Origin of the sequence: Ruegeria sp. SCP11, from assembly GCF_040329455.1 — a bacterium.
Lineage (GTDB): Bacteria > Pseudomonadota > Alphaproteobacteria > Rhodobacterales > Rhodobacteraceae > Ruegeria > Ruegeria atlantica_E.
In genome coordinates this window covers 1-49908 of record NZ_JBDZYG010000024.1, presented here as the reverse complement: position 1 = coordinate 49908, position 49908 = coordinate 1, and the positions used below count along the sequence as shown (strand labels likewise).

47 protein-coding genes and 1 pseudogene are annotated in these 49908 nt (G+C 59.7%); 23 read left to right on the top strand and 25 right to left on the bottom strand.

The features are described 5' to 3' along the window. Positions 1-162 (bottom strand): annotated as a pseudogene (locus ABLN94_RS23590) (spermidine/putrescine ABC transporter substrate-binding protein PotF); the annotation flags it as partial. Between the two features lie 140 nt (positions 163-302). Between ABLN94_RS23590 and ABLN94_RS23585 the strand changes: the two are divergent. The 3 genes from ABLN94_RS23585 (at position 303) to ABLN94_RS23575 (ending at position 3025) form a co-directional block, all read left to right on the top strand. Further along, positions 303-986: a GntR family transcriptional regulator gene (locus ABLN94_RS23585; RefSeq protein WP_352997017.1), complete on the top strand. Its 684-nt coding sequence runs from the start codon at positions 303-305 to the stop codon at positions 984-986. 75 nt (positions 987-1061) lie between these two features. Continuing rightward, positions 1062-2459 (top strand): aspartate aminotransferase family protein, encoded by a 1398-nt coding sequence (locus ABLN94_RS23580; RefSeq protein WP_352997015.1) that lies wholly within the window; start codon positions 1062-1064, stop codon positions 2457-2459. Between the two features lie 119 nt (positions 2460-2578). Beyond that, positions 2579-3025: a DUF1622 domain-containing protein gene (locus ABLN94_RS23575; RefSeq protein ID WP_352997014.1), complete on the top strand. Its 447-nt coding sequence runs from the start codon at positions 2579-2581 to the stop codon at positions 3023-3025. An 86-nt stretch (positions 3026-3111) separates the two neighbouring features. On the opposite strand, the gene ABLN94_RS23570 is transcribed toward ABLN94_RS23575, so the two are convergent. Then, positions 3112-4410 (bottom strand): lytic murein transglycosylase, encoded by a 1299-nt coding sequence (locus tag ABLN94_RS23570; RefSeq protein ID WP_352997012.1) that lies wholly within the window; start codon positions 4408-4410, stop codon positions 3112-3114. 111 nt (positions 4411-4521) lie between these two features. Here ABLN94_RS23570 and ABLN94_RS23565 point away from each other — a divergent pair, with 111 nt between their 5' ends. Beyond that, positions 4522-4908 (top strand): DUF1801 domain-containing protein, encoded by a 387-nt coding sequence (locus ABLN94_RS23565; RefSeq protein WP_352997010.1) that lies wholly within the window; start codon positions 4522-4524, stop codon positions 4906-4908. On the opposite strand, the gene rnr is transcribed toward ABLN94_RS23565, so the two are convergent. Genes rnr through dapE form a run of 3 tightly spaced genes read right to left on the bottom strand, consistent with a single transcriptional unit; the run spans position 4899 to position 8923 of the window. Then, positions 4899-7157, bottom strand: a complete 2259-nt coding sequence (gene rnr / locus ABLN94_RS23560; RefSeq protein WP_352997008.1) for a ribonuclease R — start codon at positions 7155-7157, stop codon at positions 4899-4901. The genes ABLN94_RS23565 and rnr overlap by 10 nt on opposite strands. Before the next feature lie 47 nt (positions 7158-7204). Continuing rightward, complete coding sequence (locus tag ABLN94_RS23555; RefSeq protein ID WP_352997006.1) at positions 7205-7780, bottom strand: TIGR04282 family arsenosugar biosynthesis glycosyltransferase; 576 nt, start codon at positions 7778-7780, stop codon at positions 7205-7207. A 3-nt stretch (positions 7781-7783) separates the two neighbouring features. Then, positions 7784-8923 carry a succinyl-diaminopimelate desuccinylase gene (gene dapE / locus ABLN94_RS23550; protein WP_352997004.1) on the bottom strand — a complete coding sequence of 380 codons (1140 nt, stop codon included), beginning with the start codon at positions 8921-8923 and terminating at the stop codon, positions 7784-7786. A gap of 208 nt (positions 8924-9131) precedes the next feature. Here dapE and ABLN94_RS23545 point away from each other — a divergent pair, with 208 nt between their 5' ends. Further along, the gene (locus ABLN94_RS23545; protein ID WP_352997002.1) at positions 9132-10190 is read left to right on the top strand and encodes a transporter substrate-binding domain-containing protein; all 1059 of its coding nucleotides are present in this window, start codon (positions 9132-9134) and stop codon (positions 10188-10190) included. Here ABLN94_RS23545 and ABLN94_RS23540 read toward each other — a convergent pair. After that, on the bottom strand, positions 10187-10531 hold the full coding sequence (locus tag ABLN94_RS23540; protein WP_058272663.1) for a hypothetical protein: 345 nt from the start codon (positions 10529-10531) through the stop codon (positions 10187-10189). The genes ABLN94_RS23545 and ABLN94_RS23540 overlap by 4 nt on opposite strands. A 106-nt stretch (positions 10532-10637) precedes the next feature. Between ABLN94_RS23540 and ABLN94_RS23535 the strand changes: the two genes are divergently transcribed. After that, entirely contained in the window at positions 10638-10973 is a 336-nt protein-coding gene (locus tag ABLN94_RS23535; RefSeq protein ID WP_352997000.1) for a cupin domain-containing protein, read from the top strand. 59 nt (positions 10974-11032) lie between these two features. On the opposite strand, the gene dapD is transcribed toward ABLN94_RS23535, so the two are convergent. Together dapD and ABLN94_RS23525 are read right to left on the bottom strand one after the other, a co-directional pair. After that, positions 11033-11860, bottom strand: a complete 828-nt coding sequence (gene dapD / locus ABLN94_RS23530; protein WP_352996998.1) for a 2,3,4,5-tetrahydropyridine-2,6-dicarboxylate N-succinyltransferase — start codon at positions 11858-11860, stop codon at positions 11033-11035. Positions 11861-11967: 107 nt separating this feature from the next. Further along, positions 11968-12885, bottom strand: coding sequence for a threonine/serine dehydratase (locus ABLN94_RS23525; RefSeq protein ID WP_352996996.1), 918 nt, complete (start codon positions 12883-12885; stop codon positions 11968-11970). Between the two features lie 79 nt (positions 12886-12964). Between ABLN94_RS23525 and ABLN94_RS23520 the strand changes: the two genes are divergently transcribed. Further along, positions 12965-13807: a TIGR00730 family Rossman fold protein gene (locus tag ABLN94_RS23520; RefSeq protein ID WP_352996994.1), complete on the top strand. Its 843-nt coding sequence runs from the start codon at positions 12965-12967 to the stop codon at positions 13805-13807. A gap of 3 nt (positions 13808-13810) precedes the next feature. Continuing rightward, complete coding sequence (locus ABLN94_RS23515) at positions 13811-14908, top strand: cystathionine gamma-lyase (RefSeq protein ID WP_352996992.1); 1098 nt, start codon at positions 13811-13813, stop codon at positions 14906-14908. On the opposite strand, the gene ABLN94_RS23510 is transcribed toward ABLN94_RS23515, so the two are convergent. After that, complete coding sequence (locus tag ABLN94_RS23510; RefSeq protein WP_352996990.1) at positions 14909-15292, bottom strand: hypothetical protein; 384 nt, start codon at positions 15290-15292, stop codon at positions 14909-14911. Between the two features lie 148 nt (positions 15293-15440). On the opposite strand from ABLN94_RS23510, the gene ABLN94_RS23505 reads away from it, so the two are divergent. From ABLN94_RS23505 to ABLN94_RS23495, 3 genes are all read left to right on the top strand, one after another. Beyond that, complete coding sequence (locus tag ABLN94_RS23505) at positions 15441-16358, top strand: J domain-containing protein (protein WP_352996988.1); 918 nt, start codon at positions 15441-15443, stop codon at positions 16356-16358. Continuing rightward, positions 16355-16693 (top strand): hypothetical protein, encoded by a 339-nt coding sequence (locus tag ABLN94_RS23500; RefSeq protein ID WP_352996986.1) that lies wholly within the window; start codon positions 16355-16357, stop codon positions 16691-16693. Before ABLN94_RS23505 ends, ABLN94_RS23500 begins: the two co-directional genes overlap by 4 nt. 63 nt (positions 16694-16756) lie before the next feature. Beyond that, positions 16757-18415 (top strand): U32 family peptidase, encoded by a 1659-nt coding sequence (locus tag ABLN94_RS23495; protein WP_352996984.1) that lies wholly within the window; start codon positions 16757-16759, stop codon positions 18413-18415. 6 nt (positions 18416-18421) lie between these two features. Here ABLN94_RS23495 and ABLN94_RS23490 read toward each other — a convergent pair whose 3' ends face one another. From ABLN94_RS23490 to ABLN94_RS23470, 5 genes are all read right to left on the bottom strand, one after another. After that, complete coding sequence (locus ABLN94_RS23490; RefSeq protein ID WP_352996982.1) at positions 18422-19048, bottom strand: cytochrome P460 family protein; 627 nt, start codon at positions 19046-19048, stop codon at positions 18422-18424. 231 nt (positions 19049-19279) lie between these two features. Then, positions 19280-20467, bottom strand: coding sequence for a 23S rRNA (adenine(2503)-C(2))-methyltransferase RlmN (gene rlmN, locus ABLN94_RS23485; protein WP_352996980.1), 1188 nt, complete (start codon positions 20465-20467; stop codon positions 19280-19282). Between the two features lie 79 nt (positions 20468-20546). Next, positions 20547-20924: a lysozyme inhibitor LprI family protein gene (locus ABLN94_RS23480; RefSeq protein WP_352996979.1), complete on the bottom strand. Its 378-nt coding sequence runs from the start codon at positions 20922-20924 to the stop codon at positions 20547-20549. Positions 20925-21048: 124 nt separating this feature from the next. Further along, on the bottom strand, positions 21049-21216 hold the full coding sequence (locus tag ABLN94_RS23475) for a hypothetical protein (RefSeq protein WP_170495814.1): 168 nt from the start codon (positions 21214-21216) through the stop codon (positions 21049-21051). Between the two features lie 165 nt (positions 21217-21381). Beyond that, positions 21382-21915, bottom strand: coding sequence for an invasion associated locus B family protein (locus ABLN94_RS23470; RefSeq protein WP_170495812.1), 534 nt, complete (start codon positions 21913-21915; stop codon positions 21382-21384). Positions 21916-22093: 178 nt separating this feature from the next. On the opposite strand from ABLN94_RS23470, the gene ABLN94_RS23465 reads away from it, so the two are divergent. Further along, on the top strand, positions 22094-23092 hold the full coding sequence (locus ABLN94_RS23465) for an asparaginase (protein WP_352996977.1): 999 nt from the start codon (positions 22094-22096) through the stop codon (positions 23090-23092). Between the two features lie 5 nt (positions 23093-23097). Here ABLN94_RS23465 and ABLN94_RS23460 read toward each other — a convergent pair whose 3' ends face one another. The 8 genes from ABLN94_RS23460 to hutI form a co-directional block, all read right to left on the bottom strand. Then, positions 23098-23418 carry a hypothetical protein gene (locus tag ABLN94_RS23460; protein WP_352996975.1) on the bottom strand — a complete coding sequence of 107 codons (321 nt, stop codon included), beginning with the start codon at positions 23416-23418 and terminating at the stop codon, positions 23098-23100. 24 nt (positions 23419-23442) lie between these two features. Further along, positions 23443-23868, bottom strand: a complete 426-nt coding sequence (locus ABLN94_RS23455; RefSeq protein ID WP_352996973.1) for an SRPBCC family protein — start codon at positions 23866-23868, stop codon at positions 23443-23445. Beyond that, positions 23856-24185, bottom strand: coding sequence for an ArsR/SmtB family transcription factor (locus tag ABLN94_RS23450; RefSeq protein ID WP_352996971.1), 330 nt, complete (start codon positions 24183-24185; stop codon positions 23856-23858). The genes ABLN94_RS23455 and ABLN94_RS23450 overlap by 13 nt, the downstream gene beginning before the upstream one ends. Positions 24186-24231: 46 nt before the next feature. Continuing rightward, complete coding sequence (serB, locus tag ABLN94_RS23445) at positions 24232-25110, bottom strand: phosphoserine phosphatase SerB (RefSeq protein WP_352996969.1); 879 nt, start codon at positions 25108-25110, stop codon at positions 24232-24234. A 67-nt stretch (positions 25111-25177) separates the two neighbouring features. Continuing rightward, the gene (hutU, locus tag ABLN94_RS23440; RefSeq protein ID WP_352996967.1) at positions 25178-26860 is read right to left on the bottom strand and encodes a urocanate hydratase; all 1683 of its coding nucleotides are present in this window, start codon (positions 26858-26860) and stop codon (positions 25178-25180) included. Then, positions 26857-27654: an N-formylglutamate deformylase gene (hutG, locus tag ABLN94_RS23435; protein ID WP_352996965.1), complete on the bottom strand. Its 798-nt coding sequence runs from the start codon at positions 27652-27654 to the stop codon at positions 26857-26859. Before hutG ends, hutU begins: the two co-directional genes overlap by 4 nt. Then, positions 27654-29183 carry a histidine ammonia-lyase gene (hutH, locus tag ABLN94_RS23430; RefSeq protein ID WP_352996963.1) on the bottom strand — a complete coding sequence of 510 codons (1530 nt, stop codon included), beginning with the start codon at positions 29181-29183 and terminating at the stop codon, positions 27654-27656. The genes hutG and hutH overlap by 1 nt, the downstream gene beginning before the upstream one ends. After that, positions 29180-30388, bottom strand: a complete 1209-nt coding sequence (gene hutI / locus ABLN94_RS23425) for an imidazolonepropionase (RefSeq protein ID WP_352996962.1) — start codon at positions 30386-30388, stop codon at positions 29180-29182. The genes hutH and hutI overlap by 4 nt, the downstream gene beginning before the upstream one ends. Before the next feature lie 81 nt (positions 30389-30469). On the opposite strand from hutI, the gene ABLN94_RS23420 reads away from it, so the two are divergent. From ABLN94_RS23420 to ABLN94_RS23410, 3 genes are all read left to right on the top strand, one after another. Beyond that, the gene (locus tag ABLN94_RS23420; RefSeq protein ID WP_352996960.1) at positions 30470-31825 is read left to right on the top strand and encodes a formimidoylglutamate deiminase; all 1356 of its coding nucleotides are present in this window, start codon (positions 30470-30472) and stop codon (positions 31823-31825) included. Positions 31826-31838: 13 nt separating this feature from the next. Beyond that, positions 31839-32543 (top strand): GntR family transcriptional regulator, encoded by a 705-nt coding sequence (locus tag ABLN94_RS23415; RefSeq protein WP_352996958.1) that lies wholly within the window; start codon positions 31839-31841, stop codon positions 32541-32543. Between the two features lie 82 nt (positions 32544-32625). Then, positions 32626-34143 (top strand): malonate--CoA ligase, encoded by a 1518-nt coding sequence (locus ABLN94_RS23410; RefSeq protein WP_352996956.1) that lies wholly within the window; start codon positions 32626-32628, stop codon positions 34141-34143. Here the strand turns inward: ABLN94_RS23410 and ABLN94_RS23405 are convergent. From ABLN94_RS23405 to ABLN94_RS23395, 3 genes are all read right to left on the bottom strand, one after another. Continuing rightward, complete coding sequence (locus ABLN94_RS23405) at positions 34130-34867, bottom strand: metallophosphoesterase family protein (protein WP_352996954.1); 738 nt, start codon at positions 34865-34867, stop codon at positions 34130-34132. The genes ABLN94_RS23410 and ABLN94_RS23405 overlap by 14 nt on opposite strands. Before the next feature lie 120 nt (positions 34868-34987). Beyond that, positions 34988-36583, bottom strand: coding sequence for a phosphoglycerate dehydrogenase (serA, locus tag ABLN94_RS23400; protein ID WP_352996952.1), 1596 nt, complete (start codon positions 36581-36583; stop codon positions 34988-34990). Positions 36584-36648: 65 nt separating this feature from the next. Beyond that, positions 36649-37803, bottom strand: a complete 1155-nt coding sequence (locus ABLN94_RS23395) for a phosphoserine transaminase (protein ID WP_352996951.1) — start codon at positions 37801-37803, stop codon at positions 36649-36651. A 285-nt stretch (positions 37804-38088) separates the two neighbouring features. Here ABLN94_RS23395 and ABLN94_RS23390 point away from each other — a divergent pair, with 285 nt between their 5' ends. The 8 genes from ABLN94_RS23390 (at position 38089) to ABLN94_RS23355 (ending at position 49744) form a co-directional block, all read left to right on the top strand. Beyond that, positions 38089-38673 (top strand): ANTAR domain-containing response regulator, encoded by a 585-nt coding sequence (locus tag ABLN94_RS23390; protein ID WP_352996949.1) that lies wholly within the window; start codon positions 38089-38091, stop codon positions 38671-38673. Then, positions 38670-39842 carry an ABC transporter substrate-binding protein gene (locus ABLN94_RS23385; protein WP_352996948.1) on the top strand — a complete coding sequence of 391 codons (1173 nt, stop codon included), beginning with the start codon at positions 38670-38672 and terminating at the stop codon, positions 39840-39842. The genes ABLN94_RS23390 and ABLN94_RS23385 overlap by 4 nt, the downstream gene beginning before the upstream one ends. Before the next feature lie 273 nt (positions 39843-40115). Next, a complete protein-coding gene (locus ABLN94_RS23380; RefSeq protein ID WP_352996946.1) occupies positions 40116-41483 on the top strand; it encodes a CmpA/NrtA family ABC transporter substrate-binding protein in 1368 nt (455 codons plus the stop codon). A gap of 90 nt (positions 41484-41573) precedes the next feature. Next, entirely contained in the window at positions 41574-42659 is a 1086-nt protein-coding gene (locus ABLN94_RS23375; RefSeq protein ID WP_352996944.1) for an ABC transporter permease, read from the top strand. Between the two features lie 5 nt (positions 42660-42664). Beyond that, complete coding sequence (locus ABLN94_RS23370; RefSeq protein WP_352996942.1) at positions 42665-44350, top strand: ABC transporter ATP-binding protein; 1686 nt, start codon at positions 42665-42667, stop codon at positions 44348-44350. Between the two features lie 5 nt (positions 44351-44355). Beyond that, positions 44356-46788: a nitrite reductase large subunit NirB gene (gene nirB, locus ABLN94_RS23365; RefSeq protein ID WP_352996940.1), complete on the top strand. Its 2433-nt coding sequence runs from the start codon at positions 44356-44358 to the stop codon at positions 46786-46788. Further along, positions 46785-47117, top strand: coding sequence for a nitrite reductase small subunit NirD (gene nirD / locus ABLN94_RS23360; RefSeq protein ID WP_170328020.1), 333 nt, complete (start codon positions 46785-46787; stop codon positions 47115-47117). Before nirB ends, nirD begins: the two co-directional genes overlap by 4 nt. Next, on the top strand, positions 47114-49744 hold the full coding sequence (locus tag ABLN94_RS23355; protein WP_352996938.1) for a molybdopterin-dependent oxidoreductase: 2631 nt from the start codon (positions 47114-47116) through the stop codon (positions 49742-49744). The genes nirD and ABLN94_RS23355 overlap by 4 nt, the downstream gene beginning before the upstream one ends. The last annotated feature ends 164 nt before the right edge of the window (positions 49745-49908 follow it).

The window sequence follows — 49908 nt, the reverse complement described above, 5'->3', positions numbered from 1 at the left end:
GAACACGTCGTAGATCAGCGTCAGACCGGTTTCTTCCTCGAATTTCTTCAACAGGCCTTCGTCAATATAGTCGGACCAGTTGTACACACGCACCTCTTCGGCAAAGGCGGCCGAAGTTCCCAGTGCAATGATCGCTGTCATGGTCAGCGTTTTGATTTTCATTTTCTTCTCCCTGTAAGTTCACGGGTATTTTCCCGTTTTTTTGGATTTGATCAAGTTTTGCGTTTTCCCTCGATCCCGCGTATGGTTTCATGAGGTCAGAAACCTGACAAGCCATCATCACTGGGAATAGGGCAAACCACTTGGATTTGATCAAAAATAAGGCATCCAGCACTACGGCAGAGGTCGAAAAACGGCCTGCGCATGAACAGGTGTACCAAACCCTAAAGGCGCAGATCATGTTCGGGGACTTGGTGCCCGGACAACCTGTTACGATCCAGGGTTTAACTGATTCGCTCGGAGTCGGAATGACCCCCGTACGCGAGGCGATCCGCCGCCTTATCTCGGACGGCGCGCTGGTGTTCCAGGGCAACCGCAGGGTCAGTGTCCCCGTCCTGTCCGCAGATGATGTTGAACAGATGATCTTCGCTAGGTTATCAATAGAATCAGAGCTTTCGAAACGTGCAACAGCCAAATTGAGCAGCTCTGATATTGACCATCTGGAACGTTTAGATCAACGGTTGGACCGCACCATCATAGATGGAGATGTCAGTGGTTATCTGCAGCTAAACCATACGTTTCACGAGACGCTGTATTCCTATGCAGACGCGCCGATTCTACGCGATCTGGCCGAACGACTCTGGCTCAGATTTGGGCCATCGCTTCGGGTCGTGTGTGGTCGATTCGGCACTCAAAGCTTACCTGACCGACACAAGGACATCATCGCCGCCCTGCGTGCAGGCGACGCCGACGCGGCGGCTAATGCAACCGCGCAGGACATCGAACAGGGCATGGAACTCATGGCGGATGCCTTGACCGACGCCTAGATTCGGTCGATTCGATTGACAGGAAAAAATTGATCATATTGTGAACGCCAAAACGCTCTTGCAGGAGAATTCCGGATGACAACCATCACCAACCACATGCCCACCGCCGAATTGCAGGCGCTGGATGCCGCCCACCATATACACCCGTTCTCGGCCAATGGTTCGCTTGGCAAAGAAGGCGCACGCGTCATCACCCGCGCCAAGGGTGTCTACCTGACAGACAGTGAGGGCGAAGAGATTCTGGACGCCATGGCCGGTCTGTGGTGCGTGAATATCGGCTATGGCCGCGAAGAGCTGGCCGATGTCGCCGCACGCCAGACGCGCGAGCTGCCCTATTATAACACCTTCTTCAAGACGACCCACGTCCCGGCCATTGCACTGGCTGCTAAAATCGCCGAACTGGCGCCGGGTGATCTGAACCATGTCTTTTTCGCCGCCGGCGGTTCCGAAGCCAATGACACCAATATCAGGCTGGTGCGCACCTACTGGGCCGAGAAGGGCCAGCCTGACAAGAACATCATTATCAGCCGTCACAACGCCTATCACGGCTCGTCTGTGGGATCCGCTTCTCTGGGCGGTATGGCGGGGATGCATGCGCAGGGCGGCATTCCAATCCCGAACATCCACCATATCAACCAACCGAACTGGTGGGCCGAGGGCGGTGATATGACACCCGAAGAGTTTGGCCTAGAGCGCGCGCGCGAGCTGGAGGAAGCCATTCTTGAACTGGGCGAAGACCGCGTCGCGGCCTTCATCGCCGAACCCGTGCAGGGTGCGGGCGGTGTGATCGTCGCACCGGACAGCTACTGGCCCGAGGTTCAACGCATCTGCGACAAATACGATATCCTGCTGATCGCGGATGAAGTGATCTGTGGTTTCGGTCGCACCGGGAACTGGTTCGGCTCTCAGACCGTCGGGATCAAGCCGCATATCATGACCATCGCCAAGGGCCTCAGTTCCGGCTATGCGCCTATCGGCGGGTCCATCGTCAATGACGAGATCGCCGAGGTCATCGGCGGCACCGAGTTTAACCACGGCTACACCTATTCCGGCCACCCGGTCGCCGCCGCCGTGGCGCTTGAAAACCTACGTATTCTCGAAGAGGAAAAGATTGTCGAGCATGTCCGCGACGTGGCCGCGCCTTATCTGAAAGAAAAATGGGAAGCGCTGGCCGATCATCCGCTAGTCGGTGAGGCCAAGATCGTCGGCATGATGGCCTCGATCGCGCTGACGCCAGACAAAGCCAGCCGGGCCAAGTTCGCCTCGGACCCCGGCACTGTGGGTTATATCTGCCGCGACCGCTGCTTTGCCAACAACCTGATCATGCGCCATGTGGGCGACCGGATGATCATCTCTCCGCCGCTGATCCTGACCCCGGCGGATATCGACGAGATGTTCGTGCGGATTTACAAGTCGCTGGACGAGGCACAGGCCGAGATCATCGCGCAGGGGCTGATGAAGGCCGCGTCCTAAGCGCGCCCATAAACCCGAGGGGCGGCGACCTAACGCCGCCCTTCGCGTCTTTGGCAATTGACCGACAGGCCCCGCCTGAGCCAGTATGCGCGCAAAACGAACTTCATCGTAAGAACCACATGTTAAGCCTGTTCGAACCCGACGACGGATCGGTACACGCCATTGCCCCCGGCCTTGACGCAATTCTGAAATGGATTGCCATTTCCATCGAATTGATGGCGATCTTTATTCTGGTGATCGGAACGATCCGCTTCTTCTCGGGATTTGTGCGCGCCGAGCTGAATGGTCAGCTTGATGTTCGCGGGGCTCATCTGGACACACGACGCGTTGAGTATGGCCGCTATATCCTGTCGGGGCTTGAGGTTTTCATTGTTGCCGACATCATCCATTCGGCCCTGAGCCTTGCGCTCAACGACCTGATCTTTCTTGCTATTCTTGTCGCCATCCGCATCGCGGTCAGTTATTTCACCCGGATAGAAGTCTGGCACGTACAGCAAACCAAAGACGATCTTGAAGATGATGGCAAAACCGTCAGGCGCTCGAACAAGAATATATCACCCACGTAACCGCTCACAGATATCAGGAACTGTGCCAGCAACATTACAATCTGTTTATCGCAAGCGAGACCAACGTAATTTTGCCATCCAGGCAATCACCGCAACCTCTGCAATAGTTTCAAACTTGCGTAACCATCCGGCAGTAACCCCTGCGCCAGCTGATACGCCCGCACTGCGTTCGTCGTGTTTGGCCCGGTGCGCCCATCGATGCCCTGCGTATCAAATCCCGCTTCAGTAAGACGAGTTTGCAGTTCCTTTTTCTCGGTGAAACTCAGAACCCGGTCACCGCGCGGCCAGTTGGCCTGAAACGGAGCACGTCCGGCCAAACGGTCGGACAGGTGACCGATGCCGATGACATAAGCATCAGCCCCGTTGTACTTCTCGATAACGCCGAAATTGTCGAAGATCATCAACGCGACACCCTGCCCTCCGGCGGGCAACAGGATGGCCGCTGGCCCGTGATCCGGGACCGGCTTACCGTCGCTGTCAACGACCCCGCGTGCGGCCCAGTCCGAAGGCAACAGCGTGTACTCCCGCTTGGCGGCGGAATAGTCGAACCCATCGGGCAGTCGCACTTCGACGCCCCAAGGTTGGCCCTTGGTCCAGCCGTGCCGCGCCAGATAGGAGGCGGCTGAGGCCAGCGCATCCGTTGGATCCTCGGACCAGATATCGCGCCGCCCGTCACCGTCAAAATCCACTGCATGATCCAGGTATGAGGTCGGCATGAACTGCGTATGCCCCATCGCCCCGGCCCAACTGCCGACCATATTGCGGGGACTGACATCTCCGGCCTGTATAATCTGCAGCGCCGCTATCAACTGGTCTTCAAAGAATTTTGCCCGTCGCGCATCAAAGGCCAGCGTCGCCAAAGAACGGATAGTGTGATCACTGCCCCGGAAAGACCCGAACGAGGTCTCAAGCCCCCAGATCGCGGTCACAACTTCTTTTTCCACGCCATATTGCGCCTCGATCCGGGTCAGGGTTGCGCGGTGACGTTCCAGCCCCGCACGGCCATTGGATATCCGTGTGTCCGAGACGGCAGAATCCAGATACTCCCAGATAGGTTTCGAGAACTCCGCCTGGTTGCGATCCCGTTCGATAACCTTCTTATTGTAGGTCAGGCCCGTGAGCGCCCGGTCCAGTGTTGCGTTGGAAATACCCTGTTGGATCGCACGTTCGCGGAAAGCCCCAAGCCATGCCTGAAACCGCGCGTTTCCTTCGGTCGACACCCGATACTCCTTGGCTGAAGGCCTCAAGACCGGTCGGAGGGACACCGCCATATCGGCCGAGGCCAGTTGAAAGGTCTGAGACCTGTCTGTTGTATTTAGGGATTCCGCCTGCACAATGGATGCCCATAATGCAGCGGCAATGACGCCACTTGTGCACTTACGCATTCCGAAATTCCTGATTACTGCTCGCACTCAAGATAACGCAAAATGCGAGGTTCACAAAGCGCTCAAATTTCCAGGCCTGACCTGCCCGGACAAACGGGATAAGCTGTTGAGATGACGCCCTTTGACAATCCCAAAGTCGCCGCCGCATATGACGCACTGCCAAACGATACCCGTTCTGGTGCGCTGGCCTTGCGTGATCTGATCTTTGAGACAGCCGCGTCCCTGCCCGGTGCGCAGCCCTTAGAAGAATCGCTGCGATGGGGACAACCAGCTTATCTGGCTCCCAAGGGGTCGACGATCCGACTGGGCACTCATAAGTCTGCTCGTTTTGCTCTGTTCGTGCATTGCCAAAGCCGGTTGATGGCTGATTTCACTTCAGCCTTTCCCGGTGAAGATCGGCTAGATGGCAACCGAGCCATACTATTCGACGACACCTCGCAAATCGACCCAGCGCGCCACGGTTGGCTTATAGCCCGAGCCCTGACCTATCACCTCTGACGGCGTTTGCGTTCGACCTTGCGCTTGATCTTGTCCTTCTTGCGCTTGGTGCTGACCGCCTTGCGTCGGGTCGACCGCTTCGCCGGTCCGCGCCCGCGTGGGAGGGCCTGATCGTCAATGGATAACAACTCCAGCTCCAGACCGCCGGTCACAGGAGTCGCCTCGGTCAAACGCACGGTGACGCGTTGGCCGATGGCGATGATCAGCCCGGTGTCTGATCCCATCAGCGTGCCGGCCTCTCGGTCGAAATGGAAGAACTCACGCCCTAAAGAACGCACAGGCACCAGACCATCCGCGCCAGTTTCGTCCATCTTCACGAAGGCCCCGAACCTTGCGATGCCGCTGATCCGACCGGAGAACTCATTGCCCACACGCTCGCTGAGATAGGCGGCCAGATATCGATCTGTCGTGTCGCGCTCCGCCATCATCGAGCGGCGCTCTGTGTCTGAGATATGGGTGGCGGTTTCGTCGAGCTTCGCGATTTCATCCTCGGTCAGACCGTCCTTGCCCCAGCCATGCGCCGAGATCAGCGCACGGTGCACGATCAAGTCGGCATAGCGGCGGATGGGCGAGGTGAAATGTGCGTAATTCCGCAGCGCCAGCCCGAAATGGCCGAAATTCTCGGGGTTATAATAGGCCTGCGCCATCGACCGTAGGGTCGTCAGGTTAATCAACTCCGCGTCCTCAGTTCCGGCGGCAGCATTCAACAGCGCGTTCAGGTGGCGGGTTTGCAGCACCTGCCCTTTGGCGAGGTTCAAGCCAGCGGCTTGCGCGGTTTCCCGCAAGCTTTCCAGTTTCTCGGGCGCGGGTTCTTCATGCACACGGAACAGCAGCGGGCGGCGTTTGGCGATCAGAGTCTCGGCGGCGGCCACGTTGGCGAGAATCATGAACTCCTCGATCAGCTTGTGCGCATCCAGACGTTCGCGGAAGGCCACGCTTTCGACCTCACCCTTTTCGCTTAGGACGATCTTGCGCTCGGGCAGGTCCAGCTCCAACGGCTGCCGCACCGCACGCGTCTTTTTCAGCGCAGCATAAGCGGCGTAAAGTGGTTTCAGCACCGGCTCCAGCAAAGGCCCCGTGCGGTCGTTGGGGGTGCCGTCGATGGCCTCTTGCACCTCGGCGTAATGCAGCGAGGCAGCAGAGCGCATCAGCCCACGCACAAAGCGATGGCCGATCTTGTTCCCGTCCCCGTCAATCTGCATCCGCACGGCGATACAGGCACGTGGGACGCCTTCGTGCAACGAACACAGGTCTCCCGAGAGGCGATCCGGCAACATCGGTACAACGCGGTCTGGGAAATAGCTGGAATTGCCTCGCTTGCGTGCTTCACGGTCCAGCGCGGTGCCGGGCTGCACATAGGCGGCAACGTCGGCAATGGCGACCCAGATCACATGGCCACCGGGATTTTTTGGGTCGTCATCAGCATGCGCATAACAGGCGTCGTCATGGTCGCGCGCATCCGATGGGTCTATGGTCAACAGCGGCATATCCCGCAGGTCTTCACGCCCTTTCAGGCCAGCGGGTTTAGCCTTGTCGGCCTCGGCAATCACATTGTCGGGGAAATCGTCCGGGATGCCGTGCTGATGGATTGCGATAAGAGATACAGCTTTTGGCGCGGATGGGTCGCCCAAGCGTTCCACAATCCGCGCACGGGGCAGACCCATGCGGTTCTTGGGCCCCGCCTGTTCGGCCTCGACCAATTCACCGTCTTTTGCACCCAACACCGCGCCATCGGCCACCAACCATTCGGTGGAACCGGTCTTGTCAATGGGCACGATCCGCCCGCCCTCAGCTCCTTTGCGGAAGATGCCAACGATCCTGCGCGGGTTGGTCCCGATGCGACGGATCAGGCGGGCCTCGTAATTGTGGTCTTCCTCATGCACCACGGTCAGGCGGGCCAGAATGCGGTCACCCTCGCCCAGCGCGGGATCACTTGCACGAGCGATGATCAGCACGATGGGCTCGACCCCTTCGCCATGCCATTCTAGGGGGCGCGCGAACAGGTCGCCATCCGCATTGGGCGCCTTCACCTGCAACACGCTCACCGGAGGCAGACGGTCGGGGTCGCGATAGCTGCGCTTGCGCTTTTCCAGATGGCCTTCAGCTTCAAGCTCTTTGAGGATGCGTTTCAGATCAATCCGGTCCGCGCCCTTGATGCCAAAGGCCTTGGCGATATCACGTTTCGAGGTCAGGGTGGGGTTCGCCGAGATCCAATCAAGGACCTCCTGCTTGGTGGGGATGCGAGTCATAATTCCGGCCTAGCACGGGGATGCGACCGCGTCATGACTAAAAAGGATCAGGGGTTCAGATCGGCCACCGTGTCGACATCGCGCAACTGGCCCAGCAATCCAACTCGAGTATCCGAAACCGAGGCCAGTGTATCCGCCAGCGCATGTTCGGTCGACCAGCGAACATCGCGGAACAAGCTCGGTGACAAGGCACCGAAGCGCTGAGCACCAACCAGCCAATATCCCCCATCCGGTGCGGGGCCGAAAACCATCTGCGCTGAACCCAGCGCCTTGAACGCCCGTGTGATATGTCCACGCGATATACCCGGTATATCCGCGCCGATCAGGCAGACGGGACCCTTCGGCATGCCTTTCAACATCCGCGCCATACGGTCGCCCAAATTTCCGCGCCCTTGCGCCGCGCGCGGCAGGTCGGCTGGCCAGATACTGCTGGTCAGCCCTTCCCGGTCCGGGGATACGGCCAACACAATCTGCCAGCGTGGATCACGCAGCCTCCGGATTAGCGACCGGGTCTGATGTCGAAACCACCACGCGGCGCCGACCATGCCGATATCCCGCCCCAGCCGTGTTTTCACCCGGCCCGGGCGGGGCTCTTTCACCATAATGACCAAAGTGCGCTGCATGGATCAGGCGAAATAATCCCGCAGTATTCGAGCATAAATCGCCTTGAGTTGGTCGATCTGCGCCACCTCAACACATTCATCCACCTGATGCATGGTGCGGCCGACCAGACCAAACTCCACCACCGGGCAATGGTTTTTGACAAACCGGGCATCCGATGTGCCGCCCGTTGTGGACATCTCGGGCTGGACACCGGTTACCGCCTCGACCGCATGCGCCACCAGATCGGACAGGGTGCCGGGCGGGGTCAGGAAACTTTCGCCCGAGATTTTGATCTTTACATCAACTTCGACGTCGTACGCCTCAGCCACTGATGCGGCCTCGGTTTGCAACCACTCGCTGAGACTTGCGCCGGAATGCAGATCGTTGAACCGGATATTCACCGCCCCGTTGCATTGCGCCGGGATCACGTTGGTCGCCGTATTGCCGGTGTCAATATTCACAACCGCCAGTGTCGAGGCGTCGAAATGGTCCGTGCCCTGATCCAACTCTTGACTGGCCAACTGATGCATCAGTCGCGCCATGGCGGGCAGCGGGTTCTTGGCCCGATGCGGATAGGCCGAGTGCCCCTGCACACCCGTCACCGTGAACCACGCGGTCATCGAGCCGCGCCGCCCAATCTTCATCATCTCACCCATTGTGTTGGGACAGGTCGGCTCGCCCACCAGACAGACCGACATCTTCTCATCCGCCTCGGCCATGTAGTCCAGAAGCGCGGTGGTGCCGTCCACGGCGTCGCCTTCTTCATCGCCTGTAATCGTCAGAATGACCGCCCCGTCCGGAGGAGTGTCGCGGACAAAATCCACAGCCGCCGCTGCAAAGGCTGCTACTCCGGATTTCATATCGGTTGTTCCACGCCCAAACATCACGCCGTCGCGGATTTCGGCGCCAAAGGGCGGCATGGTCCAGGCGGCCTCGTCCCCGACCGGCACTACGTCGGTGTGGCCGTTGAACCCAAAGCTGCGCGCGTGGCCTTTCCGGCCCCAACGCGCGAACAGGTTGCTGACACCGCCACGGTCGACACGCGTGCAGTCAAACCCCGCCCCCGACAGCAGTTTTTCCAGCAACACCAGCGCACCACCTTCCTCGGGTGTGACCGATGGGCAACGGATCAGGTCCGCCGTCAATTCTACCGGATCTGTCATGGCTGGGCCTCTCTGGTTCTTTTACTCGCTGGTTCGCGCACAGATTCAACGAATTGGGCCGATTGCCAACCCCTGCCACCCCGAATCTGCGGGCTTTTTTCCCATTGTATCGACCTGACATCCCAATAAATCACGGGTCTTTACCCCGCGACCACCTTGCCGTGCCGTTCAAATTTGCGTTAGAGCCGCGCGAAACAGGTAATTGACGATGATACGCGCGCTATTCGCATTGATCTGCCTGACGTTCACGGTTCTTGCACAGCAAAGCCAGGCGCAGACACTGACTGTCACCACGGTGACCCGCCCTCCGTTTTCCTATGTCGAAGACGGTGCACAAACCGGATTTTCCGTGGACCTGCTGTCAGCTCTGGCCCAATCGCTGAACTGGGACTACTCGGTCGACCGGGTCGAAGGGTTCAGCGATATGCTGGGCGCGGTGCAGGACGGATCCGCTGATCTTGCCATCGCCAATATCTCGATCACCGCCGCGCGTGAGACGCAAATGGATTTCAGCCAGCCGATCTTTGAGGCTGGATTGCAAATCATGGTCCCGTCCGAGGCCGCACGTCGACCTTCGCTGTTGCAGGCACTTTTGTCGCGCGAGCTGTTCATCGCAATTGGCTTGGCCTTTGCCATCCTGCTGGGCGGTGGCATGCTGATGTGGGGGTTCGAGCGCCGTTCACAGCCCTATTTCGACCGAAAGCTGAACGAGGCGTGGTTCCCATCCTTCTGGTGGGCGCTGAACCTGGTGGTGAATGGCGGGTTCGAGGAGCGCATGCCGCGCACCCCGTTTGGCCGCCTTCTAGGCGTGGTGCTGGTCGTGTCGTCCCTGTTCATCGTATCGGTGTTTACAGCCCGCATCACCTCGGTGATGACGGTGGACGCGATCAGCGGCAGTGTGAACTCGGTCAACGATTTGTACGGCAAGCAAGTGGGCACGATCTCAGATTCGACCGCCGCGAACTTCCTCAACCGGCGCGAGATTGAATATACCGGTTATTCCGGGCTGGATGAGATGCTGACCGCGTTCGAAGACAAGGATCTGGATGCCGTGGTCTTTGACGCGCCGATCCTGTCCTACTATGCCTCGCACGAAGGGCGCCGGATTGCCACAGTGACCGGGGGTATTTTCCTGCGCGAGAATTACGGCATAGCCTTCCCGACCGGGTCGCCGCTGGTCGAGGACGTCAATCAAGCGCTGCTGTCGCTGCGCGAAGACGGTACTTATGACGAGATTTACCGCAAGTGGTTCGGGATGCGGAACTAGGCCGGTTCCTCATCACCAAAAAACGGCGTCATCTGTGCGACGATAACCGCGTTTTCGTCCAATGCCCGCTGCATCAGCGCCCGCTCATCCGGGTCGATGTCATGGCCCTGAGCCTCGCGCTCGGCCAACGTGCCGTAACCAGTCACGTCCAAGGGTGCGGTATCGGCCTGCTTCAGAATGGCCACGGTTTCGCGCACGGCTTCGGCCTCGTCCACACCGCTGGCGAAACACATCAGCGCTGCCCCGGTCGCGCCCTCGGGCAACCCATCACCTTCCTTGCGGCCGATCTGCACAAGCAGGGTATAGACTTGCTGACGAGAAGGTTTCTTTTGCTTTTCCATGCAGGGGGCCATATCCGTGTGCCCGCCCCCGGTCAAGCGGTCGGGAATTGCAGGACGATGTCTTCGCCGCCATAGTGCTGGAACACAGACCACAAAGGACGTTTCCATGACCTATCCTGATTTCATCACCGATTTTCCAAGTCTCGACGTGCCGTTCCCCGAGGACGTGGTGCAAAGCGCGGTGATACGGTCGGATGCCGGTCTGGTCGCATTCTTTACCTTTCTCAAGGATTTCGAACTGCCCGCGCATTCGCACAAGGCGCAATGGGGCACCGTGATCGAAGGCGAAGTTGAATTGACCATCGGCGAAGAAACCAAAACCTACCGTCCTGGCGACAGTTATTCGATTCCGTCCGGCGTTGAACATGGCGGCACAATCAGGGCCGGTACGCGGGTCATTGATGTGTTCGAAGAACCCGACCGTTATCCGGTCAAAGGCTAGTCGGACAACAAAAAGGGCTGCAGCAGCGCTACAGCCCTATTTCAATTCTGTAGCCGGGATTAATCGCGCAGCAGTTCATTTATCCCTGTTTTCGAGCGAGTTTTTTCGTCAACCCGCTTCACGATGACGGCGCAATACAGGCTTACGTTGTTCTTCGACGGCATCGAACCGGCAACAACAACCGAATAGGGCGGCACTTCGCCATACATGACCTCACCGGTCTCGCGGTCGACGATCTTGGTCGACTTGCCGATGAACACCCCCATACCCAGAACCGAGCCTTCGCGGACGATGCAGCCTTCGACAACCTCGGAACGGGCGCCGATAAAGCAATTGTCTTCGATGATTGTCGGACCGGCCTGCATCGGCTCCAGCACGCCACCGATACCGACACCGCCCGACAGGTGGACGTTCTTGCCGATTTGCGCACAAGACCCAACAGTGGCCCAAGTGTCGACCATAGTGCCTTCGTCGACATATGCGCCCAGATTCACAAAAGACGGCATCAACACCACACCCGGCGCGATATAGGCCGATTTGCGGACCACACAGTTCGGCACGGCGCGAAAACCGGCAGACTGCCACTGGTTCTCACCCCAACCGGCGAACTTGCTGTCCACCTTGTCCCACCAGCCACCTTGCTGCGGGCCACCGGCCTGGATTTCCATGTCCTTGATGCGGAAGCCCAGCAGGACCGCTTTCTTGGCCCACTGGTTCACGTGCCAGTCGCCACTGTCCAGCTTTTCCGCAACACGCAGCGAGCCACTGTCCAGCGCGTTCAGCGTATCTTCGATTGCTTCACGCTGTTCGCCGGTGGTCGCGGGGGTGATGGTATCGCGCGCCTCCCAGGCGGCTTCGATGGCGGCTTCCAGTTGCGCGTTGGACATTTGCGGCTCCCTGCAGAATCTGTTCACGTTGGTGTTGCCTATACGCAAGCGAGGGACTGGCCGCAATGCGACGCTGAACGCGCACTTTGCGGCTGATTGCTGCGGTTTTAGCTGTTCAACGGATCGGGAGAGATGTTTCCGCCGCAGATCAGCACCGCCACGCGCTCTTTTGGTGCGGGTTGATAGGCTCCCGAAATCAGAGCGGCCAGAGCAGTCGCACCCGCCGGCTCCACCAGAATCCGATGCACCCGCCACAAAAGCTGCTGCGCTTCTGAAATGGCCTCATCGCTCACAAGCACCGAGGGCATCCCCTGCGCCATCCCGAAACAGATTGACCCGATCCGCCGCGCGCCCAGCGCGTTGGCCGCGATACCCGAGACGCTAACATCCACCGGCTCACCCGCTTGCAAGGCTGCATTCAGCGCGCAGGAGGTTTCGGGCTCGACCGCCACAACTTTGCGCGCGCCACCCAACCACGCCAACGCCCCTGCGATCAGCCCGCCGCCGCCCACGGCAACCAGAACCGTGTCTGCCTGAAGCCCCTGCGCCTCCCACTCAGCAAAGCAGGTCCCCTGTCCAGCCACGGTGGCGGGTGCGTCATAAGCATGGATCTGCATCGCGCCGGTCGCCTCTTCATGCGCCTGCGCGCCCGTCAACGCGTTGGCGTATTCGCCGGACACCACGCTCAGATCGGCCCCGGTCTGTTGGATCAGAGCGATCTTGGACGGCCCCGCAATTTCCGGCACGAAGATTTTCGCCGGATAGCCCAAGGACCGCGCCGCATAGGCCGCTGCCGCGCCATGATTGCCACCCGACGCAGCCACGACACCCGCCTTGGGAACATTGAGACTGAGCAGCGTGTTGAACGCCCCACGCGCCTTGAAACTACCGGTGTGCTGCAGATGCTCCAGCTTCATCTCGACCGGATAGCCCAGCCCCAAGGCGGTGCTCTCCATCACTGGCGTCACCTGCGCATACCCGGCAATCCGTTCTGCGGCTGCTGATATTTCATTCTTCCAATTCATTCTTATACTTCCGTGACTGGCGCTCTGCCCGCGAACCCTATAGCTGTTTTAAGGACACGCAAGCAGGGATAGATCACCCATGAGAGAAGACCGCCTCAGCCCTTTCCGCGACGCACAGACCGACCGCTCGACTGCAAGCGAGGTGCCGGACACACCGCAGACGCGCTCACCCGCATATCGCCTTGCCTTTGCCGATGACGATTTCCTGTGCCGGGATGAGCTGCGCCCGGTGCGCCTGCAGCTGGAACTGCTGAAGCCTGAGATGATCATGACCGAGCGAGAGATTACCTCGACCATTGTCATGTTCGGTGGCGCACGCATCCCGGAGCCCTCGCAGAAACACAACGCACGGACGGAAACCCTAGCTGGTCTATCAACGTTTTATGACGAAGCGCGGGAATTCGCCCGGCTGATGACCGAGAAATCCAACAAAACCGGCTGTCGTGAAAACGTGATCGTAACCGGTGGCGGTCCCGGCGTGATGGAAGCGGGAAACCGCGGCGCGCAGGATGCGGGCGGCTGCTCGATCGGGCTTAACATCGTGTTGCCGCATGAACAGGCACCGAATGAATTCGTAACACCGGAGCTCAGCTTCAACTTCCACTATTTCGCCATCCGCAAGATGCACTTCCTGATGCGCGCCCGCGCCATCACCATCTTCCCCGGTGGATTCGGCACGATGGACGAGCTGTTCGAATCCCTCACCCTGATCCAGACCGGCCGGATGGAACGCGTACCGTTCCTGCTGTTCGGGCGCGCTTTCTGGGAAAAGGTCATCAACTGGGAGGCTCTGGCCGACGCGGGCACCATCTCGGATGAGGATTTGGATCTGTTCCGGTTCGTCGACACAGCGCAAGAGGCGGTCGACATTATCGAGAACTGGGAACCCGCTCCGCCCCGCGACGAAATCCCGGGACGCTAAGCCATGGCGCCCAAGACCGGAGAGATGCTGCATTTGCGCGGCAATGCGCTGAACGCAGGTGAGCCGGTGGCCCTGCCGCTGACCCAGAGCAGCATGTACCACCTGCCCGGGGTGACGGAAGGTCTGGCAACCTATGGCCGGGTCGACAATCCGACATGGGTGCATCTGGAGCACGTCCTAGCTCATTTGGAAGACGCGCCCTGCCTGATATTTCCGTCGGGCATGGGAGCGATCTCAGCTGCGTTGTTAGCCACCCTGAAAGCCGGGTCGCGCCTGCTGATCCCGTCGGATGGGTACTACGTCACGCGCGTACTCGCTGACCAATTTCTGTCCGGTCTCGGTGTTTCGGTTACGGAACGCCCGACGACCACCTTCACCGAAGGTGGGTTTGACGGGTTCGATGTGGTCTTTGTTGAAAGCCCTTCGAACCCTGGGTTGGACATGATGGACCTACCTGCCATCGCTGCTTCCGTACGCGCGGCCGGAGGCATCACCATTGCCGACAACACGACCCTGACGCCTCTGGGCCAGCGCCCGCTGGAATTGGGCGTCGATGTTGTGGTGGCTTCGGATACCAAAGCCATGGGCGGCCATTCCGACCTGCTGATGGGTCACGTGGCCAGCCGCAACGCGCAGATTATGGAGCGGGTTGAGGAATGGCGGCGCGTATCGGGCGCGATTCCCGGCCCGCATGAGGCGTGGCTGCTGCATCGCGGCTTGGAAACCCTGGATGTGCGATTTGACCGTATGTGCACCTCGGCCCAGGTGCTGGCCGAGCGACTGGCGGATCATCCGGCGGTGAAACACATCCGCTATCCCGGCCTGCCCGGCGACCCGTCGCACACGCTGGCTAAAGCTCAAACCACACGGTTCGGGTTTCTGCTGTCGATCACGCTGGAGACCGAGGACAAGGCCGAAACCTTCATCAACTCCTGTCCAATGCTGCGCCCAGCAACATCTTTCGGCGGCGTCCACAGCTCTGCCGAACGCCGCGCGCGATGGGGCGACGATGTCGACCCCGCGTTCATCCGCCTGTCGGTGGGATGTGAACCGGTGGATGAGTTATGGCAAGCGATTGAGGCCAGCCTGAAAGCGCTGTGATTACTTCTTTGGCTCGCGCAGTTCAGTGAACACATAGATCGGCAGCACCACGCTGGCGATCAAAGTCCCCAGCCAGACCAACAGCGTTGCCGCCAGCAGGTTGGAAATACCTCCAACGGTCAGCCCGGCAGTGACTAGGTCGGTCACCAAAAGCCCTACAAAGGTCACGATCAATGCGATGCCGCCCTTGATTGCCGGCGCTTTTTTCTCGCCCAATTTCAGGATCAAAGGCTCAGCGACCCACTGAACCAGCGTGAAGACGATCACCACAACAATGAACGAGATCGGCCGGATCGCAAATTCCGGCAGCAATAGCGCCGCTAACAACAATCCGATGGCATTTCCGGCGAGCAGGGCCAGAATGGACTTCAATCTGCGTGTCATTGGGGTCTCCGTCCGCGATCACTTGAAAACATGCATAAGTTAACAGACTCGCGGGAATTTGCGAGCGGTTTCAAAAGCCTCTTCCTTTTGGCCCCTTGAAAACGCATGATAAAACCCATCCTGTTCAGCCCGACCTGCGAGAGGTGAGATGAGCGACGATCCCTATGCCGCCCTTGGTGTCGCCAAAGACGCCAGCGATGCCGAGATCAAAAAGGCCTATCGGCGCATCGCCAAGGAATGCCACCCCGACCTGAAACCCGGCGACGCCGAGGCCGAAGCCAAGTTCAAGGCCGCAGCCGCCGCGTATGACCTGCTGAAAGACCCCGAAAAGCGGGCGCAATATGACAGGGGTGAGATTGATGCCTCGGGTCAGGAACGCCCTCAGCAGCATTATTACCGCGAATACGCCGAGGCCGCAGGGAACCCCTATCGCGGACGGGCGGCGGACCCCGACGATATGTCGGACATCTTTGCCGAGTTCATGCGGGGTCGTGGCGGATATGGCCAGCGCACGCATGAATTCCACGCGCCGGGGCACAATCGCGCCTACAGCCTTCAGATCAGCTTTCTGGACGCGGTGTTCGGGGCCAACCAGAAGTTGACCCTGCCCGATGGCGACCGGATTGAGGTGAAAATCCCCGCTGGTATCACCGACGGCCAGACCATCCGCCTGCGCGGCAAGGGCGATCCGGGCTTTGGCGAAGGCCCTCCGGGCGATGCTCTAGTCACGGTCTCTGTAGCAAAACACCCAGTCTTTGACCGACAGGGCGACGACATTCACATCACCCTGCCGATCACGATTGATGAGGCTATTCTGGGCGGCAAGGTGCCCGCCCCCACCATCGACGGCGGCGTCAATGTCAGCGTTCCGGCGGGCACCAGCAGCGGCAAGACACTCCGCCTGCGAGGCAAGGGCGTCAAGAAACGCGGCTCAACCGAACGGGGGGACCAATTGATCGAGCTAACGGTCGCAATGCCAGATCAGATTGACGATGAACTGAAGCAATTCATGGAGACATGGCGAGAGAACCACCGCTATGATCCGCGCAAAGGAATGCCGTCATGAGCCTGACCGAAGAGCAACTGATCGCAACCGTCACCCGCCTGACTTCGGCCCGGCTGACCGAATATCTGGCAGCCGAAATCGTGATCCCCGAACAAACGGAAGAGGGTCTAGTCTATCACAGCCTCGACGTTGCCCGCCTGGAACTGGCCTGCGAGCTGCATGATCAGTACGAGATGGAGCCGGATGCCCTGTCGATGATGATCTCTCTTATCGACCAGATGCACGGCTTGCGCGCTGAGCTGCGAGAGGTTCTGAACGCAGTCGAGGCGCAGCCCGACCCCGTCCGCAAGCAACTGATCGAGGTCATCGGTACAGCGCGGTTCCGTCGCAGATAACGGGCTTTTGGACTCGGGACGTTTGCCGTAAAAGGCCCCCTTGATCCAAAACCCGGTATGTCCATGACCCAGTCCAGATCCGAATTGCTGATGCCTGCGGGCAATCTGCGTAAGTTGAAACTCGCAATCCTCTATGGGGCGGATGCGGTGTATCTGGGCACGCCTGATATGTCGTTGCGCACGAAATCCGAGTTCTCGCTGGAAGAAGTGATCGAAGGGGTCGAGTTCTGTCATCAACACGGTCGTCGCGCCTATCTGACGCTGAACCTGTTTTCGCACAACAAGGACATCCCGAAGCTGGATGAATACATCGACACCGTGCGCAAGGTGAAGCCCGACGGTCTGATCATCGCCGACCCCGGTGTGTTCCAATATGTGCGTAAGCGCGCGCCCGAACTGCCACTGCATATCTCGACACAGGCCAATATCTGTTCCTGGCTGTCGGTGAAGTTCTGGCAGGATCAGGGGGCCGGACTGGTCGTTCTGGCGCGCGAGGTCTCATACCCTGAACTGGTAGAAATCCGCGAGAAATGCCCTGACATCAAGCTTGAGGCGTTTGTGCACGGCGCCATGTGCATGACCTATTCGGGCCGCTGCCTGCTGTCGAATTTTATGGCCGAGCGTGGCGCGAACCAGGGCAACTGCGCCAATTCCTGCCGTTGGAACTATGGCCTGAAACTGCGCCTCAAGGACGGCACCCGCGAAGAACTGCGCATCACCGAGGAAAACGCCGACCTGTTCGAGTTCCTGCTGGAAGAAGGCTGCCGCCCCGGTGATCTGATGCCCATCGAAGAGGATGATCGCGGCTCGTATATCCTGAACTCGCGTGATCTGTGCATCATGCCGAAACTGGATGAGTACCTGAAGATCGGTGTCGACAGCCTCAAGGTCGAAGGGCGCGGCAAGTCGGAATACTATGCAGCCATCGTTGCCCGCGCCTATCGAATGGCCATCGACGACTATCACGCGGACCCTGAGAACTGGGACCCGAAACCCTATATGCGCGAGCTCGAAACGGTCGGGAACCGTGGCTATACACTGGCCTTCCACGAAGGGCGCCTGACCAACTATTCCCACGACTACGAGCACACGGCCTCGATCGCGCAATGGGAATATGCCGGGATCGTCACCGAAGTGACCGAAGACGCGTTTCTAGTCGAGGTGAAGAATAAACTTGAACCGGGCGACGTGTTGGATTTCGTCTCGCCCATCTCACGCGACACAGTTCTGCTGCGGGTCTATGATTTCGAGCGCGCCAAAGACGGCGCGCGGCTGGACGTGGTGCATGGCAGCACGAAAACCGTCATCCGCCTGCCCTTCACCCTATTCGACCACGAAGACATCGACGACCTGCGTGCCCGTTTCCCGGTCTATTCCGTGCTGCGCAAGGAACGCGCCCTGACCGACGAACACTGGAGCCGCATCCGCTTTGACAAGCTTGTGCAGGGGCTGGAAACCACAGGACGCAACAACCCCAATGCCTATGAGCGCCGCCGCGACGACTTGGTTGAGAAGATTGGCGAAGATGGCAACGAACGCCGGTTCAAGACCAACCGGATCGGCACCGAGGGTTGCTGCGGCAAAGGCTGCAACGGCTGCCTGATCTTCTGGCAGGACGACAAATACGCGCTGGCCCGCGAAGTGTTGTCCAAACGAAAGCAGGGCGAACAACTCAGCCGCCGCGAAGCCACGGCGCTGAAACTGCCCGACGAAGCCGTCTGACCGGGCTCAGTTCCCGACGATGTAATCTTCGGGCACGAAGAACGTATAATCCCGATCCGCGACCGCTTCGTGGCATTCGTGGCAATAGGCGACTGCCGACGCGCGGAATCCTGTTGTGTCGCCAAACAGCGACCCGTCCGGCAGTACCATGATATACCTCCAGTCGGCCGTGTCCGGGCTGGCGCCTTCGCGCAATTTCTCCATCACGAACATGGCTCCGGGATGGATGTTGCCCTCATCCGTAACGGTGACGCTGTCCTTGGCCAGGACTGAACCAACGGGTAGTTTCTCACCCTCTTGCAAGGTGCCATAGTTATGCGCCATGCGGTTGGCATAGCTGTTCACAAAGCGTTGGCCATGAGTGGCCGAGATATAGGGCGCATCATTGAACAACGGCCAACTCTGATAATTCATCAACAGATCCAGCTTCGCAGCATCGTAACCCCGCGCCATGCGGCGCTGCAGGGATTTATAGATACGCAACGCCTCTTCCTTGGACAGATCGGCGGGATTCTCTATGGCAATATGTGCGTTCTCGCCGGTGGATTGCGCCGCCGCATAAGGGGCGGGCAGGCCTGAATACACCAGTGCTGCCAGAGGGATAGAAAACAATCGTGCAAATCGTAATAACATTAGGATGGCCTACCTAAACTATAAGGTTCGCCTGTACGCCACGCATCATGCTTGAAAAATAGTGGCTGTGAACAAACGCGCCACAGCCAGACCACGGCTTTCACCGCTTTGTGCGCAAGAGTGAGGTGCGCCGATCCAGCCCCGACCCGGGAAACATACCAAATTTCGCATGCAAATAACAGCGAGGCGGTAATTTATTTATTGTCGACCACTTGGGGACAATTACTCGCCTCAGCTTCGCATCCCGGCTTCAGCCTCAATCTGTTTGCGTGACTTACGGGCACGTTCGGTCGCCGACTTTAGCTGACCACAGGCCGCCATGATATCCTCACCCCGCGTCTTGCGGATCGGTGACGCATAGCCCGCCTGATAGATGATATTTGCAAACGCCCGAATACGGTTGTTCGAGCTGCGCTTATAAGGCGCGCCCGGCCATTCGTTGAACGGGATCAGGTTAATCTTGGCCGGGATGTTGTGGCGCTTGATATGGTCGATCAGACGATGCGCGTCTTCGTCGCTGTCATTGACGCCATCCAGCATCACATACTCGAAAGTAATACGTTCCGAATTCGACGCATTAGGATAGCTGGCCAGTGCCTGCAGCAGTTCTTCGATGTTCCACCGTTTGTTGATCGGGACCAGAACGTCGCGGGTTTCGTCAGTTGTCGCGTGGAAAGAGATCGCCAGCAGGCAGCCGATTTCCTCGGCGGTCCGTGCAATCTCAGGCACCACGCCCGAGGTCGACAGCGTGATCCGACGGCGCGACAGGGAAATCCCCTCGGGGTCCATGGCGATCTTCATCGCATCGCGGACATTGTCGAAATTGTACAGCGGCTCTCCCATGCCCATCAGAACGATGTTCGACAGCAAGCGCGTTTCGTCCTTGGGCGCGCCGGGCGTGGGCCATTCCTCAAGATCGTCGCGCGCCATCATCACCTGACCGACGATTTCCGCCGCCGTCAGGTTGCGCACCAGTTTCTGCGTGCCGGTATGGCAGAAGGAACAGGTCAACGTGCAGCCCACCTGGGACGAGATACACAACGTGCCCCGGTCTTCTTCGGGGATATAGACCACCTCGACCTCATGCCCGCCAGCGATACGACACAGATATTTGCGGGTGCCATCCTCGGAGACCTGACGCGTCACCACCTCAGGAATTTCGATCACGAAACGCTCGGCCAATTGCGCACGATAGGCTTTGGCGAGATTTGTCATTTCGGCAAAGTCACGCACGCCCCACTGATAGATCCACTGCCAGATCTGCCCGGTGCGCATCTTGGCCTGCTTTTCCGGCGTGCCATTCTCGATCAACACCTCGCGCAACTGATCGCGAGTGAGGCCAACAAGGTTAATCTTCCCCTCGGGCAGTTTGCGGGGGATGGTCATGACGTCTTGAGTGATCGGCGCTTTGGGCGACATGTGGCTATCTCAACGGATTCTGGCTTGGGATGCGCCTCTATATAGGAACATGCGCAAAGATCAAAAGGAATCGTATCAATCAATTCGCAAAGCGCAGCAGTTCATCTACACGCGCGCGCCCCAAATCGACCCGGCACGCGGTGATTGCGATACCAGTTCCAGACCCTCCACCGTACGAGGCCTCTATGGCCTCGCACTGCGCATCCCGGTAACCAATCCAAGCATTTTGCGAGGCTTCCAACGCGGGTTGGGCAACAACGCGCTCCGTGACATCGTCCAACTCTTTGGCCGCCTGCATGGCAAAACCGTAGCTCGCCTCCAATGCCAGATTGACTCGTTCTTCCATTTCGCCAACGCAGGCCCCGATTTCCACCTGAGAACTTGCGTCTGCACATTCCAGCGTGGGGTCCGCCAATGCCGCGGATGAAAACAACAGTGTGATCAAAACGTACCGCATATCCGTTCCCGTCAGAGACGTCCTATCGGATGACAGTAGCACGCGTAGACTTAGACCCCAAATGCAGATCGGCCGCACCTCCAACGCAGATACGGCCGACATCAGCGTCTTTTAGTTAGCCTCGTCACACGCCCGCAGGCAGGATATTGCAGTCTGCGGCATCCAGGGTTTTTACCGGGTCTTCCGGACCGCACTGTTCACCGGACACAGGGTAAGTTTCGACGTCTTTTTCACAAGCGCTCAACAACAGGGCAGCCGTCATCATGAACGCGACAAAGGACTTATTCAGCATTCGCAAGCTCCTTCCATTCTACTGAACTAATTAGTTCAGAAATTTCAGCAACTCGCTTTGATGCCGATCAAATTTGCGGACAGACGTTGCGTAAACCCGGCGTTTTGGCACTTCCATAAAAAAACCCCGCCAAAGGGCGGGGTCTCATATGTCTGCTGATGAAGATCAGTTCGTACAGCGTTTCTCGGCGTCTTCGATCGCGGCTGTAAAGCCCAACAGCGAGAATGTGTCCTTGGTTTGCGTCCCCCGCTCGGACCGGGCGGTCAGCACAGCTTCGGTTCCGCGCTTCATCGCGGCAACCACCTTCAGGTCTTCGCCTTCGGTTGCGGGCCAGGCCCATTCGCCTTCGGTAATCAGTTCGAACTCGGTCCCGTCGATCTCAAGATTGACAGTCGATCCGGCTGCAAAAGGATAGCCGCCGGTAAAGGTCACCTGACCTTTGACCTCAGCGTTCGGGCGGTAGAACACGAACAACAGGATATCGCTGCGGCGTACCGAAACCACCCTGCCACCGCGGGTGTTCACGGTTTCCTTGGGGGCTGAAACGCTCCAGCATTCGGTGGGGTCGTCTTCGACGAAAACGCTCCAATCCGTCTTGGCTGCCACGCGATTGGTGCTGGTCGCCTGCTGGGCGGTTGCAGTTGTGGCCATCCCTGCCACGCACAGGCCCGCGATCACGCGGACGAGATTCGATCCCATCTGTCCAGCCTCCTAGCTCGACCTAATACCTCATACCCATCGGACATAGCTGCGAACTCTGCCGGTTCGTCTGTAAGTTGCGTATTCCGATGATTGTCGACATACACACACTAACGCAGGTTTCGCCACAGGCGAAAGGGCGATTGGCAGAATTTTGCGCATATAAAGGAGGGGCCAGATGACGCAGCCGGTACCAATGACAGAACTGTGGCGAGGACCCCTGTTGGAAAGCTTGCATCTGGGCCACGCGGTGATCTGCGACGACAGCGGCCAGATCGTGCAAAGCTGGGGTGATCCGAATGCGGTAATCTACCCCCGATCCTCGGCCAAGATGATCCAAGGCTTGCCGCTGGTCACGTCCGGAGCAGCGGCAAAATACGGTCTGAACAGCGAGCATCTGGCGCTGGCCTGCGCTTCGCATATCGGCGCTCATATCCATACGGATCGGGTAACGGCCTGGCTGGACCACCTCGGCCTGACCGAGCATGATTTGCGCTGCGGCCCGCAGGAGCCTCAGGACATGGCGGCGCGGGACGGACTTATTCTAGCCGATGACACGCCTTGCCAGATCCACAACAACTGTTCCGGAAAGCATTGCGGTTTTCTGACGGTAACGCAGCATATGGGGGCGGGGCCAGAATACCTGGAAATCGACCACCCCGTGCAGCAGGCCTGTTTGTCAGCATTGGAAGAAACAACCGGTGAGACCAGCCCGGCCTACGGCATCGACGGCTGTTCGGCTCCGAATTTCGCCACCACGCTGGTGGGGCTGGCGCGGTCGATGGCGTGGTTTGCTTCGGCCGCTGGCCGGTCGGACCGTGCCAGCGATGCGGCCGCTCAACTGACCGCCGCAATGATCAAGCATCCCGAACTGGTCGCCGGTGAAAGCAAAGCCTGCACCGAACTGATGCGCGCCATGAATGGCCGCGCCGCGATCAAAACCGGGGCCGAGGCCGTCTATGTCGCCATCCTTCCGGAAAAACGCATGGGAATCGCACTGAAGATCACCGACGGTACAACCCGCGCAAGCGAATGCGCCATTGCTGCCCTTCTGGTGCATTTGGGTGTGCTGGAGGCCGAACACCCGGCTACCCGCACCTTCATGAATGCTGTTCAATACAGCCGCCGTGGGTTGGAATGCGGTGTGATCAGACCTTCGCCGAGGTTCCCCGGCTGAGGTCATTACATCTCGATCGGATGCACCTCGGCCACCTCGACTGAGCCCGAGCCGTTGATGACCATGGGGCAGCCCTTGGCCATATCGGTCGCGGCGTCGATGCTGTCGGCCTTGATGACAGTAAAGCCCGAGGCCGGGTTCGCACCGCCATTGTCGACGACGCCGCTGTGACTCACCGTGTAGGATTGGCCAACGGGGTTGCCGGGGATATCCAGCGCGTCACCCATGTTTTGAAACCATGCGCCCCATGCGGCCATGGTTGCTTCGATTTCGGCGGGATCGGTCGGGGTATGACCGCCGTGATAGACAAACAAAAACTGAGGCATTTCTCTTCCTCCCTGATGAAATCCTTAAAACTGAGCTTCCAGCTTGCGCAGTGACGAGGTCCAGCCCTGGTTGTGGTTTGCCGCGGCCTCGGCATCGGCCAGTTCGCGATGATCCAGAATTAGCTTTGCGCCGGTTTCCGTTGCACTGACGGTCAGCGTCACATGGCTCTCTGCGCCACGCTGATCCTGATCGTCATGCCAGCCCCAAGTGAACCCCACCGAATTGGGTGGATCGACATGAGTAACCTGACCGGACACTTTGTAGCGTTGCCCCTCGGCGTTCTGCATGACTGAATACCACGGCCCAAGGCGTGAGAAATCCAGATCATGTTCGGGCACATGCATCCCTTCCGGTCCCCACCATTGCAACAGCTTTGCGCCATCGCTGATCCAGGCAAAAAGGTTTTCAGGCGAGGTGGGGAACTCACGTTCCAATTTCAGGTCGGCCATGAATTCTCCCTTTCAATCAAATCGCTCAAACGGTCGAGGCTGGTTTCCCAGAATTGCCGTTTCGAAATGGTCCATTCGGCAATCGCCCGCAGCCCCTCGGGCTGGATGGAATACATCCGCTGGCTACCCTGCACCCGTTGTTGCACCAGACCGGCCTCGCGCAACACCTTGAGGTGGCGCGAGATTGCGGCCCCGGACATGCCACGTCCTTCGATCAGGTCTCCGGCGGGCAGTTCACCGTCCTGCATCAACTGCTCGATGATCGAGAATCGGGTGGCGTCGGACAATGCCGAAAAAGCGGTCAGAAGTGTGTTCATGACCGCCGTTTAACATTTTTGTTAAATAAAAGGAAGACCCTTCCGATTAAACGTCAGCAAAGGCCGTGCGCGCATATCCTTGCAGATACAACAGTGCCGTCAAATCCCCAAAGTTGATTCGAATATCGCATTGCGCCGCGACCGACGGCTTGGCGTGCAGCGCGACACCGGTTCCGGCCCGGCCCAACATGCCTAGATCATTGGCGCCGTCGCCCACGGCAACCACATCCTGCTCGGATAAGCCCAACCGCTTGGTGATCTGCTCCAACGCGTCCACCTTGGCTTGCTTGCCCAAAATCGGTCGCTGCACATCGCCCGTCAGTTTGCCATTCTCAGCCAGCAGGGTATTGGCGCGGTTTTCGTCAAAACCCAGCTCATCCGCCACCTTGGCGGTAAATGCCGTGAAACCACCCGAGACCAGCGCAGCGTAACCACCGTTCATACGCATGGTCGCGACCAGCTCACGTCCGCCGGGCATCAATGTTATGCGCTCTTCTAGCACCTTGTCGATCACCGCCTCGGCCAAGTCTTTCAACAAGCCCACCCGTTCGATCAGCGCGCCTTCGAAGTCCAGCTCGCCATTCATCGCACGTGCAGTGATATCCTTGACGCGATCACCAACGCCGGCCTCATCCGCCAGTTCGTCAATGCACTCCTGCTGAATCATGGTGCTGTCCATATCGGCCAGCAGCATCTTTTTGCGACGCCCCTCGGCCTGCTGGACAATCAGATCCACGCCCATCTGCTGCAGGTCCGCCCAGACATCCCACTGGTTGCCCGGCATCTCGGTCAGGGAAAACTCTGCTGCCTCATCCGGGCTGAGCCAAACAATCTCACCCCCGCCCCATGCGTTCCGCAAGGACTCGACCAGCGACAGTTCCAGCGTCGGCGCGTCGGGATTGGTCAACAGGGTGGCAAAGTACATCTTCTATCTCCGGCAAGCTCACCTGCGCATATCGCAGGTGCAGCATTTTCGCCAGAGACAGTTTGACCTAACCCAGAATGCCCGGCAGCCGCAGCCCGTGGACGCGGGCACAGTCTTTGGCGATGTCATAGCCCGCATCTGCATGCCGCCACACGCCCGAGGCCGGGTCGTTCCACAGAACCCGCTCCAACCGCCGCGCGGCGTCCTCGGTGCCATCGGCACAGATCACGACGCCCGCATGCTGACTGAAGCCCATTCCGACACCGCCGCCATGATGCAATGACACCCACGTCGCGCCGCTTGCCGTATTGATCAGCGCGTTTAGCAATGGCCAGTCGGAAACCGCGTCCGAGCCGTCCAGCATCGCCTCGGTCTCGCGGTTGGGGCTTGCCACTGAACCCGAGTCCAAATGGTCGCGGCCGATCACAACCGGGGCTTTCAACTCGCCATTGGCCACCATTTCGTTGAAGGCCAGCCCAGCGCGGTGACGGTCCCCAAGCCCGATCCAGCAGATGCGCGCGGGCAGTCCCTGAAACGCGATCCGTTCCTGTGCCATGTCGAGCCAGCGGTGCAGGTGTTCGTTCTCGGGGAACAGCTCCTTCATTTTGGCGTCGGTTTTGTAGATGTCCTCCGGGTCGCCTGACAGGGCGCACCAGCGGAACGGGCCAATGCCTTTGCAGAATAGCGGGCGGATATAGGCAGGCACAAAACCGGGGAAGGCAAAGGCGTTCTCCAAGCCCTCGTCCTGCGCCACCTGCCGGATGTTGTTGCCATAATCCAGCGTCGGTATATCCGCGCTCCAGAAATCAACCATCGCGGCCACGTGCTGCTTCATCGAGGCACGCGCGGCCTTTTCCACTGCTTTAGGATCTGTTTCGCGCTTTTCGCGCCACTCTCCCATGGTCCAGCCCAGCGGCAGATAGCCGTTGATCGGATCATGCGCACTGGTTTGGTCGGTGACGATATCGGGACGCATGCCACCGTCAGCCATGCGACGGTAAATCTCGGGGAAAATCTCTGCCGCGTTGCCCAGCAAGCCGACCGACTTCGCCTCGCCCGCCTTGGTCCAGCGGTCGATCATCTCCAGCGCTTCGTCCAGCGTTTCGGCTTTTTCGTCGAGGTATTTGGTGCGCAAGCGAAAGTCGATGCTGTCTGGGTTGCATTCGACCGCCAGACAACAGGCCCCGGCAAAGACGGCTGCCAGCGGCTGCGCGCCACCCATGCCGCCCAAGCCCCCGGTCAGAATCCACTTGCCGGTCAGATCGCCGTCATAGTGCTGACGTCCGGCCTCAGCAAAGGTCTCATAGGTGCCCTGAACGATGCCTTGGGTGCCGATATAGATCCATGAGCCAGCCGTCATCTGGCCGTACATCATCAGGCCCTTCTTATCGAGCTCGTTGAAATGATCCCAGGTCGCCCAATGGGGCACGAGGTTCGAATTGGCGATCAAAACGCGCGGCGCATCTTTGTGCGTGCGGATGATGGCCACGGGTTTGCCGGACTGGACGATCAGAGTCTCATCCTCTTCAAGATCCTTCAAACCAGCAACAATAGTGTCGAAATCCTTCCATGTCCGGGCCGCGCGACCGATGCCGCCATAGACCACCAGTTCATGCGGGTTTTCGGCCACATCGGGGTGCAGGTTATTCATCAGCATCCGCAGCGGAGCCTCGGTCACCCAGCTTTTGGCGTTCAACTCCGGGCCGGTCGGTGGGTAGATATCACGGGTGTTCTTGCGAGGATCGGTCATGGCGTAAGCTCCAATGCAGTGTCTTGGATGGCATCCAGTATGTCGCGCAGCCAGCGGCGCAGACGGTCGGCTTTTGCGGGGTCATAGCTCCACGGGGCGGCTTCGGCGGTCAGATAGGTGGACTGCGCCAACTCCATCTGAATGGCGTGCACCCCGTCGGCTGGACGGCCGTAGTGGCGGGTGGTCCAACCGCCCCGAAAGCGACCGTTCAGAACGGTGTTATAAGGTGAGGAAGCGGAAAATTCATTCGTAATAGACTCTATTTCTGGCGCGCAAGTTACGCCGCCATCCGTCCCGATGTTCATATCGGGAAGAATCCCCTCGAACAGAAACGGAATTTGACTGCGGATTGAATGGCAATCGAACAGGACCGCCACTCCATGACGATCACGCACGCGCTGAACCTCCTCGGCAAGCGCGGCGTGGTAAGGCGCGTGGTAGGTCAGACGCCGATGCTCGATTTCGTCCGCGGACGGCGCTTGGCCGTCTGCCCATATCGCTTGCCCGTCAAAATCGGTCAGCGGCACCAGTGTCGTAGTGTTCTGACCCGGATAGAGCGAAACGCCTTCGGGATCGCGATTGGCGTCGATCACATAGCGGTGGATATGGGACTGAACCACCGTCGCATTGCCTAAAAGACCCTCATAGAGCCTATTTATGTGCCAATCCGTATCCGCCAACGCGCGACCGGCGTCATTGAGACGATCCACGATGTCATCCGGAACGAACGTTCCTCCGTGGGGCTGCCCCAACACGATAGGACCATCCCCACGATTTACGCTGACCACCTGCATCACGCCAGCTCCGGCAAAGGCATGCCCACGGCATGCAGGATCGTTGCGTCGGCCACCAGTTGTTTCGCGGTTTCCAGCTCTGGTGCCAGATAGCGATCTTCGGCCAGGGTTGGGACCTCGGCACGCAGCCGGCCAATGACTTGCTGCAAAGGGCCACTGGTTGCCAGTGGTGTACGGAACTCTACCCCTTGCGCCGCGCAGAGTAGTTCCACTCCCAAAATGTATGTCAGGTTCTCAACCATACGCGCCAAGCGTCGCGCGCCGTGCGCAGCCATCGAAACGTGATCCTCCTGATTGGCCGAAGTTGGCGTACTGTCGGTCACGCAAGGGTTGGCGAGGTGCTTATTCTCGCTCATCAGTGCGGCGGTGGTGACTTCGGCAATCATCAGGCCAGAGTTCAACCCCGGATCAGGGGTCAGGAACGGCGGAAGATCAAAGCTCAGTGCCGGGTCCACCATCAGAGCGATACGGCGTTGGGCGATCGCACCGATCTCAGATAGCGCCAGTGCGATCATGTCAGCAGCAAAACCCACCGGTTCGGCGTGGAAGTTCCCGCCCGAGACAATCCCGTCCTCCAGAACCAAGGGATTGTCGGTGGCCGCGTTGGCCTCGATTTCCAGCGTGGCGGCAGCCTGACGCATAACATCCATCGCGGCGCCGGTGACCTGCGGCTGACATCGAATGCAATACGGATCCTGCACGCGCGTGTCGCCCTCACGATGGCTTTCCCGGATTTCTGATCCAGCCAGCACCGCGCGCATGGCGCTGGCGGCTTCAGTCTGGCCGCGATGACCACGCAACGTATGTATTTCCGACCGCAATGGCGCGGTGGACCCCATGATCGCGTCGGTCGACAAGGCCGAGATCACCAACGCGCTTTGCGCCGCGCGCCAGGCTGCGAACAGACCGGCAAGCGCAAACGCGGTTGAAAACTGAGTTCCGTTGATAAAGGCCAGCCCTTCCTTTGGTCCCAGCTGAATAGGCTCTAATCCCACTGATTTCAGCGCTTGATCTCCGGGCAGGATGTCACCGTTCACCTCGGCCTCACCCGCACCAATGATTACGGCGGTCATATGAGCCAGCGGAGCAAGATCCCCCGACGCTCCGACGGACCCCTGCGCAGGGATTACCGGGGTGACACCGCGGGCCAACATCTGTTGCAGCAGTTCGATCAGCTCCCAACGAACACCCGAAGCGCCACGGCCAAAGGACAACAGCTTCAGCGTCATCATCAACCGGGTCAGACGCCGTGGAATGGCAGGCCCGACACCGCAACAATGACTGAGGATCAGATTGCGCTGCAGCGTCGAAGTGTCCTCGGGCGCAATCTTGTGGCTCGCCAGTTTGCCGAACCCGGTATTGACGCCATAGACGGGAGCAGCGCCCTGGGCCGCCGCGTGGATACGCTGCGCTGCCGCCTCGACCGCGGGCCGACAGCCAGGGTCCAGCGTGACCGCCGGTTGGTCCCAGTAAATCTCGGCCAGTTGCGACAGAGGAACCTGATCGGGTTTCAAAGACAGAGACGTCATTCGTCCCCTCCGAAAAGACGTTTGTGCAATGGGTTGAACCCGACGCGATAAGACAGCTCGGCAGGGTGCGAGACGTCCCAGATCGCCAGGTCGGCGCGTTGCCCCGGCGCGATGGTGCCCACATCGCTGATCCCCAAGGCCCGCGCTGCGTTGCAAGTGACCCCGGCCAGCGCCTCTTCGGGCGTCAGGCGAAACAAGGTGCACCCCATGTTCATCGTCAGCAACAACGATGACAGCGGCGAGGATCCGGGATTGCAATCTGTTGCCAGAACCATCGGCACTTGATGCTGGCGCAGCAGATCAACGGGCGGCACCTGCGTTTCCCGCAACGTATAGAAAGCGCCGGGCAGCAACACCGCGCTTGTGCCTGCCTTAGCCATGGACAAAACGCCTGCCGCATCCAGATACTCGATGTGATCAGCAGACATCGCTCCATAGTAGGCCGCCAGTTGCGCGCCGCCCAGATTGGACAATTGCTCGGCATGAAGCTTCATCGGCAAGCCCAGTTCCTGCGCCACGTCGAAAACCTGCGCGATCTGAGCAGGAGTGAAGGCAATGCCCTCACAAAACCCATCGACCGCGTCCACCAGACCCTCGTCATGGGCTGCGCGCAGGGTTGGAGTGCAGACTTCGCGGATATAGTCATCCGCCCGGCCGGCATATTCCGGCGGTACTGCATGTGCGCCCAGAAAAGTGGTTTTAATTCGTACGGGGCGCACCTTCCCAATCCGGCGCGCAACGCGCAGCATCTTCAGCTCAGCCTCGGTGTCCAGACCATAGCCAGACTTGACCTCGATGGTGCAAACGCCCTCGGCGATAAAAGCATCAACTCGGGTCAGCGCGTCGGCAAGCAATGCCTCTTCGCTGGCTGATCGCGTGGCATTTACCGTCGACAGAATACCTCCACCAGTTCGCGCAATCTCTTCGTAGGAGGCTCCGTTCAGACGCATTTCGAACTCTGTTGCGCGATTGCCCCCGAACACCACATGGGTGTGCGCATCGATGAGGCCCGGAGTGATCAGACGATCACCAAAATCTTCGACGGGCCAGTCGGCAAAATCGTATGGCAGATCCTGATGCTTCCCGACCCAGACAATCTCTGCCCCTTTTACGGCGATCGCTGCATCCCGGCACATCCCGTATGGCGTGTCCCCATCGGCCATCGTGGCCATAGCGGCGCTGAGTAAGACCGTTTTGTTGGTCATGGCGATTCTTTTCGGCTCCCCTCTTGTTTGATTTTTTCGTATATGTGAAAAACAATAAAGTCTACACATTATGGAAGTAGGATGCCAATTCACGCCAAAAAAGCCTTATTAGGCTCTGAGTGGGTTCACGATGTTCGGATCGAAACCGTTCACGGACGCATCAGCCAGATTCAGACACAAGCAAGGGCTACACCTGATGCCACGCAGGTGAACGTGCTTTTGCCTGCATTGGGGAACCTCCACAGTCACGCCTTTCAGCGGGCCTTGGCGGGTATGACCGAAACCCGAATGGCTGGACGCGAGAGCTTCTGGACATGGCGCAATCTGATGTATCGCTTTTTGGACCTCCTGACGCCTGAGCAGATCGAAGCCATCGCCGCTCTGGTCTTCATGGAGATGCAGGAGGCTGGCTATGCCTCGGTCGGTGAGTTCCATTACGTGCACCACCAACCCGGTGGCGCGCCCTATGATCAGCAGTCGGAATTGAGTCAGCGCATCTATAGCGCTGCACACCAGACAGGAATCGGCCTGACCCATCTGCCGGTGCTCTACACATATGGCGGCGTGGCGCAGGAAGAGCTGTCGGGCGGGCAATTAAGGTTTGGCAACGACGTAGATCAATTCTTGAGATTGGTAGAGGAATGCCGCGCTACTTTGCCAGATATAGACTCTAATTTGGGGATTGCGCCGCATTCCCTACGCGCGACCTCTCCTACCGATCTGTCCAAGGTTCTACAGGCCTCCCCTAAGGGCCCGGTGCATATCCACATTGCGGAACAATTACTGGAAGTCGCCGACGTACAAACGGCGCTGGGACAACGCCCAGTGGCCTGGTTGTTGGACAACGCCGAAGTTGACGCAAGGTGGTGCCTGATCCACGCCACGCATATGACCGACGCTGAAACCCGCGCATTGGCCCGGTCTGGGGCGGTAGCTGGGCTATGTCCGATCACCGAGGCAAATCTGGGCGACGGAATTTTCAATGGCGCCACCTACATTGCTGAAAATGGACGATTTGGGGTTGGATCAGACTCTAATATTAGGATTTCGTTGTCAGAGGAACTCAGAACCCTGGAATACTCCCAACGCATGCGCGACCATCAGCGTGCAGTTCTGGTCAAGGGTGAAGGCTCTGTCGGTCATGCAATTTACACCGGCGCAGCGCTGGGTGGAGCGCAGGCTCTTGGCCGTGACGCGGGCGAGATCGCCGTCGGTAAACTGGCTGATCTGGTCGCCATCGACCGAGACCACCCAACGCTCTGCGCTCTGACGGACGATCAACTGCTCGACGGGCTGTGCTTTGCTGCCCCCGATGGTCTTGTCACCGATCTGTGGTCTGCCGGGCGCCATATGGTGAAACAGGGCCGCCACGTCGCGCGCGACCAGATTATACCCGCCTATAGATCCGCGATTGCGGGCCTGTTGGCCTCGGTCTAAAGGTACGCGCAGCATGCCCCAATCCAGCGACACCACCAGTTACAAAGACATCAAGCAAACCGTTCTGGCGCGCATTCGGTCAGGCGAATTGCAACCTGACTCTCTGCTGCCCAACGAACAGGAGCTTGCCGTTGAGTTCTCCTGCACCCGGACCACAGTGAACCGAGCCCTGCGCGAGCTGGCGGATGAGGGGTATCTGGAGCGTCGCCGCAAGGCGGGAACCCGCGTGCTGAGCGCGCCGCAACGTCAGGCCCGCTTCACCATCCCCATGGTCCGAGATGAGGTCGAAGCAATGGGCGGTACTTACCGCTATGCGCTGGTATCTTCTGTATCCGAGACTGCACCTGAATGGCTGAGCGCCCGTCTGGCCTTGGCGCCGGGGCAAAGCGTAATGCATGTGCGTTGCATGCATTTCAATGGCAACACTCCGTTTCAATATGAAGATCGTTGGATTGTCACCGCCTCGGTACCGCAGGTAGGGCAGGCGGATTTTTCGGACATCGGACCGAATGAATGGCTAATCCAAACCGTGCCCTTCACCAATGTTGAACTGAGTTTTCTGGCCAGCCGCGCCGACGCAACGGTCGCCGCGTTTCTGGACGTACCGGAAGGCGAACCGGTCTTTACCGGAGAGCGGATCACTTGGCTTCAGGGACAACCGGTGACCTTTGCCAAGATGTTCTTCGCAGCCGGGTACCGCATGACCACGCAATTCTGATAACTTCCCCCTTTCTGCTTTACCACCTGCACAATCCGATACAGATTCAATCCCGATTGAGCAGGCGCAGAGGAAGGACGATATGGGCAACCCGCTTTATGACCGACTGTTTGGCATTCACGCGGGCAAGGACACGCCTTTCTTGCATTTGCCCGATGGTCAGACCCTGACCCATGCCGCCTTTCTGGATCTGGCCGCCCAATTTGCCAACGCCTTGACCGGATTCGAACTGGAACCCGGCGAGCGGGTGGCCGTGCAGGTCGAAAAGTCTCCTGAGGCACTGGCGCTCTATGCCGCCTGCGTGCAGACCGGGTTGATCTTTTTGCCACTGAACACGGGCTACACCACAGCCGAACTGCAATACTTCATTGAGAACAGCGGCGCGAAGCTGGTCGTGTGCGACGATGCAAAAGCCGAAGGGTTGGCCCCAATCGCCGCCGCCCAAAGCGCCCGGTTAGAGACGCTGAACGCCGATGGCTCGGGCAGTCTGACGCGGCGGGCGATGGGGATGTTGCCCGCGTTTGAACCGGTGAAGCGAACCGAGGATGATCTGGCCGCCTTCCTCTATACCTCTGGCACCACGGGGCGATCGAAGGGCGCGATGCTGACCCAGGCCAACCTGCTATCAAACGCCGAGATGCTGGTGAAGGAATGGCGGTTCACACGCGATGACGTGCTGCTGCACGCGCTGCCGATCTTTCACACCCACGGGCTGTTCGTAGCGACGAATGTGGTGCTGGCTTCGGGCGGTTCGATGATCTTCCTGCCGAAATTCGATCTTGAGGACATGCTGCGCCTTATGCCGCAAGCGACCTCAATGATGGGAGTGCCGACCTTCTACACCCGACTGCTGAGCGATGGGCGTTTCACCAATGACCTAGCGAGACATATGCGGGTGTTCATCTCGGGGTCGGCCCCTTTGTTGGCGGAAACCCATGAACGATTTCAGGAGCGCACGGGACACCGCATCCTCGAACGCTACGGTATGACCGAAACCAACATGAACACCTCGAACCCTTATGACGGCGAACGTCGCGCGGGAACCGTCGGCTTCCCTCTTCCAGAGGTCGAGTTGAAGGTGACCGATCCTGAAACCGGTGCGCTGCTGCCACAAGGCGAAATCGGCATGATCGAGGTACGCGGCCCGAATGTGTTCAGCGGCTACTGGCAAATGCCCGAGAAAACCGCCGCCGAATTGCGCGAGGATGGTTTTTTCATCACCGGCGATCTGGGGCGCGTAGATGAGGACGGTTATGTCCACATCGTCGGGCGTGGCAAAGACCTGATCATATCGGGCGGCTACAACATTTACCCCAAAGAGGTCGAACTGATGCTGGATGATCAGCCCGGCGTTTTGGAAAGCGCCGTGATCGGTGTTCCGCACCCCGATTTCGGCGAAACCGTGCTGGGCATTCTGGTCGCCGAGCCCGGTCAGACACCGAATCTGGAGGCGATTCTGACCAATGTTCAAGGTGCGCTTGCCCGGTTCAAACATCCGCGCAAGCTGATCGTGTTGGAAGAACTGCCTCGAAACACGATGGGCAAAGTCCAGAAAAACGCCCTGCGTGAGACTTATAGGGATCTGTTCACCGAGGATTAGGGGTCAGCGGCACCCGTCCGGCATCTGTCAGCAACCAACAATCGCGGTCCTCGAATACGGCGGTAGCCAAGGGGTGACCGTAACCCGCGCCCGCATCCAGATTGACCCGGTTGCCGCAGTGCTCAGCCCGCTCGACCGGCGTGTGTCCATGCACGATCAGCCAAGGGTACTGGCTGGAATCTCGCAGAAACTCGTGCCGTATCCAAACCAGATCATCCTCTGATTGCTGCGCCAACGAAAGGCCGGGGCGAATGCCTGCGTGGACGAATAACAACTCGTCCTCCAGATGGTACGTTGGCAACGCGTTGATAAAGTCGATATGTGCAGGCGGAACCGCCGCGCAGGCCCGCTCGTGCACCTGATAGATGCGGTCATTGTCCGTGACCGCGGCACCATAGGAGGCCAGCGTTTCCCGACCGCCCAGCCGCGGATCCAGCCAGTTCAGCGTGATCGGCAGGCTTTTGTCCGCAATCTCGCACTCCTGCACGAACCGAGCCATCATCCGGTCGTGGTTACCCTTGACCATGACCCAGTTTCGACCGTCGCGTTGCCCTTCGATCAGCAAATCCAGAACACCGCGACTGTCCGGCCCCCGGTCAACATAGTCCCCAAGGAACACAACCCGTGCATCAGGGCCGCCATCCCGTTCGATCAGCCACAAAGCATTCACCAGCATTTCAAGCTGCCCGTGTACATCGCCGACGGCATAGATTGGGTTCGTCATCAATCACCCTCAAGCAATAAGAATGGCTTGCTTGTGCCCCAGCCGAGCCTCTGAAAAAAGACAATGCCCGCATTTTTGTCGGTGCGGGCATCGAATAGGTCACAGATTTAGCGCCAAGCCTCAGGCGACATCGAATTCCAGCGGCTTGATCTGAGTGAACAAGCCCGTTTCAGCCAGTTTGGCACGCGCCTCGGCCGGAACCGGCTCGTCGACATAAAGCAGTGCAATCGCCTCGCCACCCGCTTCGGATCGACCGAGGGTGAAGTTGGCGATGTTGACATTGTGCGCGCCCATGGTTTGACCCAGCGTTCCGATGATGCCCGGCACGTCTTCGTTGGTGGTGTAGAGCATGTGCGCCCCAACTTCGGCGTCGATATTGATCCCTTTGATCTGGATAAAGCGCGGTTTGCCATCGCTGAACACGGTGCCCCCGATCGAGCGTTCACGCTTTTCAGTTACCACAGTCACCTTGATGTAGCCTTCGAACGCACCGGACTTATCCTGATTGGTGGTCGAAAGCTGGATGCCACGCTCTTTGGCGACAACCGGGGCCGAGACCATGTTCACCTCGGGATTGAACTTCTTCATGATCCCCGCAACGACCGAGCAGTTCAGGGCGGCGAGGTTCATTTCCGACGCGACACCGTCATAGAGGATGTTGATCGCCTTGATCGGCTCATCCGTCATCTGGCCAATAAAGCTGCCCAGATGGCTGGCCAGTTTGATCCACGGCCCCATGACCTTGGCCTCTTCGGCGGTGACGCTGGGCATATTCAGCGCATTCTCGACAGCACCGGTCAACAGATAGTTCGAGATCTGCTCGGCCACCTGCAGCGCCACGTTTTCCTGAGCCTCAGTCGTGGCCGCGCCCAGATGCGGGGTGCAAACCACGTTGGGCAGATTGAACAGCGCGTTCTCTTTGGCAGGTTCCTCGCTGAACACGTCAAAGGCGGCCCCGGCAACGTGACCGGTTGTCAGCATCTCGGCCAGTGCTCCTTCATCAACCAGCCCTCCACGGGCGCAGTTGATGATGCGCACGCCGGGCTTGGTCTTGGCCAGGTTCTCACGGCTCAGGATGTTGCGTGTCTGATCGGTCAGCGGCACGTGCAGGGTGATGAAATCGGCGCGCGCCAGAAGCTCATCCAGCTCAACCTTTTCAACGCCCATCTTGGCGGCTTTCTCTTCGCCCAGATAGGGATCATAAGCGACGACCTTCATCTTCAGACCCAAGGCTCGTTCACAGACGATGCCGCCGATGTTGCCTGCGCCGATGACGCCAAGGGTCTTGTTGGTCAGCTCAATCCCCATGAACTTGGACTTTTCCCACTTGCCTGCGTGGGTCGAGGTGCTGGCCTCGGGGATCTGCCGCGCCACGGCGAACATCATCGCAATCGCATGCTCGGCGGTGGTGATCATGTTGCCAAAGGGTGTGTTCATCACGATCACACCCTTTTTCGAAGCCGCGTCCTTGTCGACATTGTCAGTGCCGATCCCGGCACGGCCGATGACTTTCAGGTTGTCCGCCTTTTCCAGAAGGGTCGGCGTGACCTTGGTGGCCGAGCGGATGGCAAGACCGTCATATTGGCCGATCACCTCGGCCAGCTTGTCTTTGTCCTTGCCCAGATCGGGCATGAAATCCACGTCGATGCCACGGTCGCGGAAAATCTGAACGGCAGTTTCGCTGAGTTTGTCAGAAACGAGTACTTTGGGAGCCATATCTCTGGTCCTTGAATTTTGAGGGAGTTCCGGGCCTGTTGCGGCCCGGTGATATTTGGAAACGCTTAGGCGGCTTCGGTTTGCGCCGCGATCTCGGCCTCAAAGGCCCAGGCCAGCCACGGCAGCATCGCCTCGATATCCGAGGTTTCGACCGTACCACCGCACCAGATGCGCAAGCCCGCGGGCGCGTCCCGGTAGGCACCGATATCCAGCGCGATATTTTCGGCCTCCAACCGTTTGGCCACCGCTTTGGCGAAAGCGGCACCATCCTGAATGCGCGCATCGGTGAACTTCAGGCAAACCGAGGTATTCGATTGCGTCGCTGCATCGTCAGCCAGATTGGCAATCCAGTCATTCTGCGCGCAAAAAGCGTGCACCGCGCCAGCATTAGCGTCTGCGCGGGCGATCAGCCCTTGCAACCCGCCAACCGAGCGTGCCCAGTTCAGCGCGAACAGGTAGTCCTCAACCGCCAGCATCGAGGGCGTGTTGATGGTGGCGCCGGTAAAGATGCCATCGATCAGCTTGCCGCCTTTGGTCAGGCGGAAAATCTTCGGCAGTGGCCATGCGGGGGTGTAGCTTTCCAGCCGTTCCACAGCGCGGGGGGAAAGGATCAGCATCCCGTGCGCGGCCTCACCGCCCAGCACTTTCTGCCAGCTGAAGGTGGTCACGTCCAGCTTGTCCCAGGGCAGGTCCATCGCAAAAGCGGCGCTTGTTGCGTCACAGATCGTCAGACCCTGACGATCATCGGCGATCCAGTCGCCATTGGGAACCCGCACGCCTGAGGTGGTGCCGTTCCATGTGAATACAACGTCATTGGCGAAGTCGACGGATGCCAGATCAACGATCTGACCATAATCCGCCGTTTTCACCTCGGCATCGATCTTCAACTGCTTAACCACGTCGGTGACCCAGCCCGAGCCAAAGCTTTCCCAGGCCAGCATCTCCACCTTGCGCTCACCCAGCAGCGACCATAACGCCATTTCGACCGCGCCTGTATCCGAGGCGGGAACGATGCCGATCTTGTAGTCCGCAGGAATGCCCAGCACTTCCCGCGTGCCTTCGATGGCCGCTTTCAGCTTGTCCTTGCCAACGGCGGCGCGGTGCGACCGGCCCAGCGCAGCATCGGCCAGTTTGCTCAAATCAAATGTGGGGGGTTTGGCGCAGGGGCCCGAGGAAAAACGCGGGTTCGCCGGCCGCGTCGCCGGTTGTTTGATAGTCATGTGTATTACCCTTCCAGATACACGCCCCTCGTTGGGGAGGGGTGTCCCACGGACAGAGCTATGGTGCGCTTGCAGCATCAGCAAGCAGAAAAGACGCTTTGATTCCGAAAAACGACATCTCAAGCCGCACCATTCGCGGTCACAAGTTTCCGATAGGCGAAAGATTCACGGATTCCTGACACCTTACACATCGCGTTTGACTATTTTTTAAGCACAACCCTTCGAACCCGGATAGATTAAGGCCCAATCTCTTGAGCTTGGAAAATGAGGCGGTGAAAAGGTGCCATGCCTGACACCCTGACCATTGTCGTAGTTGAAGAAAACCGAGAGCGCGCGATCGCCATCGTTGACGCTTTGAAAGCGTCAGGGTCCTACGATGTCCATGTGATCGGCAATGCCTCAAGCCTCGCCCGCAAGATCGCCGCGCTGGAGCCGGACGTGGTGCTGATCGATATCGATAACCCGACCCGCGACATGCTGGAGGAACTGACGCTGGCCTCGGGTCCGTTGGAGCGCCCGGTTGCGATGTTCGTCTCGGGCGCGGCGGGGGATTTGGCCTCTACCGCTATTGAGGCAGGTCTTTCGGCTTATGTTGTCGATGGCATGCAGCCCGACCGGCTGAAACCGGTGCTGGATGCCGCCATTGCCCGGTTCCAGATCGTCCGCCAAATGCGCCGGGAACTGGCCGAGACTAAGCGGGCACTCGAGGAACGCAAGGTGATCGATCGCGCCAAGGGCCTGCTGATGAAGGCGCGCGGTGTCGAGGAAGAAGAGGCCTATGCCCTGCTGCGCAAGGCCGCCATGGATCAGGGCCGCCGCGTCGCCGATGTGGCCGAGGCGCTGGTGACGGCCTCGGGGTTGCTATCATGAACGCAGTCACTCTGCCTGTCGCCTATGTGCCTTTGGTCGATGCCGCCCCTTTGATCGTGGCGCATGAGATGGGCTTGGCCCGCGCCGAAGGGGTTGAATTGGACCTGATCGCTGCGCCCTCTTGGTCATCTGTGCGCGACATGCTGGCCTTTGGGCGTGTGGACGCCGCGCACCTGTTGGCCCCGGTGCCGGTGGCGATGGCTTTGGGGCTGGGCGGTGTCACACAACCCTTGTCTGCCGTTTCCGTACTATCGGTGAATGGCGACGTGATCGGCATCTGTCATGCGCTGGAAACCCGCCTGCGGGAGACCGGCTACGAGTTCGACTTCCGCGATCCGTTTCTGGCCGCCAAAGCGCTAACCGCCGTTGCCGACCGGCCGCTGGTGTTTGGCGTCCCCTTCCCGTTTTCCCTGCATATGGAGCTGTTGCAGTGCTGGCTTGAGGCCACTGACCTCTCGCGTATCGGCATCGAAGTACGTACGATCCCGCCCCCACTAATGGCTCAGGCACTGGCCGAGGGCGACGTGGACGCGTTCTGCGTGGGTGAGCCTTGGGGCTCGGTCGCGGTGGAATCCGGGGCCGGTGCGCTGCTGTTGCCCGGCCAGGCGATTTGGGCCTTTGCGCCGGAAAAAGTGCTCGCTGTGCGTACTGAATGGGCCGACACCGAGCCGCACCTGCTGGGCAAGCTGATGCGGGCCGTCTGGCGCGCCGGGCGCTGGCTGGGCCAACCCGGCAGTCAAACTGCTGCTGCCGAGATACTGGCGCGCAAAACCTATCTGGACCTGCCTTCGGAACTGATCGACCGCGCTCTGTCGGGTCGGTTTACCATCTCAGGTCAGGCTGAACAGCGTCAGGTGCCGGGATTCCTCGAATTCCATGACGGCGCCGCGAACTTTCCTTGGCGCAGCCAGGCCAAATGGATCGCCCATCGGCTGGCTGAGCGGTATAATCTGGACCCGCACATGGCGCTGGCGCAGGCAGGCAGCGTATTCCGCAGTGATATCTATCGCGACCAGATGGCCGGGCTGGGTGCCGACCTACCCGGCGCGTCGGAAAAACTCGAAGGCGCGATTCGGGAAACCACCCCGGTTGCCTCACATAATGGGCAGTTGTCGCTGAAACGGGATGCATTTCTGGATGGGCGCATTTTTGACCCCCAAGATAATTGACGCCTAAAAATTAGGCACCACCCTGCTGTATACAGCGCAATTGCAGAAAATCATGCCGCATCGCAGCAAAAACGCTTGAACGCTGACCAAACTTCTTCGAATCTGACTTCAACGGCACGCAATGGCGTGTGTCGATAGAATTAATCCCAAAGTTTGGGACCGACTGAGCAAAGCCGCTCACTCTCTGGCCTCCTCCTCCCGGTCAGAGCGTGCAGCGGCTTTTTGTTTTTCACCTTTCCGGATCGTCCGGAACCAAAAAAGGGACAGACCCACATGAAGAAATTCCTTGCAGGCCTTGTCGCCACAACCGCCCTGACCAGCCCGGCAATGGCCGAGACGCTGGAACTGGAAAAAGATGAACTGACTTTCGGCTTTATCAAACTGACCGACATGGCCCCGTTGGCCGTGGCTTATGAGAATGGCTACTTCCTGGACGAAGGCCTGTTCGTCACGCTGGAAGCTCAGGCCAACTGGAAGGTTCTGCTGGATGGCGTGATCGACGGGCAGTTGGACGGCGCTCATATGCTGGCCGGTCAGCCTCTGGCCGCGACAATTGGTTATGGCACCGAGGCGCACATCGTCACCCCCTTCTCGATGGACCTGAACGGCAATGGCATAACCGTGTCGAACGAGATCTGGGAAGAGATGAAGCCGAATATCCCGGTGATGGATGACGGTCGCCCGCAGCACCCGATCTCAGCCGAGGCGCTGGCCCCGGTGGTTGAAAAGTACAAATCCGAAGGCAAGCCGTTCAACATGGGGATGGTCTTCCCGGTCTCGACCCACAATTACGAACTGCGTTACTGGCTGGCTGCCGGTGGCCTGAATCCCGGCTATTACAGCCCCGAAGACGTGACCGGTCAGATCGGCGCGGATGTGTTCCTGTCGGTAACCCCACCGCCGCAAATGCCCGCGACGCTCGAGGCCGGCACTATCTACGGCTATTGCGTGGGTGAGCCGTGGAACCAGCAGGCCGTGTTCAAAGGAATCGGCGTGCCCGTCATCACCGATTATGAGCTGTGGAAGAACAACCCGGAAAAGGTCTTCGGCATCACCGCCGAGTTCGCCGAGGAATACCCGAACACAGCCCGCGCGGTCACCAAGGCCCTGATCCGCGCCGCGATCTGGCTGGACGAGAATGACAACGCCAACCGCCCCGCCGCGGTCGAGATGCTGAGCCAGCCGGAATATGTGGGCGCCGATTACGACGTGATCGCGAACTCGATGACCGGGACGTTCGAATACGAAAAAGGCGACAAGCGCGACGTGCCCGATTTCAACGTGTTCTTCCGCTATAACGCGACATACCCGTTCTATTCGGACGCCATCTGGTACCTGACTCAGATGCGCCGCTGGGGCCAGATCGCCGAGCCGCAGACAGACGCGTGGTATGACGAAGTCGCCAAGTCGGTCTATCGCCCTGACATCTATCTGGACGCCGCCCGTATGCTGGTGGACGAAGGTCTGGCGAATGAGGCCGACTTCCCGTGGGACAGCGACGGCTACAAAGCCCCAACGCCCGCCGAGGATATCATCGACGGCATCCCTTATGACGCCCGTCAGCCCAACGCCTATCTGCAAAGCCTGCCGATTGGCCTGAAAGGCGAGCAGGTCGTCATCGGCTCCGAAGTTCAGGGCTAAGGCCCCCTCCCCGGCCCATGTGGCCGGGTTCTCCCATGTCAACAAAATCCCACCCCGCCCGGGCTTGGATCCGGGCCAGGAGACCACAAGATGACCGCCATCGACCACGATACGCTATCGAATGAGGCTGAACGCGAGGCTCGCAAGGCCCGCCTGTTCACCCGGATCAACTCTGCCGACAAATGGTTTCAGGTTCTGGGCCTGTCCTGGATTACCCCTGTTCTGAAAGCCGCCGCAGGAGATAACCCCCGCGCCCAGGTGGGTGAAATCTGGCGCCTGCTGGCCGTGCCGCTGCTGGCCATCTGCGCCTTTTTGTTGCTGTGGGGCACGCTGGCGCCCAAGGTGCAGACCTCGCTGGGCGCCGTCCCCGGCCCGGCACAGGTCTGGTCCGAGGCCGTCAGCCTGCATCAGGACGCACAGGCCAAAGCCGCCAAGAAAGCCAAGTTCGAGGCGATGGTCGAAAAGCGGAACCAGAAGTTCATCGACGCAGGCCAGCCCGAAAAAGTAAAAGAGGTCGCCTATACCGGCGCGCCGAGCTATTACAACCAGATCTGGACCTCAATCAAAACGGTGTTCTTCGGCTTTCTGATCGCCACCATCGTCGCCGTACCGCTGGGCATCGCTGCGGGCCTTTCGCCCACCGCAAATGCCGCACTGAACCCGCTGATCCAGATTTTCAAACCGGTCTCACCACTGGCCTGGTTGCCGATTGTGACGATGATCGTCTCGGCCGTTTACGTCACAAATGACGGCTGGTTCGCCAAGTCCTTCCTGATCTCGGCCATCACCGTGACGCTGTGTTCGCTGTGGCCGACGCTGATCAACACCTCGCTGGGTGTGGCGTCAATCGACAAGGATCTGGTGAACGTCTCCAAAGTTCTGAAAATGAACACCTACACCAAGATCACAAAGCTGGTGCTGCCCTCGGCCCTGCCGCTGATTTTCACCGGTCTGCGCCTGTCGCTGGGTGTCGGCTGGATGGTCCTGATCGCGGCTGAAATGTTGGCGCAGAACCCTGGTCTGGGCAAATTCGTCTGGGATGAGTTCCAGAACGGCTCCTCCAGCTCGCTGGCCAAGATCATGGTGGCTGTCTTCACCATCGGCATCATCGGCTTCCTGCTGGATCGCGTGATGTATGCACTGCAGTCGCTGTTCACCTTCTCAAACAACCGGTGATCGACATGGCTGTGATGGAATTCAAGAACGTCAGCAAATCCTTCGGCACCGGCACCGCCGCGACGGCTGTGCTGAAAGACATCAACCTTTCGGTCAAAGAAGGTGAGTTTGTGGTTCTTCTGGGCTTTTCCGGCACCGGCAAAACCACGCTGATCAATCTGATGGCGGGGATCGAGTTCCCCACCAAGGGCAGCGTCACCTTCCGTGACAAAGCCATCACCGGCCCCGCGCCGGAACGGGGGGTGATCTTCCAGAACTACTCGCTGATGCCGTGGTTGACGGTGACGGGCAATGTGCGTCTGGCCGTCGATGCGGTCTTTCCGAAAATGCCCAAGGCCGAGAAAGAGGAAAAGGTTGCTCATTACATCCGCATGGTCGGCCTGAGCCACGCCGCCACCCGTCGCCCCGCTGAACTGTCGGGCGGGATGCGGCAGCGGGTGAACGTGGCCCGCGCCCTGGCGATGGACCCCGAAGTTCTGCTACTGGATGAACCCTTGTCGGCGCTGGACGCGCTGACCCGCGGCAACCTGGCGGAAGAGATCGAAAAGATCTGGGAAGAGAACCGCAAGACCTGTGTCCTGATCACCAACGACGTGGACGAGGCGATCCTGCTTGCTGACCGCATCATTCCGCTGAATCCCGATGGCACGCTGGGGACCGAATTCAAGGTCTCGATCCCCCGCCCTCGCGATCGGTCCGCCATGAACCATGATGAGACGTTCAAGGCGCTGCGTGGTGAGGTCACCAAATACCTGATGGATGTGGGCATCGAGGCCAAAGTCGAAGGCACCAAGACTCTGCCCGACGTCACCCCAATACACGGTGTGCCTGCAGCGGTGAAAGAGGCGCAGACGGGTCTGATCGACGAGCGTTATCTGGACTTCAGCCAGTTGCACAAGGTCTACCCGACGCCCAAAGGCCCGCTGACTGTGGTCGAGGATTTCAATCTCAAGCTCAACCGGGGTGAGTTTATCTCGCTGATCGGACATTCGGGCTGCGGCAAGTCCACGGTGCTGACCATGGCCGCCGGTCTGAACGACATCTCGAAAGGCGCGATCAAGCTGGACGGTCGCCATGTCGAAGGCGCTGATCCTGAACGCGCCGTGGTGTTCCAATCGCCCTCGCTGTTTCCGTGGCTGACCGCCAAGGAAAACGTCTCGGTCGGTGTCGACCGCGTTTACCCGCGCGCCAGCCAGGCCGAGCGACAGGATGTGGTGGAATATTACCTCGAACGGGTCGGTCTGGCCGATGCGATGGACAAATCCGCCGCAGACCTGTCGAACGGCATGCGCCAGCGCGTCGGCATCGCCCGCGCCTTTGCGCTCAGTCCGAAACTTCTGCTGCTGGATGAGCCCTTCGGGATGCTCGACAGCCTCACCCGGTGGGAACTGCAAGAGGTTCTGATGGAGGTCTGGTCGCGGACCAAGGTGACCACGATCTGCGTCACCCATGATGTCGACGAAGCGATCCTGCTGGCCGACCGCGTGGTGATGATGACCAACGGCCCGCAGGCCACGATCGGCAAGATCACCAATGTCGACCTGCCGCGCCCGCGCACCCGCAAGGCGCTGCTGGCCCATCCCGATTACTACGAATACCGGCAAGAGGTGTTGGATTTCCTCGAGGAATACGAGCACGGCGCAAAGCCCAAGCCGAAAACCCCTTCCCCCAAAGCCATTGCCGCGGAGTGAATGACATGAAACAGAAACTAGTGGTCATCGGAGCAGGCATGGCCTCGGGTCGGGTGCTGGAACACCTGACCGATGCCGCCCCAGATGCATTTGACATTACCCTGTTCAATGCTGAGCCGCGCGGGAACTACAACCGCATCATGCTCAGCCCGGTTCTGGCCGGCGATCAGACCTATGAAGAGATCGTGACCCATAACGACGCGTGGTACGCCGACCGTGGCATCACCTGCCGGTTCGGCGAGAAGGTGGTCAAGATTGACCGCGACCTGAAAGTGATCGAAGGCGAAAACGGCCACGTTCCTTATGACAAGCTGATTTTCGGCACCGGTTCCAATCCCTTCATGATCCCGATGCCGGGACATGATCTGGACGGTGTCATCGCCTATCGCGATCTGGAAGACACGCAGCAGATGATGGAGATGGGCGCGGGCAACAAGGTCGTCGTGATCGGCGGCGGCTTGTTGGGCCTTGAGGCCGCAGCAGGCATGGCCGCGCGCGGTGCCGATGTGACCGTGGTGCATATCATGGGCCACCTGATGGAGCGTCAGCTGGACCCTGCCGCAGGCTACCTGCTGAAGAAATCGCTGGAAGAGAAGGGCATCACCGTTCTGCTCAACGCCAAATCGAGTGAAATCGCGGGCGAGAATGGCAAGGCCCGCGCGTTGCTGCTGGACGATGGCACGGAACTGCCCTGCGACTTGCTGGTGATGGCGGTGGGCATCCGACCCAACACCGGACTGGCGCAGGAGACGGGCCTTGCCGTCGGGCGCGGCATCCATGTCGACGATCAGATGCTTACCTCGGATGCCGATATCTTTGCCGTTGGGGAATGTGTCGAACATCAGGGCGAAGTGTTCGGCCTTGTCGCTCCGCTTTACGACCAAGCCAAGGTGCTGGCGCAGACCCTGCTGGGCGAGGAGGCCGCGTTCAAGCAACGCTCGCTTTCCACCAAGCTGAAGGTCACCGGCTGTGATCTGTTCAGTGCAGGCGACTTTGCCGAGGGCGACACTCGCGAAGACATCGTCTTTCGCGACCCGGCCCGTGGCGTCTACAAACGGCTGGTTCTGGAAGGTGACAAGCTGGTCGGCGCGGTCATGTATGGCGACACTGGCGACAGCAACTGGTTCTTCGGCCTGATCCGCGACGGCGAGGACATCTCCGAAATGCGCGAGACGCTGATCTTCGGCCCGGCCTATCAGGGGGGCGGCTCTGCGGACCCTCTCTCAGCCGTTGCAGCATTGCCGCCTGAGGCGGAAATCTGTGGCTGCAACGGCGTGTGCAAATCCGACATTACCTCTGCTATCGAAGGTGGAGCGACCGATCTGGGCGCGATCCGCGCAACCACAAAGGCCAGCGCGTCCTGCGGGACATGCACTGGCCTGGTCGAGCAACTGTTACAGGTCACGCTGGGCGATGATTTCCAGATGCCCACCGCGCAGCCCATCTGTGGCTGCTGCGACTTGACCCATGAAGACGTCCGCCGTCTGATCAAATCGCAGGAGCTGAAAAGTCAGGAGGCCGTCTGGCAGGAGCTGGGTTGGAAAACCCTCAACGGCTGTCATGTCTGCCGCCCGGCGGTGAATTTCTACCTGCTGGCCGACTGGCCGGTGGAGTATCAGGACGACCCGCAAAGCCGGTTCGTCAACGAGCGCAAACACGCCAACATCCAGAAGGACGGCACGTTCAGCGTTGTGCCCCGCATGTGGGGCGGCATCACCAACCCGACCGAACTGCGCGCCATTGCTGACGCGGCCGAGAAATACGACGTGCCCACGGTCAAAGTCACCGGCGGGCAGCGTATCGACCTGCTGGGGGTGAAAGGCGCGGACCTGCCTTACATCTGGTCTGATCTGAACAAGGCCGGGCTGGTCTCGGGTCACGCCTATTCCAAGGGCCTGCGCACGGTGAAAACCTGTGTCGGCACCGATCACTGCCGGTTCGGCACGCAGGACAGCACGGGCCTTGGCGTGAAGCTGGAGAAAATCCTGTGGGGGTCATGGACTCCGCACAAGTTGAAGCTCGCGGTCTCGGGCTGCCCGCGCAACTGTGCCGAGGCGACCTGCAAAGATATCGGCGTTGTCTGCGTCGATAGCGGTTACCAGATCAGCATCGGCGGCGCGGCGGGCATGGACGTCAAGGAAACCGAACTGCTGGTGCAGGTCCCGACCGAGGACGAAGCCATCGAGGTCGTGTTGGCCGTCACCCAAGCCTATCGCGAAGGCGGCAAGTATCTGGACCGTCTGTATAAATGGATGGCGAAGGTGGGCCTCGACTGGATCAAAGAAACCGTGGTGGACGACCTCGACAACCGCCGCGCGCTGGTTGAACGGTTCGAGCTCAGCCAATCGATCTACCGCAAAGACCCATGGGCCGAGCAGGCCAAAGAGGCCCCGCGCTATGCGCCCTTGGCCGATCTGACACTGGAGGCCGCAGAATGAGCTGGATCGACATCGGACATATCGACGACATCCCCCTGCGCGGCGCGCGCGTGGTGAAAACCCCTGTCGGCTGTATCGCCCTGTTCCGCACCGCCGAGAATGAGGTCTTTGCCGCCTCGGACCGCTGCCCGCACAAGGGCGGGCCGCTGTCCGAAGGCATCGTGCACGGCCAGTCCGTCACCTGCCCGCTGCACAATTGGGTGTTCGACCTGAACTCCGGTCAGGCCCAAGGCGCGGATGAGGGGCAGATTGCCACCTATCCGGTGCAGCTGGACGGGGACCGCATCCTGCTCGACAGCACTTCGCTGGGGCAAAGGAGCGCCGCGTGAAGGACCTGACCGCCTGCGCCAAGCGCTCGACCTGCCCCTATTGCGGGGTCGGCTGCGGTGTTCTGCTGCAGCCGGACGGTGCCGGAGGCCTGACAGTCACCGGCGACCCGGACCATCCGGCCAATCAGGGGCGACTCTGCTCAAAGGGTTCCGCACTGGCCGAAACCATCGGCCTGTCGCACCGCCTGCTGGCCCCGCGCATCTCGGGTGTCGAAAACGACTGGGACGATGCGCTGCAGCTGGTCGCCGACCGGTTTCGCGATACCATCGCGGAACACGGGCCGGATTCGGTGGCCTTCTATGTCTCGGGCCAGTTGCTGACCGAGGATTACTATGTCGCCAACAAGCTGATGAAAGGCTTCATCGGCTCGGCCAATATCGACACCAATTCGCGGCTCTGCATGGCCTCAACCGTCGCGGGGCACAAACGCGCCTTCGGCACAGACACCGTCCCCGGCACCTATGAGGATATCGACGAGGCCGATCTGGTGGTGCTGGTTGGGTCCAATTTGGCCTGGTGTCACCCGGTTCTGTATCAGCGCCTGATGGCGGCACGGCAGGCGCGCGGCACCAAGATCGTGGTGATCGACCCGCGCCGCACGGCATCGTGTGACAGCGCCGATTTGCATCTGCCACTGGCGGCGGGCAGCGACGTGGCGCTGTTCAACCACCTGCTGACCCGGATCGACGCCCTTGGGCTGATGGATATGGACTTCCTGACTCATACTACCGGCTTTCAGGCGGCGCTGGACAGCGCGCGAACCGATGACGTCTCGGTCACCGGGCTGGACCCGGAGGATATCGACCAATTCTGCCAGATGTGGACCGGCACCGAAAAGGTGGTGACCATCTTCAGCCAGGGCGTGAACCAATCGACCTCGGGCAGCGACAAGGTCAACGCGATCCTCAACTGCCATCTGGCCACCGGACGGGTCGGCAATCCGGGCTGCGGACCGCTGTCGGTCACTGGCCAGCCCAACGCCATGGGCGGGCGCGAGGTTGGTGGGCTCGCCAACATGCTCGCCTGCCATCTGGACATCGAAAACGCCGACCACCGCGCCGCCGTGCGCGATTTCTGGTCGGCACCCGCTATGCCCGAAGCCCCCGGCCTGAAAGCGGTAGACATGTTCCGCGCCATCGGTGACGGGCGGATCAAGGCGCTGTGGGTGATTCATACCAACCCTGCCGTATCGATGCCCGAGGCTGATGCGGTGCGCGACGCCATCGCCAACTGCCCCTTCACTGTGGTTTCGGACATCACCGACCGGACCGACACGGCGCGGCTGGCCGATGTGCTGCTGCCCGCCGCGGCCTGGGCCGAGAAAGACGGCACCGTCACCAATTCCGACCGTACCATCAGCCGTCAGCGCGCGGTTTTGCCCGCCCCCGGACAGGCCCGCGCCGACTGGGACATCCTGTGCGATGTCGGGCGGCGGATGGGCTGGGCCTCGGCATTTGACTACCAAAGCCCTGGCGAGATTTTCCGCGAACATGCGGCACTGTCTGGCGTGGCCACGCGGTTTGGGAAGGATTTCGATATCTCGGGCCTCGCCGATCTGAACGCCGCAGATTACGCCGCGCTGGAACCGACACGCTGGCCCGTGGCCGCCACGCGTCAAGGCGGACGATTCTTCGCAGATGGGCAGTTCTTTCACCCTGACGGCAAGGCCCGGCTGTTGCCAGTCAAATGGCGCGCCCCGGCGGCGCAGACCGGTCCGCGCTATCCGTTCTGGTTGAACACCGGACGTCTGCGCGACCAGTGGCACACGATGACCCGCAGCGGGTTATCGCCCCGCCTGTCGGCGCACCTGCCCGAACCGTTTCTGGACATTCACCCGGATGACGCGCGGTCGCAAAAGGTTTCCACCGCAGATCTGGTCGCGGTGACAAGTCCACACGGCAAAGCCATCCTGCGCGCGCGGATCAACGGTGATGTCACCCAGGGTCAGGTCTTTGCCCCAATCCATTGGACCGGAGAGACCGCGCCCTCCGCCCGCATCGACGCGATGGTGGCGGCAGCGACCGACCCGGTCTCGGGTCAGCCCGAAAGCAAGGCGTCAATTGTGAATGTTACCCGGTTCAACGCCGCATGGTACGGATTCGCGGTCTCTGGCCATGAGATGAACCCAAGCTGCGACTACTGGGCCCAAAGCCTGACGAAAACCGGTTATCGCGCCGAACTGGCCGGGCTGGACGCCGTCGAAGACTGGCACACCGCAGCCCGCGACCTATTCGGATTGCCCGATGCCGAAATCACTGCCGTCGAAGACCCGGCCCGCGGCGTGGCCCGTTTGGCCTGCCATCAAAACGGACGGCTGGTTGCGGCGCTGTTTGTCTCGCCCCAACCAGTCGCGGTGATGCGCGACTATCTGGCGACGCTGCCGCAGGTGCCCAATCTGGGCCTGCTGTCCGGCTGCGCCCCGGCAGACATGCGGGACCCGGGGCCAATTCTGTGTTCCTGCTTTGATGTCGGCGTGAACACGATCCTGACAGCGATCGAGACCCAGGGACTGATCTCGGTCGACGCCATCGGCGAGGCGTTACAGGCCGGAACCAATTGCGGGTCCTGCCGCCCGGAACTGGCCACGCTTCTGGCCTCGGCCCAACGGAAAGAGGCCGCCGAATAGAAAAACCCCCGCCTTTTGAGCGGGGGTTTTGTCTGTTCTTGAACTGAGCTTACTCAGCTGCGTCTTGGTATGCGTCCATTGGGGGGCATGTGCAGACGAGGTTTCGGTCGCCGTATGCGTTGTCGACGCGGTTGACGGGGGACCAGTATTTGTCGACGCCCATG

Bases quoted from the DNA above. Each gene is read 5' to 3' on its own strand.
- ABLN94_RS23580 (WP_352997015.1), top strand. From the start codon at position 1,062: ATGACAACCATCACCAACCACATGCCCACCGCCGAATTGCAGGCGCTG.
- ABLN94_RS23575 (WP_352997014.1), top strand. From the start codon at position 2,579: ATGTTAAGCCTGTTCGAACCCGACGACGGATCGGTACACGCCATTGCC.
- ABLN94_RS23570 (WP_352997012.1), bottom strand. From the start codon at position 4,410: ATGCGTAAGTGCACAAGTGGCGTCATTGCCGCTGCATTATGGGCATCC.
- ABLN94_RS23565 (WP_352997010.1), top strand. From the start codon at position 4,522: ATGACGCCCTTTGACAATCCCAAAGTCGCCGCCGCATATGACGCACTG.
- rnr (WP_352997008.1), bottom strand. From the start codon at position 7,157: ATGACTCGCATCCCCACCAAGCAGGAGGTCCTTGATTGGATCTCGGCG.
- ABLN94_RS23555 (WP_352997006.1), bottom strand. From the start codon at position 7,780: ATGCAGCGCACTTTGGTCATTATGGTGAAAGAGCCCCGCCCGGGCCGG.
- dapE (WP_352997004.1), bottom strand. From the start codon at position 8,923: ATGACAGATCCGGTAGAATTGACGGCGGACCTGATCCGTTGCCCATCG.
- ABLN94_RS23545 (WP_352997002.1), top strand. From the start codon at position 9,132: ATGATACGCGCGCTATTCGCATTGATCTGCCTGACGTTCACGGTTCTT.
- ABLN94_RS23540 (WP_058272663.1), bottom strand. From the start codon at position 10,531: ATGGAAAAGCAAAAGAAACCTTCTCGTCAGCAAGTCTATACCCTGCTT.
- ABLN94_RS23535 (WP_352997000.1), top strand. From the start codon at position 10,638: ATGACCTATCCTGATTTCATCACCGATTTTCCAAGTCTCGACGTGCCG.
- dapD (WP_352996998.1), bottom strand. From the start codon at position 11,860: ATGTCCAACGCGCAACTGGAAGCCGCCATCGAAGCCGCCTGGGAGGCG.
- ABLN94_RS23525 (WP_352996996.1), bottom strand. From the start codon at position 12,885: ATGAATTGGAAGAATGAAATATCAGCAGCCGCAGAACGGATTGCCGGG.
- ABLN94_RS23520 (WP_352996994.1), top strand. From the start codon at position 12,965: ATGAGAGAAGACCGCCTCAGCCCTTTCCGCGACGCACAGACCGACCGC.
- ABLN94_RS23515 (WP_352996992.1), top strand. From the start codon at position 13,811: ATGGCGCCCAAGACCGGAGAGATGCTGCATTTGCGCGGCAATGCGCTG.
- ABLN94_RS23510 (WP_352996990.1), bottom strand. From the start codon at position 15,292: ATGACACGCAGATTGAAGTCCATTCTGGCCCTGCTCGCCGGAAATGCC.
- ABLN94_RS23505 (WP_352996988.1), top strand. From the start codon at position 15,441: ATGAGCGACGATCCCTATGCCGCCCTTGGTGTCGCCAAAGACGCCAGC.
- ABLN94_RS23500 (WP_352996986.1), top strand. From the start codon at position 16,355: ATGAGCCTGACCGAAGAGCAACTGATCGCAACCGTCACCCGCCTGACT.
- ABLN94_RS23495 (WP_352996984.1), top strand. From the start codon at position 16,757: ATGACCCAGTCCAGATCCGAATTGCTGATGCCTGCGGGCAATCTGCGT.
- ABLN94_RS23490 (WP_352996982.1), bottom strand. From the start codon at position 19,048: ATGTTATTACGATTTGCACGATTGTTTTCTATCCCTCTGGCAGCACTG.
- rlmN (WP_352996980.1), bottom strand. From the start codon at position 20,467: ATGTCGCCCAAAGCGCCGATCACTCAAGACGTCATGACCATCCCCCGC.
- ABLN94_RS23480 (WP_352996979.1), bottom strand. From the start codon at position 20,924: ATGCGGTACGTTTTGATCACACTGTTGTTTTCATCCGCGGCATTGGCG.
- ABLN94_RS23475 (WP_170495814.1), bottom strand. From the start codon at position 21,216: ATGCTGAATAAGTCCTTTGTCGCGTTCATGATGACGGCTGCCCTGTTG.
- ABLN94_RS23470 (WP_170495812.1), bottom strand. From the start codon at position 21,915: ATGGGATCGAATCTCGTCCGCGTGATCGCGGGCCTGTGCGTGGCAGGG.
- ABLN94_RS23465 (WP_352996977.1), top strand. From the start codon at position 22,094: ATGACGCAGCCGGTACCAATGACAGAACTGTGGCGAGGACCCCTGTTG.
- ABLN94_RS23460 (WP_352996975.1), bottom strand. From the start codon at position 23,418: ATGCCTCAGTTTTTGTTTGTCTATCACGGCGGTCATACCCCGACCGAT.
- ABLN94_RS23455 (WP_352996973.1), bottom strand. From the start codon at position 23,868: ATGGCCGACCTGAAATTGGAACGTGAGTTCCCCACCTCGCCTGAAAAC.
- ABLN94_RS23450 (WP_352996971.1), bottom strand. From the start codon at position 24,185: ATGAACACACTTCTGACCGCTTTTTCGGCATTGTCCGACGCCACCCGA.
- serB (WP_352996969.1), bottom strand. From the start codon at position 25,110: ATGTACTTTGCCACCCTGTTGACCAATCCCGACGCGCCGACGCTGGAA.
- hutU (WP_352996967.1), bottom strand. From the start codon at position 26,860: ATGACCGATCCTCGCAAGAACACCCGTGATATCTACCCACCGACCGGC.
- hutG (WP_352996965.1), bottom strand. From the start codon at position 27,654: ATGCAGGTGGTCAGCGTAAATCGTGGGGATGGTCCTATCGTGTTGGGG.
- hutH (WP_352996963.1), bottom strand. From the start codon at position 29,183: ATGACGTCTCTGTCTTTGAAACCCGATCAGGTTCCTCTGTCGCAACTG.
- hutI (WP_352996962.1), bottom strand. From the start codon at position 30,388: ATGACCAACAAAACGGTCTTACTCAGCGCCGCTATGGCCACGATGGCC.
- ABLN94_RS23420 (WP_352996960.1), top strand. From the start codon at position 30,470: ATGCCAATTCACGCCAAAAAAGCCTTATTAGGCTCTGAGTGGGTTCAC.
- ABLN94_RS23415 (WP_352996958.1), top strand. From the start codon at position 31,839: ATGCCCCAATCCAGCGACACCACCAGTTACAAAGACATCAAGCAAACC.
- ABLN94_RS23410 (WP_352996956.1), top strand. From the start codon at position 32,626: ATGGGCAACCCGCTTTATGACCGACTGTTTGGCATTCACGCGGGCAAG.
- ABLN94_RS23405 (WP_352996954.1), bottom strand. From the start codon at position 34,867: ATGACGAACCCAATCTATGCCGTCGGCGATGTACACGGGCAGCTTGAA.
- serA (WP_352996952.1), bottom strand. From the start codon at position 36,583: ATGGCTCCCAAAGTACTCGTTTCTGACAAACTCAGCGAAACTGCCGTT.
- ABLN94_RS23395 (WP_352996951.1), bottom strand. From the start codon at position 37,803: ATGACTATCAAACAACCGGCGACGCGGCCGGCGAACCCGCGTTTTTCC.
- ABLN94_RS23390 (WP_352996949.1), top strand. From the start codon at position 38,089: ATGCCTGACACCCTGACCATTGTCGTAGTTGAAGAAAACCGAGAGCGC.
- ABLN94_RS23385 (WP_352996948.1), top strand. From the start codon at position 38,670: ATGAACGCAGTCACTCTGCCTGTCGCCTATGTGCCTTTGGTCGATGCC.
- ABLN94_RS23380 (WP_352996946.1), top strand. From the start codon at position 40,116: ATGAAGAAATTCCTTGCAGGCCTTGTCGCCACAACCGCCCTGACCAGC.
- ABLN94_RS23375 (WP_352996944.1), top strand. From the start codon at position 41,574: ATGACCGCCATCGACCACGATACGCTATCGAATGAGGCTGAACGCGAG.
- ABLN94_RS23370 (WP_352996942.1), top strand. From the start codon at position 42,665: ATGGCTGTGATGGAATTCAAGAACGTCAGCAAATCCTTCGGCACCGGC.
- nirB (WP_352996940.1), top strand. From the start codon at position 44,356: ATGAAACAGAAACTAGTGGTCATCGGAGCAGGCATGGCCTCGGGTCGG.
- nirD (WP_170328020.1), top strand. From the start codon at position 46,785: ATGAGCTGGATCGACATCGGACATATCGACGACATCCCCCTGCGCGGC.